Origin of the sequence: Pelomonas aquatica (genome assembly GCF_026712205.1) — a bacterium.
Classification (GTDB): domain Bacteria; phylum Pseudomonadota; class Gammaproteobacteria; order Burkholderiales; family Burkholderiaceae_C; genus Pelomonas; species Pelomonas aquatica.
Window position 1 is genome coordinate 112,519 of sequence record NZ_JAPPUW010000007.1, and the last position, 55,272, is coordinate 167,790.

The following is a 55,272-nucleotide window of genomic DNA, read 5'->3' on the forward strand; positions in this document are numbered from 1 at the left end:
CCGCAGCGGCGGCAAGGCTGGCGCTGGACGAGGTGGGCGCGACGATGGCGTCGCGGCTGCGGCCGAGCAGCGCATAGACGGCCAGGCCGACGAGGGCCGCCGCGAAGGCATGGGCCACCGGCAGCCCGGCCAGGCCGGCATAGGCCACGCCCTCGGGCAGCAGCAGGCCGGCCACGCACAGGCCAGCGGTCAGGTCGGCGCGCCAGCGCGGGGCCTCAACCGGCATGGTTCGCGATGTCGAAGCCGCCCTGGTCGAAGGCCTGGCAGTAGACGGCCCAGTCCTTGTCCACCTGGGCCGCGGTGGCCTGCGACAGCGCCACCAGGCGGTCGCGCCACTTGCCCGCGCCGCTGCCGCGGCGGCCGAAGTCGATCAGCTCGTCCGCCGCGGCCGAGCCCTGCCGGCCCGACGAGCGCAGCTGCGCCCAGGCCATCAGCCGCCCCATCGTGATGAGGCTGTCGGCCAGCGCGTGGCCGTGGGCCGACAGGGCGGCGAGGTCCAGCCTGTCCTCGCTGGGCTGCAGGCCGCGCAGCACATGGGGCCGGCCGTCGAGGCTGACCGCATGCAGGAAGGCCATGGACACGGCCTGCATGCGGCGCTGCACGGCGACGAGGCGCTGCGCTGCATCGCCGAAGCGCGGCTGCTTGCAGCCGCCGGCCGGCGCGAGCACCGACGGCAGGATCTGCTTCAGGTCGAGCAGGTATTGGCCGTCGGCCACGCCCTTGCCGCGCACGAGGATGGCATAGCGCTGCAGGCCCAGGCTGCCGGTGCCGGCCACGCGCCGCGCCACGTCCAGCACCTCGAAGAACTGCGGGTCGTGCTGGGTCTGCGCGAAGCCCTGCATGAAGCCGGCGACCTGCTGCTTCTGCGCGTCGCTGGCCGCCAGCAGGCGCTGGCCGTCGATCTTGAGGCGGCGGTAGCGGCCGGCCCGCGACGGCGGGCCGCAGCGCTTGGCGAGGAAGTCGGCGCGCCGGCGCAGGCTGACCTGGTCCAGCAGCGCGCGCACCGGGCCGGAGGCGGTCTCGCGCTCCAGCCAGTAGGCCTTGCCGGCGGCCAGCGCGTCGGCATAGCCGTCCAGCAGCGCGCGGCACAGGCGCTGGGTGTGGGCGGCGTCCAGGTGCAGCTCCGGCGCGGCCAGCCACAGGCTGGTCAGCAGCCGCAGCGGATCCCAGGCGGCCGGCGCCAGCGCGGCCTCGTCGAAGTCGTTGAGGTCGAAATAGGCCAGCCGGTTGTCGCCCTTGTAGCTGCCGAAGTTCTCCAGGTGCATGTCGCCGCAGCACCAGGCCGGCGGCGCGCTCCTGAGCACGCCGCGGCGCTGCACGCGCTCGTGGAAGAGATGGGCCGTGCCGCGCAGGAAGATGAAGGAGCTCTGGCGCATCTTCGCGAACTTCATGCGCAGCCGCTCCGGGTCGCGCCCGGCGTTGAAGTCGAGGATGGATCGAACGACGTCCATGTCATTGCTCCGGTAGTGAGTGGACCCGCATGCCGATGTTGTCGCCCGGCGGCTCGCGCCAGGCCGCGCGCTTCACGACGCGGCGGCCGTCGTGCAGGCCGGCGTCCCAGCGGGCCTGCAGGCGCGCGGCGGTGAAGTCGATGTCGCGCCAGGAATCCTCGCCCGGCTGGGCCTGCATGACGAGGTGCTCGACGTCGATGCGCGAGTCGCAGCCCAGGGCCAGCAGGGCCTTCACGGCCGGGTCGGCGGCGGCCTTGGGGCCGAGCTGGCGGCCGACGAGGCGCAGCGCGCGGCGCAGGTTCTGCAGCCGCTCGTGGTCGTCCAGGTGCTCGCAGATGCGGCTGGCGTACTGGATGTCCTTGTAGCGCGTCAGCGCCTGGGCCATCGTGCGCGGCGCGGCCTCGCTGGCGTCCCAGAGGTCGACCATGAAGCACAGCGTGTCGCGGCGTTCGCTGTCGTCGAGCACGACATCCAGCGGCGTGTTGGAGTAGATGCCGCCGTCCCAGTAGGCCTCGCGGCCGATGCGCACCGGCGCGAAGCCCGGCGGCAGCGCGCCGCTGGCCATCACGTGCGCGGCGACTATGCGGGTCTTGCCGTCGCGGTTGTCGAACTGCTCCAGCTCGCCCGAGCGCACGTTGACGGCGCACAGCGTCAGCCGCGTGTCGCCCGACGCGATGAGGCCGAAGTCGACCAGCTCGTCCAGCGTCGCGGCCAGCGGCGCGGTGTCGTAGAAGCCGAGTTCGGTCAGCGGCGCGGGGCGGTTCAGGTCCCAGGCCAGCGGGCCGCGCGGCTTGAAGAAGCCGGGCACGCCGGTCAGCAGCGTCTGCCAGGTCTGCAGACCGGCGGTGAACGGGTTGGCCGGGCTCGGCACGGGCAGGCCCGGCCGCGTCACGCGCGACCAGAACTCGCGCAGCGCGGCCAGGCGGTCGGCCGGCTTGTTGCCGGCGATCAGCGCCGCGTTGATCGCGCCGATGGAAGTGCCGACCAGCCAGTCCGGTGCAATGCCGCCGGCCTCCAGCGCCTCGGCCACGCCGGCCTGGTAGGCGCCCAGCGCGCCGCCGCCCTGGAAGACATAGACGGTCTGCGGAGGGCGCCGGGTGGCCATCAGGCCGCGTGCCCGGAGGGCAGGCCCAGCAGGCGCATCGCGATCGCGACGCGGCGCACAAAGGGTGAGTCGAGCATGCCGATGAGCTTCATGATGCGTTTCCGGCCTTGTCCTGCCTGAGGCTGCCGTTGTCGAACTCGCGCAGCAGGCGATCCAGGAAGTCCTGGCCGTGGCGGCGCTTGATCTCGGCCTTGACGGCCCAGTTGTAGCCGTCGGCATAGGCCTGGGATTGCGGCGTGGGCGCTTCGCCGTGGCTGACGCGGACGACGCCGTAGCGCTTCTTCAGACGCTCGGCCCTGACGTGGTCCTCGGCGCTGGGCTCGGCCGGGCCGAAGCTCAGCAGCTTCAGCACGCCCGACGCGATGTCCGCACGGGCCTGGATCTGGCCCAGCTCGCGGTGGGCGATGCCCATGTCGATCGTGCCGATCAGCTGGCGCTCGGGCCTGGCCTCGCTGCGGATGATGCCGAAGCGGTTGAAGAGGCCGAAGACGACGCCGGCGGCCAGCAGGCTGCACAGCAGGGCCACGACGCGCACGGCGGTGCGGGGCCGACGCCAGCCCGTGCCGAGTCGTTCATCGGCCAGTGCCACCGAAAGGGCGGGTTTCGCTGAATCCATGGAATGCATCAGTTGCTCAAGCCGCGATTCTCGGCCAGCGGCGCGAGCGCGGCTCCCACGCGGCTCCGCCACACGTCCCGCTCGGCCGCGCGCCAATCCGGCCAGCGCGGCGCCTCGGCCTCGAGTTCGGCCGCCAGCACGCGCAGGCCATCCAGGCCGGACACGCGGGCGGCCAGGCTGAGGCGGGCCAGCCACTCCTGGGCCTCGCGCACGCCGGGGTAGGCCGCGAACAGCCAGCGCGCGACCTCGGGCCGGCCGCGCCAGTCGGCATCGCCGAAACGCGCGACCGCCAGCGCCGTGAGCCGCTGGCCGGCGCCGAGGCAGTCGAAGGCGACGCAGCCGGCAAAGCCGCGCCCGACGAGGTCGTCGTGGATGCCACAGCGGTGGTCGGCGCAGAGGTGGCGGCAGGGCGTCTCGGCCGGCTTGTCGAAGCCGAAGCCCTGTACCGCGTCGAAGGGCGGGATCACGCAGCACAGCGCCACGCAGGCCGAGCAGTCGGCCTTCAGATGCGCAGGGAGCTGCACCGTCGCGATCACGCCGCCGCCGGCACCGAGACGCTGACCATCCAGCCCACGCCGAAGCGGTCGTTGACCATGCCGAACAGCGGCGACCAGAAGGTCTTGGCCAGCGGCATGCCGACCTGGCCGCCATCGGCCAGCGCGTCGAAAAGGCGGCGCGCGCCGGCCTCGTCGGGGCTGCCCAGCGACAGCGAAAAGCCCTTGAAGACCGTGTCGCCGCCGCAGCGGCCGTCGGACATCATGACCACGGTGGCACCGACGCGCAGCGAGGCATGCATGACCTTGTGCTCCGAGCCCGGCGGCAGCATGCCGGGCGGCGGCGGCTCGGGGCTGTCGGAGTTGCGCATCATGAACAGCAGCTCGGCGCCCAGCGCGGCCTTGTAGAACTCGATGGCCTCCTCACAGCGGCCGTCGAAGAACAGATAGGGCTCGATCTTCATCGCGGTCTCCCATGGCAAGACGCAGACTCTAGAGGTTCTTGAAGTCGCCCGCCGTCGAGACGACGAAGCGGTCGAGCCTGATGTGCTTGCGCCAGGCCGCATTGGCCTGCTCGACGGTGACGGCGGCCAGCTCGTCGTCGTCCTTCTGCACGGCGGCCCAGGTCTGGGCGCGCTCGGCCAGGCTGCCGAGCATGCCGGCCAGCGCGCCGATCTCGGCGCGCGCCTGCTTGCGGCTTTCCAGCATGTCCTTCTTCGCGCGGGCCAGCTCGGCCGCCGTGATGCCGTCGGCCGTCATGCGCGCCAGCTCCTCCTTCACGACGGCGATGACGCGGTCGCGCTTGTCCGGCGCATAGCTGGCCTGGATGGCGAAGCCACCGTCGTTGCCCCAGAAGCCCGCGCTCAGCGACGCACCGATGCCATAGCTCAGGCCTTCCTTCTGGCGCACGCGCTCCGACAGCCGGCTCTCCAGCCCGCCACCGCCGAAGACGTGCACGGCCAGCTCCAGCGCCGCGTTGTCGGCGTCCTCGCTGTTCAGCGCCAGGGTCTCGTGCAGGCGCACGATGGCGTTGGCCTTGTCGCGCGCAATGGCGTCGAAGCGCGCCGGCGGCACGTCCACATGCTGCGGGACGTGGCGCAGGAACTTCGGCGCCGCGGGCTTCTTCCAGTCGCCGAAGAGCTGGTCCAGCTCGGCGGCGAGGCCCTCCGGCAGCGCGCCGACCACGCTGACCTGGGCGTCGTTGGCGCTCCAGTAGTCGGCGTAGAAGCGCTTCACCTCGTCCAGCGTCGTGGCCTTCAGGTTGGCGATGCGCTCGTCCAAGCCCATCACATAGTCGGGCTGGCCGAGGTGCACGCCGCGGGCCTGGTTGTAGTGGCCGCGCGTGGCCTCCTGGCGCAGCACGCCGGGCTCCTGGCGCGAGGCCTCGATGCCGGCGAGGCCGGCCTTGATGTCGCGGTCGAAGGCGTCCTGCGGCAGCAGCGGGTGGCGCAGCACGTCGGCCACGACGCGCAGGGCCGGCAGCAGCGTGTCGCGCTCGGCGCTGAGGAAGACGGTGGCGCCCTGGTCGTAGCTGGTGATGCTGAGGCTGGCGCGCAGCTTGATGAGGGCGTCCTGTAGCTGCTGCTTGCCGTAGCCGCTGCTGCCCTCGTTCATCAGCGCGCCCACCATGCCGGTGCCGTTGCGCGCGAAGGTCGCGTCGCGCTCGCCCCAGCGCAGGCCCAGCATCAGCGCGACGCTGTTGCCGCGCGTCTGCTTGCGCAGCGTGTGCAGCGCGATGCCGCTGGGCAGCGTCGTGCGGCTCATGCGCGACTCCAGCACGGCGGGCACGGGGTCGAGCTGCTCGCCGGCCTCGACCTTGGGCGGGCCCTTGAGCCCGGCCAGGCGCTCGTCCAGCGCCGGTGCGGCCGGGATCTCGACGCGCGCCACCGCGCTCGCCGGCAGATAGCGGCCCAGCGTGCGGTTGGCCGGCTTGAAGTAGGCCTGGCGCACGCGCTCCACGTCGGCCAGCGTGACCTTGGGGATGTCTTCCATCAGCTGGAACAGCAGCCGCCAGTCGCCGGCCGCGATCAGCCCCGAGATCTGCTGGATCAGCGCCTCGGGGTTCTTCATCTGCTGGCGGTAGCCGTTGACGGCGATGTCGCGCACGCGGGCGAGCTCGCTCTCCTCGAACGGCCTGGCCGTGCGCCCCTCGACGAGGTCGAGCAGCTGGGTCTCGATCTTGCCCACGTCGGCGTCCGGCGGCAGGGCCGCATAGGCGCTGACGGTGCCGGGGGCCGCACCGCCGACGCCGGCAAGGCCCGCCGACACGGCCAGCTTGGGCTCGACGAGCTGCCTGTAGAGCTGGCCGCTGGGCTGCAGGCTCATCAAGAGGCCGTAGACGATGAGGGCCGGCGTGTCCGGGTGGGTGATGGCCGGCACGTGGTAGACCGCCAGCAGGATGGGCTGGCCGCCGACGCGGCGCACGACGACGGTGCGCTCGCCGTCCTGGGCCGGCTCCACGGTGTAGGGCTGCGGGATGGGCGCGGCGGGCTTGGCGACGGCGCCGAAGCCCTTGCCGATCAGCGCCAGCGTGGCGGCCTTGTCGAAGGCGCCGGCGATCAGCAGCGTCGCGTTGTCGGGCCGGTAGTAGCGCCTGTAGAAGGCCTGCAGCTTCTCGATGGGCACGTTCTCGATGTCGCTCCTGGGGCCGATGGTGGCGTGGCCATAGGGATGCCAGGCATAGGCCGCCGCGTTGACGCGCTGGGCCAGCACCGCGAAGGGCTGGTTCTCGCCGCGCTCGAACTCGTTGCGCACGACCGTCATCTCGGTGTCGAGGTCGGCCCTGGCGACGCGGCTGTTGACCATGCGGTCGGCCTCCAGGTCGAGCAGGAAGGCCAGCGTGTCGGCATTGGCGTTGAAGGACGCGAAGTAGTTCGTGCGGTCCACCGTCGTCGTGCCGTTGAAGCGCACGCCGCGCTGGGCCATCGCGCCGGGGATGTCGCGCTGGCGCTCGGTGCCCTTGAACAGCATGTGCTCCAGCAGATGGGCCATGCCGTACTCGCCAGGCGCCTCGTGGCGGCTGCCGACGCGGTAGGTGATGTTGACGGTGGTGGTGGTCTGCGTCGCGTCCGGGAAGAGCAGCAGCTGCAGGCCGTTGGGCAGGCGGTATTCCTCGATGCCGCCGAGCTCGCGCACCGCGCTGGGCTGCACGGCCACGGCCGCGAGCGGAGCCTGGGGCTTCTGCGCCTGCGCCGGCGCCAGGCCCATGGACAGTACGCAAGCCAGGGCCAGGCCGATTCGCAACGACTTCATTCAGGTCTCCAGGGTGCCGGCCGCGCCGGTCGCGTCAATGAGGCGCCGATTCTGACCGCAGTGCGCCTGCCCATCGGCCTCGCATAGGTCACGGCCAGGTAAATCGCGGGTGAATAAGACCTGCCGCCCTCCCTAGGCTTTTCCGGCCGTTAGGGGGGTGGCCGGGCGAGGTGCCGCCTAGGGTTGGTTCAAGAAGCGCAGCAGCGCCGCCCCTCCCCCTTTTGACGACTGCACCCCGCAAGGAGACAAGCCATGGCCACCCCGCCCAAACCACCCCGCGCCGCCGCCATCCCCGCCGCGGCCCTGCCCGCCGACGCCGCCGGCGACGATGCCGACGAGCCGCTGGACGACGACTTCCACTTCGTGCTCGGCGAGCTGCTGGCCGCCTACAAGCCGGTGCTCGCGGCCGACCTGCAGCGCGCCGATTCGCCCGACGCCCTCATCAAGGATGCGCTGGCCAACCCGCCCAGCTGCGAGGACGAGTTCGCGCAGGCCATGGCGCTGTTCGAGCGCTTCAGCAGCGAGGAGGTCGCGCAGCGCGTGCTGCCCGCGGCCGTGCGCGAGCAGCTCGGCCCGCTGGAGCGCTGGCGCTGGTGCCTGCTGCATCTGCGCTGCTGCATCGTCTTCGGCTGGCTGATGTGCCGCGGGCCGCGCTCCTTCCGCGGCTCCAGCTACTACCTCTGGCGCTACTGGCGCTGCGTGCGCGAGGTGCTGGGCGCGCCCGTCGCCAATCCGCCCACGGCCGTCGAGCGGGCCGACTTCAACCACCTCGTCAAGGCGCTGGCCGAGGCCTACAAGCCCTATCTGGACGACCAGCTCGCCAACGTCGAGTTCGCGCAGGGCCTGCCCGAGCAGGTGCTGTCCGGCCAGGTCGACTGCTTCGAGGACGGCGACGTCAACACGCAGATCCTCGAGCGCCTGCTCAGCACCGACACGGCCGCCGCGCTGATGGGCCGCGAGCTCATCGCCAAGCACCGCGCCGACCCCTTCTACTGGTTCTGCCGCTGCTGGGCGCTGTGCGCCATCCGCTTCGGCTGCTGCCTGGCACGGGCGCGCAATCTGCGCGACGTGTTCCGCTGCCTGCGCAGCTACCGCGCCTGCCTGCGCCGCTGCCAGCACCCGCTGCACTGCCGGCTGACCGCGCCCACCGGTTGCGTGCGCGGCGAGACCGACATCCTGGCCAGCCGCATCCTCGAACCCGTGCGCGGCGATGCCGAGGGCACGGGCTTCGGCCACTACGTCATCGAGGTGCGCAGCCCCGGCGGCAGCCTGCTGAGCGGCGTCGTCATCTATCCCAGCAACCTGGGCCTGCCCGACGTGGCCGCCACGCAGGGCAACTTCTCGGTCGCGGGCGGCAACCTCGGCTGGGTGGACACGCGCAAATGCGCAGTGGACGCCGGCATCGAGCTGCTGACGTCGACCACCTTCACGCTGACGCTGCGCGTGTTCTCTTCCACCGGCGCCGAGCTGCAGCCGCCCTGCACCGGCAGCTTCGCGCTGTCGGTCAACGAGGTCTACATCAAGCGCGTCAGCACGCCCTGGTCGGTGGACTACCCCAACCCGGCCGAGCCGCTGCGCGCGGCCGACAGCGTGGCGGCGGCCCTGTCCACCGTCGGCGGCGGGCTGCATGTGCGCGGCGCGGCCAACGTGTACGGCTGCACCGGCGAGAAGATCCGCGAATACACCATCTGGGCCATCCCCGACCCGGGCTTCAGCGAACCCCAGCCGGCGCCGTTCACGAGCATCGTGCCCGGCGGCAGCTGGCGCCTCGTGACGCACATCGAGTTCAACGCGATGAGCATTGCCCAGCCCAGCGGCCCGCCGATCAACTACACGGCCGACCAGGTGCGCAGCAGCAATGTGCTGGACGGCAACCCCCTGCCCAGCATCCTGACCAACGTCTGGGGTGCGCGCAGCGAGTGCATCTGCGTGCACATCGACTCGACCAACTTCTGCAACTGCTGGAACGTGCCCTCTCTGGAGCCCGCGGGCTTCGACAGCAATTCGCTGCCCAAGCAGGATCCGCCCAACCAGTTGGGCGGCACGGGCAAGTTCAGCTTCCTGCTGCAGGTCATCGACACGGCCGGCAACAGCTACTACGACATCCAGCGCGCCTGGATCGACAACGAGCCCATCCAGGCCGCCATCGTCGGCATCGGCAACCAGGCACCCTGCTCCGACATGTACACCCAGACCCACGAGGGCATCTTCAAGACCGTGGACATCCGCGGCTACGCCTGGGACCAGTACATCGACCGCGCCGACCTCACGGCGCCGACCAGCAACAACTTCGACAGCTACCAGGTGCACTTCAGCAAGCAGGGCGCGGTGTCGCCCCAGGTCATGCTGATCAACTCGACCAACACCGTGCCGGCGCGCGCGCTGGCCCTGCCGGCCGAGAGCCTGGCCACCGGCACGCTGACGCCCTGGAACCTGCAGGTGCTGGACGCCGCCAGCAACCCGCTGGGCCTGCCGGCCGACCAGCTGCTCGGCCCCGGCGAGGCCTGCGTCTACGTCGTCATCCTCGAAGCCTGGGACAAGACCGTCGTCAACGAGGGCAGCGTGCACGACTCCGGCTGGAAGCTGTTTCCCATCAAGATCATCAACGGACCGGAACCGCTGTGACCTTGGACGAAATGGGCTTCTGGCCACGCCTGGCACTGGCCGCGCTCGCGGCCTGGCGGCTCACGCATCTGCTTGCGGCCGAGGACGGGCCCTTCGGTCTCGTGCTGAAGCTGCGCACGCGCCTGGGCAACGGCGCCTGGGGGCAGCTGATGGATTGCCCCTACTGCGTGTCGCTATGGGTGGCCGCGCCGCTGGCGCTGCTGCTCGCGCGGGACCTGCTCGGCTGGGCCCTGAGCGTGCTGGCGCTGTCGGGCGCCGTCTGCATCGTCGAGGCCGCGCTGGACACGCTGGCCTCGCCACGCAAGGAGAGATGACATGGGATGTTGCGGACAAGGCCGGGCGGCGCTGCGCCAGGCCACGAGCCCCACGCCGGAGCGGCCGGCGGCCGGGCCGGCCGAGCGGCGCGTGCTGGTGCACTACCGCGCCGGCGCGCCCGTCGTCGTGCGCGGCGTGGCCAGCGGCCGGCTCTACGAGTTCGACGCCGCTCGGCCAACGCTCTACGTCGCCGAGGGCGACGCGGCGGCGCTGCTGCGGTCGCGCTGGTTCGAAAGATCGGACTGAATTCAGCTCGGCCTGAACAGCGCCGGCACCGCCTGCGGCTCGACGGGCCGGCAGAAGCCGAAGCCCTGCATCAGGTCGCAGCCCATCGCGATCAGCGCCGCCTCGTCGGCGGGCAGTTCCACGCCCTCGGCGACGACGAGCATGTGCATCGCATGCGCCACGTGCACCATCGATGCGACCAGGGTGTGCGAGTCGGCGTTCGTCGACAGGCCGTGCACGAACAGGCGGTCGATCTTGAGCTTGCGGCAGCGGATGCGGCGCAGATAGGCCAGCGAGCTGTAGCCGGTGCCGAAATCGTCGATGGCCAGGCCGTAGCCCAGGCCCTGCAGCGTGAAGACGAAGGAGTCGGGCTTGTCGATGTCCTCGAAGCCGGTGCTCTCGGTGAGTTCGAACTCGACCTCGTCCGGCCCGAGCTGCAGGGCCTTGAGCTGCTGCAGGAAGCGCTCGCGGTGCTGGGGCTTGCGGCACTGCTCCCAGGACAGGTTGATGGACACGGCCGGCGGCTTCAGGCCCAGGGCCTTCCACGCGTCCAGGTCGCGGCGCAGCACGGCCAGCAGGGCCAGGCCGAGCTCGACGATATGGCCCGAACTTTCGGCGACCGGGATGAACTCCGCCGGCGACACCCAGCCGCGCTCGGGATGGCGCCAGCGCGCCAGCGCCTCCAGGCCCTGCACGCGGCGCTGGGCGTCGTACTGCGGCTGGTAGGCCAGGCAGAACTGGCCCTGCGCGAGGGCCTCGACCATGTCGCGCTCCAGCGCCAGCCGCGAGCGCAGGGCCTCGCCGATCTGCGGCGTGAACGGCTGGAAGCTGTCGCGCCCGACCTGCTTGGCATGCCGCATCGCGGCGTCGGCACAGCGCATGGCCTCGCTGGCGTCATGCGCATGCTCGGGCAGGGAGACGGCGCCGACGCAGACATGCAGCGGCAGCCACTGGCCGCCGTGGAAGACCGGCTGCGTCAGCTCGTTCTGCATCTGCGCGACATGGGCGCGCAGCGCATCGCCCTCCAGCCCGGGCTGGAGCAGCACGGCGAACTCGTCGGCCGACAGCCGGGCGGCCCGGTCGCCATGGCGGCACAGCAGCCGAAGCCGCTGGCTGACGGCCTGCAGCACGGCATCGCCCGCGGCGTGGCGGTGCTGGTCGTTGATCTGCTTGAAGTCGTCCAGGTCCAGGATGAGCAGCGTGGCCGCCTCCTGCTGCTGGAGCGCGCGCTCCAGCAGGCGGCGCATGTGCTCGCGGTTGGGCAGGTCGGTCAGCGCGTCGAAGTGGGCGATGTAGCGCGTGCGGCGCTCGACCTCCTTGATCTGCACGCGCAGGCGCTTGGACAGCCACCAGGCCAGGCCCGCCGTCGCCAGCAGCGTGCCCAGCGTCGCCGCCAGGAAGCCGGCCAGGTCCGTCCACATCGGCAGCCGGCTGGCTTCGACGTACAGGCGGCCGACCCGGCGGCCGTCGGCCATCACCGGCACCTCGACATGGGCGATGCCGGCCAGCTCGTACAGCCAGAGCCGCTCGACGGGCAGGCGCGAGAACTGCGTGAAGGGCTCGCCGTCGGGCTTGGTCAGCCGGGCGTGGACGATGGCCGGGTTTTGCTGCAGCGCCAGCAGGCTCTCGCCGGCGTCGGCGCGGCTGTCGAAGACCATGGCGGCGGAGACCGTCTGCGCGACGATGCTGGCCTGGGTGCGCAGGTCCTCGGCCTGGCGGTCCAGCAGCCGCCAATACTGCAGCAGGCTCAGCACGAGGCCGAAGGCCAGCAGCGCCACCAGCGCGACCAGCAGTTCGCGCAGGCGGTCGAAGGCGTCGGTGAAGGCCGGCTTCATGGCGCAGCGCCCTGGTGCCGCACATAGCGCGCCAGCCGCAGCAGCTTGGCGCTGACGGCCAGGCCCGCGCGGCGCGCGGCGTCGAGATCCACGTCGAAGACGATGCGCCCGTCCTCGACCTGCAGGTTGATCATGGCGCCCTGGTCGAACATCGCGGCCACGTCGGAGACGACGAGGACGGGCAGTTCGGCGAGCTGGGCGCGCAGGCCGGCCGGCAGGGCCGGCAGATAGAGCAGATGGCAGCTCGCCAGCGGGTCGCCGCGGCCCAGGCGGCGCACCTCGACGGTGAGCTGCCGGATCGAGCGCCCGGCCAGGCCCTGCAACGCGCCGTCCATGCGCCCCTCGCCCAGCGTGCACAGCTGCAGGCCACGGCCCGGCTGCTCGCGCTCGGTGGGCCAGCTGACGAACATCAGCAGGCGGTAGACGACCTCTGCCTTCAGCACCTCTGCGCCAACGGGCTGGGCGCGGGCCGGCCCGGCGAGGGCCAGCCAGGCCAGCAGCGCGCAGCCGAGCCGGCGCGGCCAGCGCCTGCTGCGGCTCGGGGTGGGCGTCGGCCAGCGCATGCCGTGATTCTCAGAGACTGATGCGCCAGTCCAGGCGCCAGGCGCGCGCCGGTTGCGGGATGGCGCTCAACGGCGTGTCGGGCGTCGAGGGGTCGAGGTTGCGGTGGTCCAGTGCGTTGTTCACATGCAGCGCGATGCTCTGGCGCGCATCGACCTGGTAGCGCAGATGGGCGTTGACGAGGCTGGACGTCGGTACCTCCACGCGACCGAGGCGCGGCCCCACCAGGTTCCACTCCGCGCCCAGCTGCCAGCCCTGCCATTGCGGTGACACGAGATGGCCCTTCAGCATCCAGGTCGGCGCGTTGCTCAGACGCTCGCCGGCGTCATTGCGGGCATCCATCCACGATGCGCTGCCGCGCCACAGCCAGCCCGCGCCCGCGCGCTGCTCGATGTCCAGGTCCAGGCCGCGCAGGCTGACCCGCCCGACGTTGCGGTACTGCACGGGCGCGTCGGGCGAGTCGGTCAGCGGCACCGGCTCGATCAGCCGCCTCATCCGCGTCCAGTAGACGTTGGCACCGAGGGCCTGGCCGCTGCGCAGCAGATACTCCCACGAGGCCTCGGCCGAGTTCAGCCGCTCCGGCTTCAACGCCGCATTGCCGACCTGGGAAGCGCCGCCGTCGTCGTAGAAGCGCTCGTACAGATTGGGCGTGCGGAAGGACTGCGCCCACATCAGCTTGAAGGACTCGCGCTCGTCCGGGCGCAGCGCCAGCACCGCCCGTGGCGACAGGGCCGGCGAGAAGCCGCGCACACGATCCAGGCGCAGGCCGGTCGTCAGCTGCAGCGCCGAGGCCAGGCGCCACTGGTCCTGCGCATAGAGGGCCGCGGAGTCCTGGCTGGAGCGGGTGTCCAGGATGTTGTTGTAGGGCGAGACGTCGTAGTTGCGCTGCACGCCGACGGGCGAGCTGCGCAGCTCGGCGCCCAGCATCAGCTGGTGGTTGAGCAGGCCCCGCCACAGCAGCCGGCCTTCCAGCGTCGTCCACTGCGCATAGGCCTCGTCCCGGTTGATGCGCTCGGGCGGCGGGCCGAACACGTAGCGGCCCCGGAACTCGTAGCCCGCCACGCTGAGCCTGAGCGTGCGCCGCACATCGTCGCGCCAGCCGTCGTCATGGGCCAGCTCCGCGAGGACCTCGCGGTCGCTGTAGCGGGTGCCCGCGACGCCCGGCTCGGTGCCGTAGGGCGCGGTCGCGGCGTCCTTGTCGCGGCGCACCGCGTTCAGCGACAGCCGCCAGGGGCCGTCGCGGTACTTCACGAGCAGCGCGGCCTGCTGCTCGCCGTCCAGGCCGCGCACCCAGCCGCCGGGCGTGCCCAGTTCCGGCAGGTAGAGGTTCTCGCCGGCCGTGGACAGCAGGTTGACGCCGACGAAGAGGTCGCGGCCGCTGCCGTCGGCCGCGCCGTAGTGCATCTCGACGCGGCGCAGGCCATGCTGCCCTGCGCTGGCCTGGGTGGTCAGGCCGGGCGCGTCGGCACCGTCGAGCGTGACCACGTTGACGACGCCCAGCAGCGCGTTGCTGCCGTAGACCGAAGACCCCGGGCCGCGGACGAGTTCTACACGCTGCACCCATTCCGCGACGATCGGGAACTCCAGCTGCGGCAGGCCCTGGTCGAAGATGGCCTCGTTGACCCGCTGGCCGTCGACGGCCATCAGCACGCGCGAGTTGTAATCGCCGGGGCGGCTGAAGCCGCGCAGGCCGATGGCGCTGTAGGTGCGCGAGTTGCTGAGGTAGACGCCCGGCAGGCGGGCCAGCTGGTCACCGACGGTCTGGTGCCCGAGCGCATCGGACTCCTTGCGCTCCAGCACGCTGACCGATGCCGGCGCATCCATCAGGCTCTGGGCATAGCGGGAGGGGCCCTGCACTTCCCGGTTCAACAGCGCTTCGAGCGCCTTGTCGTCCGAGGCGTCGGGGGCGGGCGCGGCGTGGGCCGCGGGAGACAGGGCCAGCGTCCACAGACAGACCGGCACGAGGAGGCGGCTTTTCACGATTTCGGTCGCCGTCGCCAGCAGACGACGGCCGAGATTCAGGCAGTGCCGGCAGCTTAGCCCCGGTGCCCGCGGATGTCGTTGTCACATGTCACGGCAACGGCGTTTTGCTCACGCCATTCGATGCGCGCGGACGGCTACAGCCGGCGCGCCGGCGCCTGGGCGAGCAGCAGCAGCGCGGCCATCAGCCACATCGGCGCGGCCAGGGCCGTGGCGGCGGCCAGCAGGCCGAAGCCGGCCGGCATGGCCACCGTCGCGCCGTTGACGGCCAGCATGCGCAGGCCCAGGGCCTGGCCGTGGCGCTCGGGCGGCGTCACGCGGTGCAGCATCGCGAGGATCATGGGCTGCACCGAGCCCAGCGCCACGCCCAGCAGGGCCGAGCCGGCCATCAGCCCCGCCGTGCCGGGCAGCCAGGCATAGCCCAGGAAGGTCAGCATCGCGACGACCATGGCCGTGCGCAGCGCCTTGACCTCGTGCAGGTCGTCGGCGAAGCGCACGATGGCCAGGCGCACGCAGGTCGCAGCGACGGCGAAGCTGCCCAGCACGACGCCGATGCTGGACGCCGACAGCCCGCGCGCATGGCCCACCACCGGCACGACGAAGCTGTGCGCGTCCCAGCAGGCCGACAGCACGAGGTTGACCAGCATCAGCCGGCGGAAGGCCGGCAGCCGGAACAGGCCCCAGGCGGCCGGCTCGCGATAGCTCTGCGTGACAGGCTCGGGCGCGTGGCGCGGCACCTTCTGCGCCAGGCCCCAGGCCAGCAGCGGCAGCAGCGTCGCGAAGCCGAAGGCCGCCGTCATGCCGACGTGGTCGATCAGCAGGCCGGCCACGATGGGCGCCAGCGAGTTGGACAAGGCGGGGCCGAGGGCCATCCAGCTGAAGATGCGTTTCAGCTCCCCCGGCTGGTCGGCCATCATGCCGGCCTCGCGCTGCATCGCGACGGCGGCCACGGCGATCGCGCCGCCGCAGAACAGGCAGCCGATGGCGATGGCCCAGAGCTGCTGCACCGCCAGCGCCAGCAGCGCGCCGGCAAAGGCCAGCGTCACGCCGACGCCGACGGGGCGATGAAAGCCATGCCGGTCCGCCAGCCGGCCGGCCCACAGCGACAGCGCGATGGGCGCCACCGCGAACAGGCTCAGCAGCAGGCCCACCGAGGCCTCGCCGTAGCCATGGTTCAGCACCCAGAGGGCGGCCGTCACGCGCGTGACGGCCATGCTGGCATGCACGCAGATCAGCGTCGCGATCAGCCAGGCGAAGGCGTGGCGCAGATGGCGCTTCGGTGGTGCACCCTCGCTCACTCGGCGTCCTCGCCGAGATCGCCACCGAGCTGCAACAGCTGCTGGGCGGTGTCGTCCGGCAGCGCCTCCACGGTCTTGAGCTTGCGCGTCATCGCGCGCGTGCGCACCTCGGCGGCGTCCAGCGTGTTGCCGGCTTCCTCCAGCTTCTTCCTGGCCTTGGCCAGCACGTCGCCGAACTTGCCGAACTCGGTCTTCACGGCGCCCAGCACCTCCCAGACCTCGGCGCTGCGCTTCTCCAGCGCCAGCGTGCGGAAGCCCATCTGCAGGCTGGTCAGCGTGGCCAGCAGCGTGGTGGGGCCGCAGAGCATGACCTTGTGCTCGCGCTGCAGGCTCTCGACGAGGCCGGGACGGCGCAGCGCCTCGGCGTACAGACCCTCGGTGGGCACGAAGAGGATGCCGAAGTCCGTCGTGTGCGGCGGGGCTATGTATTTCTCGCGGATGGTCCTGGCCTCCAGCCGCAGCCGGTTCTCGATGGCCTTGCCGGCGGCCTCGGCCGCCGGCGCGTCGGCACGCTCCTGCGCATCGAGCAGGCGCTCGTAGTCCTCGCGCGGGAACTTGGCGTCGATGGGCAGCCACAGCGGCTTGCCGCCAATGTCGTCATCCTTGCGTTGGCCGGGCAGCGAGATCGCGAACTCGACGCGCTCCGACGAGCCCGGCAGCGTCGCCACATTGGACGCGTACTGCTCCGGCGTGAAGACCTGGTCCAGCAGCCCCGCGAGCTGCACCTCGCCGAAAACGCCGCGCGTCTTCACATTGGTCAGCACGCGGTTCAGCGAGCCGACGTCGCGCGCCAGGTTCTGCATCTCGCCCAGGCCCTTGTGCACCTGCTCCAGGCGCTCGGCCACCTGCTTGAAGCTCTCGCCCAGGCGCTGCTCCAGCGTCGCGTGCAGCTTCTCGTCCACCGTCGCGCGCATCTGCTCCAGCTTCTTCTCGTTGTCCTGCTGGATGGCGGTGAGGCGCTGCTCCACCGTCAGGCGCAGCTCGGCCAGGCGCTGGTCGTTGCTCTTGGACAGGGCCTGCAGCTGCTCGCGCATCGTGTCGGCCAGGCGCTGCATGGCCTCGGCCTGGGCCTGGGCACCCCGCAACGCGGCGGCATCCTGGGCCTCGCGCGCGGCCAACGCCTGCTGGGCCAGGGACTGGTTGCTGCCCTGCAGGCCCTGCGCCAGCGCCTGCTGGAATTGGGCCAGGCCCTGCACCAGCTCCTGGCGGGTGCCGCTGGCACTGCGGCTCAGTTCGTCGCGCAGTTCGCGCTCCAGCCTTTCGTTGCCGCGCTGCAGGTCCTCGGTGGAGAGCCCCTGCTGCGGCTTCTGGCGAGCCCGGATCAAGACCAGCAGGACAAGGATCAGGGCCAGCAGGCCCAGCGGCAACACATCGATCAGGCTCATGCGGGCCATTGTCCCCGCTGGGCGCCATCCGCAACTGGTATTACATAGGTAGCAAAGTAGGATATTCGGTATTTCATTGGTAGCAATCAGCGGAGGCGAGATGGACAGAAGGCGGTTCCTGGCCCTGGGCGGTGCGGCCGCACTGGCAAGCTGTGGGGGCGGCGGCGATCCGGCGCCTGCACCCTCGCCCGCTCCGGCGCCGCCGCCGCCCGCGCCCAGCGTCGACTGGGCGCTGCTGAGCCGCCAGCTGCAGGGCTCGCTGCTGTTGCCCGGCCAGGCCGATTTCGCCCGCATCAGCCCCGCCGCCAACGCCCGCTACGACGGCCTCACGCCCCTGGCCATCGCACATTGCGCCGGCGCGGCCGACGTGGCCGCGGCCCTGGGCTTTGCCCGCGACCGGAAGCTGGCCTTCGCGGCCCGCAGCGGCGGCCACAGCTATCTCGGCGCCAGCAGCAGCGGCGGCCTGCTGATCGACGTGGGGGCGCTGGACGGCGTGCAGCTCGCCGGCGAGATCGCCACGGTCGGCGCCGGCGCCAAGCTCGCGGACGTCTACGACGCCCTCATCACCGCCGGCCGCTGCATCCCCTCGGGCAGCTGCGTCAGCGTCGGCATCGCCGGCATCACGCTGGGCGGCGGCATCGGCGTGCTGGACCGCGCCTACGGCCTGGGCTGCGACGCCCTCGTCGGCGCCCAGGTCGTCACGGCCGATGGCCGACAGCTCGATTGCAGCGCGGCGCTCAACCCCGACCTGTTCTGGGCCCTGCGCGGCGGCGGCGGCGGCCAGCTGGCGCTGGCCACGTCGCTGAGCTTCCAGACCCATGCCATCGCGCCGCTGACGCAGTTCGGCGCCAGCTTCACGCTCGACGAATTACCCGCCGTGCTGGGCGCCTGGCAGGTCTGGCCGCAGACCTTGCCCGATCAGGTTTGGTCGCAGCTCGCGCTGTCGGCCCAGGGCGCCCATCTGTGGGGCATCGCCATCGGCAACGCGGCCTTCGTGCAGCCCTACTGGGGCACCCTGCTCGCCCGCATCGGCCGCGCGCCGCCGGACGCGGCGCTACAGGCGCGCAGCTACCGCGACGTGATGCTGGGCGGCTGCGCCACGCTGAGCCTCGCGCAATGCCATCTGCCCAGCCAGAACGGCGCCGGCGCCCTGGGCCGCGTGGCCATGGCCGCGAGTTCCGACTACTTCGACGCGCCGCTGGACGCGGCTGGCATCGCGGCCCTGAGCCAGGCCGTGAAGCAGCGCCGCGATGCCGGCCGCCCCGGCAGCGTGCTGCTGAACCTGATGGGTGGCGCCATCGGCCGCGTCGCCGCCGACGCCTCGGCCTTCGCCCATCGCGGCGCGCTGTTCAGCGCGCAATACCTCGCCGAATACGCGGCCGGCACGGCCGCCGCGACGCTGGACGAGGCCGCCGCCTGGGCCCACGGCATGCGCACGACGATGCAGGCCTGGAGCAGCGGCGGCGCCTATGTGAACTATCTGGACGGCCTGCTGGACAAGCCCGCCGAGGCCTATTACGGCAGCAACCTCGCGCGGCTGCGCCAAATCAAGCAGAGCTACGACCCGGCCGGGCTGTTCAAGGCCCTGCCGAGCCTGGCTTGATCAGGATCAGGGCGCGACGAGGGACTTCACCGCCTTGGGCAGCTCGGCCTCGATCAGCGCCTCCAGCGCCTTCACGCGCTGCTCCACCGTCGTCGCGGCCCAGGGGTTGGCCGCCGACTCGCGCGTGACCGGCAGCCGGCTCGCGACGGCGAGCGACTGCTCGCGCTTGAGCCTGAGGTCGGCCAGGTCGACCAGGGCGACGCGGATGGACACATAGGGCGCCAGCACCGGCAGGCCCGGCTGGCCGTCGAAGCCGATCTGCGCCGCGGGCCGCTGGTCCAGCACGAAGCCCGGGCCTTCCAGGCTGGTCAGGATGCGCGGCGGCAGCGCGGCGGCCAGCGCCGGCTCCTGGCGGCTGCGCGTGACGAGCAGCAGATGCGCCGCGCCGCTCTGGCGCACGGCCTCGCCGAGCTTGCCGGGCAGGCTGAGCCGGCCGTCGACGAAGAGGCCCGCCGGGTCGCCGAACAGGCTGCGCGTGGACGAGGTGTAGAGCTTGGCCTCGCGACCCTGGGCCGAGCCGGTGATCACGGCGTTCAGTGCCTGCAGCACCGCGTTGTCGAGGCCGCCGGCCGGCGTCGCGGCCCATTCGCCGGACTGCACGGTGTCGCCGCGCGCCGGCGTCAGGCTGACGAGCTGCACGTTGTCGCCCAGCAGCGAAAGCACGGCGAAGCGGTTGGCGTCGCGCGGCGCGCCATCCGCGGCGGGGGCCGGCACGGGCGGCTCGGCCTTGTGCTTCGGCCCCTGGGCGAAGGCGAGCGCGGGCAGCAGGGCAAGCAGGCAGAGCGGGCGGCGTTTCATGCGGAGAGAACTTCGGGGTTCAACGGGGTGGGCGGCGTCGCGCCGGTCAGCGCGGCGACGAGGTTGTCCGCCGCCAGGCCGGCCATGGCCAGGCGCGTCGGCAGCGTCGCGCTGGCGATATGCGGCGTGAGAACGACATTGGGCAGGCTCAGCAGCGCCGGGTTCACGCGCGGCTCGCCCTCGAAGACGTCCAGGCCCGCCGCCGCGATGCGCCGCTCGCGCAGCGCCGCGGCCAGCGCGTCCTCGTCGACGATGCCGCCGCGGGCGATGTTGACGAGGGTCGCCGTCGGCTTCATCAGCGCCAGCTCGGCTGCGGCGATGCAGTGATGGGACTCGGCCGAATAGGGCAGCACCAGCACGAGGTGGTCGGCCTGGCGCAGCAGCTCGTCCTTGGCCACATGGCGGGCGCCGAGTTCGGCCTCGATGTCCGCGGCCAGGCGCGAGCGGTTGTGATAGACGAGCTGCATGCCGAAGCCGAAGCGGCCGCGGCGCGCGATGGCCTGGCCGATGCGGCCCATGCCGAGGATGCCCAGCGTGGTGTTGTAGACGTCGGCGCCGGCCAGGAAGTCCCAGGCCCAGCTCTTCCAGCCGCCGTCGCGCAGCAGGCGCTCGCCCTCGCTCATGCGCCGCGCGGTGGCCATCAGCAGCGCGAAGCCGAAGTCGGCCGTCGTCTCGGTCAGCACGTCGGGCGTGTGGGTGACGAGCACGCCGCGCGCGGTGCAGGCGGCCAGGTCGATGTGGTTGTAGCCCACGGTCATCGTGCAGACGGCGCGCAGGCCGGGGCAGGCGTCCAGCAGCTCGGCCGTGATGCGCTCGGTGCCGGTGATGTAGGCGCCGGCCTTGCCGGCCAGGCGCGCGCGCAGTTCGTCGGGGGCCAGCGGCGCCTCGCCGGCGTGGCAGTCCACGTCGAAATGGGCCGAGAGCCGCTCGACCACGGCCGCCGGCGCGCGCCGGGCGATCAGGACCCTGGGTTTCATATCCATATCCATGCCATCACGAGGAGGACGGGCAGCAGCACCGCGCCGGACCAGAGCAGATAGCCGCCGAAGCTCGGCATCTTCACGCCGCGCTCCTCGGCAATCGCCTTGACCATGAAATTGGGCGCGTTGCCGATATAGGTCATCGCCCCCATGAAGACGGCGCCGCCGGAGATGGCGGCCAGCACGGCGGCGCCCTCGCCCATCAACTGCTGCGCATTGCCGCCGGCGAGGTTGAAGAAGGCGAGGTAGGTCGGCGCGTTGTCCAGCACCGAGGACAGGCCGCCGGTCAGCCAGAAATAGGCCGCGGGCAAGGGCTGGCCGTCCGCGCCGGTCAGCAGGGCCGCCAGCGGCGCGAACACGCCGGCCGGGCCGGCCTTGAGCATCGCGATGACGGGCACCATGGTCAGGAAGATCGCGATGAAGAGCTTGGCCACCTCCTCCATCGGCGCCCAGCTGAAGCGGTTCTTCTCGCGCACGCCGGCCGGCGTCAGCCACAGCGATGCGGCCGTCACGGCGATGAGGCCCAGGTCGCGCACCAGGGCCTGCAGCGGCAGCGGCGTGCCCCAGAGGTCCAGCACGACGCCGGGTTTCCAGGTGCCGCTCATCAGCACCAGGCCGACGGCGACGGCCAGCGGCAGCAGGTTGATGCTGCCCTCGATGCCCAGCGTGGGCATGTCGGGCGTCGGGTCGGCACGGATCACGCCCTCGCGGCGGTAGAGCCAGGCGTCGATGGCGCAGAACACGGCCAGCAGCGCGGCCAGCAGGAACAGCGTCGGCGCCCACAGGTGGCCGGCGGTCCACAGGAAGCTCACGCCCTGCAGGAAGCCGAGGAACAGCGGCGGGTCGCCCAGCGGCGTCAGCGAGCCGCCGACATTGCTGACGATGAAGATGAAGAAGACGACGACGTGGGCGTTGTGGCGGCGGTTGTCGTTGGCGCGGATCAGCGGGCGGATCAGCAGCATGGACGCGCCCGTCGTGCCCATGAAGCTGGCCAGCACGGCGCCGAGCGCCATCAGGCCGGCGTTCAGCGCCGGGCTGCCATGCAGATTGCCGCGGATGTAGATGCCGCCCGCCGTCGTGTAAAGGGCGCAGAGCAGGATCGTGAAGGGCAGGTATTCCTCCACCAGCGTGTGCACCAGCACGCCGCCGGTCGCGCCGGCGCCGAAGCTGAGGCCGAACGGCACGAGCAGCGCCAGCGTCCAGGCCGCGGCGATCTTGCCGAAGTGGTGGTGCCAGGCGGCCGGCGCGGCCAGCGGCATGACGGCGATGGACAGCAGCAGGCCGGCGAAGGGGGTCGCCCAGGCCAGGCCCAGTTCGGAGCCTTGCAGCACCATCAGTTGTCAATGAAGTGCGCGAACTCGGCGACCGGCACGCGCTCGGTGACGAGGCTGTTCTCGACCGCGTCGGGGTCGGCATAGCCCATGGACATGCCGCAGACCACCATCTGCTCCTCGCCCAGCTGCAGCTCCTCGGCGATGAGGCGGTGGAACTGCGTGAACGCCGCCTGCGGGCAGGTGTGCAGGCCGCGCGCGCGGGCGGCGACCATGATGTTCTGCAGGAACATGCCGTAGTCCAGCCAGGAGCCCTGCTCCATGACGCGGTCGATCGTGAACATCAGGCCGACGGGCGCGTCGAAGAAGACGAAGTTGCGGCCATGCTGGTGCTGCATGCGCGCCTTGTCGCTCTTGGCGATGCCGAGCAGGCCGTACAGGTCCCAGCCCACCTTGCGGCGGCGGTCGATATAGGGGCTGCGCCATTCGGTCGGGTAGTAGGCGTACTCCTCGCGGTGCGCGGCGTTCTGGTCGGGGTCGAGGTAGGCGGCCTGGATGCGGTCGGCCAAGCGCTTGAGCGCCGCGCCGGTCAGCACGTGGACCTGCCAGGGCTGGGTGTTGGTGCCCGAGGGCGCCCAGGACGCGACTTCGAGGATGTCCTCGATCGTCCGGCGCGGCACCGGCGTCGGCAGGAAGGCGCGCAGCGAGTGGCGGGTCTTGATCGCGGCGTCGACCGCGGCGGTCTGCTCGGGCGTGGGCGTCTGGAAGCGGCTCATGGTGTCAGGGTCTTCAAGGCTTGGAGATAGGCCGCCGGCAGCTCGGCCACCGGGCGGCGGCTGTCGCGGTCGACGTAGACATGGACGAAATGCCCGCGCGCGGCGCATTGCACGGCACCTTCGGCGAACAGGCCGATCTCGTAGCGCACGCTGGAGCACCCCTGCCGGGCGACGCGAACGCCGGCCTCGATGCGCTGCGGAAAGGCCAGCGGCTCGAAGAAGTTGCAGTGCGTCTCGACGACCAGGCCGATGACCTCGCCGCCCTGCAGGTCGAGCGCGCCGGCCCCGATCAGCAGGCTGTTCACCGCGGTGTCGAAGAGGCTGTAGTAGACGACGTTGTTCAGGTGGCCGTAGACGTCGTTGTCCATCCAGCGCGTCGTCAGCGGCACGAGGCGGGGATAGGCGTCGCGGGCGTCGGGCTGGGGGCGGGTCGTCATGCGGCGGATTCTTTCATGCGCCGCCAGGCCGCCCGGGATTCGGCCGCCAGGCTCGGCAACGCATGCCTGTCACGGTGGGAGGCCAGCCTGCCCGCAGGACGGCCTCGCCCCGCCCGCGCCGCGCGTGAATCCCTAGTTTTGCTGCGCCGCACAAAAAGTCCTTGCAATCCGGCGGCGAGGCTCTATCATTCGCTCCATGTTGCAGTGCAGCAAACAAGCACGGCAATCGATTCACCCACTGATCGGAGTCCATCATGCTGACCGCTGAACAAATCCTCGCCGCCCACAAGGCCAACGTCGAAACCCTCTTCGGCCTGACGAACAAGGCCTTCGAAGGCGTCGAGAAGCTCGTCGAGCTGAACCTGCAGGTCGCCAAGACCGCGCTGAGCGAAGCCGCCGACACGACCGCCGCCGCGCTGTCCGTGAAGGACGCCCAGGAGCTGCTGTCCCTGCAGGCCGCGCTGCTGCAACCCACCGCCGAGAAGGCCGCTTCCTACAGCCGCCACATCTACGACATCGCCTCCGCCACCGGTTCCGAAGTCGCCAAGGTCGCCGAGGCCCAGTTCGCCGACGCGCAGAAGAAGTTCACCGCCGTCGTCGACAGCGCCGCCAAGAACGCCCCGGCCGGCACCGAGAACGCCGTCGCGCTGGTGAAGTCGGCCGTCGCCGCCGCCAACAACGCCTTCGAGTCGGTCCAGAAGGCCACCAAGCAGGCCGTCGAAGTCGCCGAAGCCAACTTCCAGGCCGCCACGTCGCAAGCCGTGAAGGCCACCCAGACGGCCGCCCGCGCCTCCTCCAAGCGCGCCGCCGCCTGATCGCCGCCCGCCCCTGAAAAGCCCGGTGCACCCGCACCGGGCTTTTTTCGTTGGCGCCCGTCACGCGTCGATTCGTCGGCGCCGGGCGTCGATTCGCCGGAACGGCCGCCGCGCGGGCACCGGGTGCGTGTCTACTTGCGGCATTGCCAGCCCGCCCACCCACGATGAGACCCGACCGCTTCCGCCGCCACGTCCACCAACACCCCGGCCACCGCATCCTGTTCGGCCTGGGCGTCATCGGCATCGGCGCGCTGGCCCTGCTGGACAACCTGCAGGTCTTCGGCCTGCCGCTGCTGCGCACCTTCTGGCCGCTGGCCCTGGTGCTGCTCGGCCTGGCCCGCCTCGTCTGGCCGCGCCACGCCGGCAGCTGGCTGTTCGGCACCGCCCTGATCGCCATCGGCGGCCTGCTGACCGCGCAGAACCTCGGCTACACCCGGCTGGAGCTGCGCGACTGGTGGCCGGTGCTGGTCATCCTGGCCGGCCTGTCCATCCTGCTGCGCGGCGTCTTCCCGCGCCGCCACCGCATCGACCTGGCCAACGGCTTCAGCACGTCGATGCTGGAGCATGGCGACCAGGTCAACCTCGACGCCGCCTTCAGCGGCATCAAGCAGCAGAACGATTCGCGCAGCTTCAAGGGCGGCCGCATCGACGCGACCTTCGGCGGCGTCGAGCTGGACCTGCGCCAGGCCGCGATGGAGGCGCCCGAGGCCGTGCTGGACATCTCGGCGCGCTTCAGCGGCGTCGAGCTGCGCGTGCCGCGCGACTGGCTGGTCGTCGTCAACATCGTGCCGACGATGGGCGCCGTCAACGACCAGACCGTGCCGCCGATGAACCCGGCCCACCGCCTCGTGTTGCGCGGCGAGACGGTGTTCGGCGGCCTCGAGATCAAGAACTGAACCCGGCCGCGTGCATCCGCTGCTGACCCACTGGCGCGCCCTCGCGGCCTATCTGCTGGCCGCAGGCCTGGCCGGCGTCGCGCTGGCCGCGCTGCTGGCCGCCGAGGGGCTGGCCCCGCCGGGCTGGGCGCTGGCCTGGGCACTGCCGCTGGCCGGCGTGCTGGCCTTCGCCGCGCTGTCGCTCTACTACGTCTGCCGCAGCCAGCCCTTCGGCACGAGCCACTGGCAGCGCGCGCTGGCCACGCGCCTGGCGGCCGTCGGCCTGCTGGCAGGCGCGGCCCTCTCGATCGCCGCGGCCTGGAACATGGCGGGCCTGGCCCTGGGGCGCGGCGCCGGCCTCGTCGCGATGACGCCCACGGCCTGGGCCCTGGGCCTGCTGGCGGCGCTGGGCTTGTTCGCGCTCGCGGTGCTGGCCCACGACGTGCTCATCGCCGTCGAGGCCGCCCAGGCCGCCGCCGCCCGCGAAGTCCAGGCCCGGCTGCTGGCCCGCGACATGGAACTGCAGCTGCTGCGCCTGCAGATCGACCCGCACTTCCTGTTCAACAGCCTGAACGCCATCAGCGCGCTGACCCAGCTGGACCCGCCCGCCGCGCGCGCGATGACCATCGACCTGGCCCAGTTCTTCCGCCAGACCCTGGCCCTGGCCGGCCGCGAACGCATCCGGCTGGAGGATGAACTGAGCCTGGTGCGGCACTACCTCGCGATCGAGAAACAGCGCCTGGGCGACAAGCTCGGCCTCGCCGTCGACGCGCCAGCCGACAGCCTGCCCGCCCTGCTGCCGCCGCTGACGCTGCAGCCCCTGGCCGAAAACGCCCTCAAGCACGGCCTGCGCCCACGCGACGGCGGCGGCCTGCTGCAGATCCAGGCGCTGGTGCGCGACGGCTGGCTGCACCTCGCCGTGCGCAACCCCGTGCCCGAAGCGCCACCCCGGCAAACCGGCCTCGGCCATGGCCTGCGCAACCTGCGCGAACGCCTGGCGGCGCAGTACGGCAGCCGCGCCCGCGTGCACTGGGGCGCCACGCCCGAGGGCTTCGCCGTCGAGATCGCCCTGCCCTTCGAGACCACGCCATGACGCTGAATGCCCTCATCGCCGACGACGAACCGCTGGCCCGCCGCCTGCTGCGCGAATTCCTGGCCCCGCATGCCGACATCCGCGTCGCCGCCGAGGCCGACAACGGCCTGGACGCGGCGCACGCGATCACCGAGCTCAAGCCCGAGCTCGTCTTCCTCGACATCCAGATGCCCAGGCTGACCGGCCTGGAGGTGCTGGAGCTGACCGGCCGGCGCGACGGCGTCATCTTCACGACGGCCTACGACCAGCACGCGCTGCGCGCCTTCGAGCTGCATGCGGTGGACTATCTGCTCAAGCCCTTCGCTCAGGACCGCTTCGACGCGGCGCTGGCGCGGGCGCGCCGCCTGCTCGGCCAGGCCCGGCCGGGGCTGGACAAGCTGGTCGCGCCGCTGCCGCTGGCCCGCGTGCTGGTACCCGACCGCGACAGCGGCAGCCTGCTGGTGCTGGCCATCGAGGCCATCGACCACATCGAGGCCCAGGCCGACCACGTCGCCTTCCACAGCGCCGGCCGCGAACACCTGAAGGCCCAGCGCATCTCCGAGCTGGAGGCCCAGCTCGACCCGGCGCGCTTCGTGCGCGTGCACCGCAGCTTCATCATCAACCTGGCCGCGCTGCAGGGCCTGGAGCGCACCGACAGCGACGCCTACCTGGCCCGCATGAAGAACGGCAAGCGCATCCCGGTGAGCCGCAGCGGCTACGACAAGCTGCGCGCGGTGCTCTGAACATAATCGCGCCCTTCCCCCACCGGACCCCGCGACGATGACGACGATCCCCACCGACGACGGACTGCAGCTCCATCTGCGCCACTGGCCCGCCACCGCCGCTCCAGTGCGCGGCCAGTTGGTGATCGTGCATGGGCTGGGCGAGCACATCGAGCGTTATGCCCATGTCGCCGCGGCGCTGAACGCCCAGGGCTGGGACGTGCACGGCTGGGACCACCGCGGCCACGGCCGCAGCCAGGGCCGGCGCGGCGACATCCCCGACCACGACGCGCTGCTGCGCGACACCGCCCGCGTCATCGACGCCGTGCGCCGGCCCGGCCGCCGCTTCGTGCTGCTCGGCCACAGCATGGGCGGCCTCGTCGCGGCGCGCTTCGCGGCCGAGGCCCTGGCCGCGCAGCCGGCCGCCTGGAGCCGGCCGCTGGATGCGCTGGTGCTGTCGTCACCCGCGCTGGATGCGGGCCTGTCAGGCTTGCAGAAGCTGCTGCTCGCGGTGGCCGGCGCGCTGGCGCCGGGCCTGGCCGTCGGCAACGGCCTCAAGCCCGAGTGGATCTGCCGCGACCCGGCCGTCGTGCAGGCCTACACCAGCGACCCGCTGGTGCACGACCGCATCACCGCGCGGCTGACGCGCTTCATCGTCGACGGTGGTGCCGCCGCGATTGCCGCCGCGCCGCGCTGGACGCTGCCGACGCTGCTGATGTGGGCCGGCGCGGACCGCTGCGTCGCGCCGCGCGGCAGCGCGGCCTTCGCGGCGGCTGCACCCAAAGGCGTCGTGACGAGCCAGCCCTGGCCGGGCTTTGCGCACGAGATCTTCAACGAGCCCGAGAAGGCCGAGGTGATCGCCACGCTCGTCGGCTGGCTGAACCGCTAACGGTGCCTTAACGCGTCTTCTCGGCGATGCGCTGGCGCAGCAGCGGCAGCATCGCCTGCGCGGCCTCGCGGCCGGCCTGGATGGCGCGGCGGCGGGCCGTGAAGTCGGCGCTGCCGACGCCGTCTAGCCGCGGCCGCACGACGACGTCGGCGTCGCGCAGCTCGAAGGTATTGATGCTGCGGCCCATGATGGAAAAGGTCTGCATCAGCATGCGGAAGGCGTCGCCGGGCGGGTCTTTCTCGGGCGGCGAGCTGATGTCCACCGCAACGACGAGCTGGGCGCCCATCTCGCGCGCGAAGCGCACCGGCACCGGCGACACGAGGCCGCCGTCGACGTATTCGCGCTGGCCGATCTTGACCGGCTGGAACACGGCCGGCACCGCGCTGGAGGCGCGCACGGCCGTGCCGGTGTCGCCGGCGCGGAACAGGATGGACGAGCCATCGGACAGGTCGGTGGCGACGATGCCCAGCGGCAGCGCCATCTGCTCGATGCCCTTGCCGCCGGTCTTGTCGCGGATGAAGCGGGCCAGGGCCTCGCCGCGGATCAGGCCGCGCAGCGGGAAGGACCAGTCGGTGATCGCGCCCTCGTCCATGGTCTCGGCCAGGGCCTGCATCTCCTTGCCGCCCTTGCCCGACGCATAGAGCGACGCGACCAGGCTGCCGGCCGACGTGCCGGCGACGAGGTCGACCTTGATGCCGTTCTCTTCCAGCACCTGGATGACGCCGATATGGGCGAAGCCGCGCGCCGCGCCGCCGCCCAGCGCCAGGCCCAGGCGCGGCGGCTTGGGTGCGGGCTTGACGAGGGGCGGCGGCTCGACCGGTGGCGTGACGACGGGAGGCTGGGGCGTCTGCGTGGGCAGCACGGAACAGCCGGCGAGGACGGCGAGTGCGGCCGCGAGCAGCGGGCGGCGTGGGAAAGCAGGGATCATGATGTCGGGTCGGAGCCGGCGGCCGCCGGCACAGGGCGCGGACGATACCTGAGGCCGACTTCAGGCCAGCTTGTAGCTCTGCAGATGGATGCTGGTCTCGGTGCCCGCGATGCCCTTGATGAGGCGCACGCGCTCCAGCACCTCGGCCAGTTCCTGCAGGCTGGAGCTGCTGATCTCGGCCAGCAGGTCCCAGCGGCCGTTGGTGTCGAACAGGCCGGTGATGCCGGGCTCGCCGAGCAGCATGGCCACGACCTCGCGCGTGCGGTTGCCGTCGACGGTGATGCTCATCCAGGCCCGGATCTGGTCGGGCGCCGCATCCGGCCGCAGCCGCACCGTGTAGCCGGTGATGACGCCGCCGTCCTCCAGCCGCGCGATGCGGTTGGTGACGGTGCCGCGGGAGACCTTGAGCTTGGCCGCCAGCGTGGCGACGCTGGCGCGGGCGTCGGTGCGCAGCAGCGCGAGGAGTTGCTGGTCGAGAGTATCCATCTTGAACAGATTCGCAATTTTCATTGCCATTTTGCCAAATCACAGTGCATTACTGGTCAGGACTTGCACTTCTGTTTGTCAGGCCGCCTCGGAAGAATGGCTTCACCCCCACGGAGACAGCCATGACCACCGTCCTCACGCCCCAAGACGTCGCCCGCCTCGTGCAGCGCGTGGGACTTCCCGATTTACTGCGCCGCCTCGTCGCCTACCTCGAGGCGGACTATCTGCGCTGGGCCGAGTTCGACAAGACGCCCCGCACCGCCGCCCACTCGACCGACGGCGTCATCGAGCTGATGCCCATCGCCGACGCTAGCCTCTACAGCTTCAAATACGTCAACGGCCACCCCAAAAACCACCGCTTCGGCCTGCCGACCGTGATGGCCTTTGGCGTGCTCGCCGACGTCGCCACCGGCGCCCCGGCGCTGCTGTCCGAGCTGACGCTGACGACGGCGATGCGCACGGCCGCAACCTCGGTCATGGTCGCCAAGCGCCTGGCCCGCCCCGGCAGCCGCGTGATGGCGCTGATCGGCAACGGCGCCCAGAGCGAATTCCAGGCGCTGGCCTTCCACCACCTGCTCGGCATCCGCGAACTGCGCCTGTACGACATCGACCCGGCCGCCACGGCCAAGCTGGTCGCCCATCTGCAGGGCACGCCGGGCCTGGCGCTGACGATCTGCGCGTCCACCGCCGAGGCCGTGCGCGGCGCCGACATCGTCACCACCGTCACCGCCGACAAGACCAACGCGACCATCCTGACGCCCGAGCTGATCGAGCCCGGCATGCACATCAACGGCGTCGGCGGCGACTGCCCCGGCAAGACCGAGCTGCACCGCGGCGTGCTGGAGATGGCCCGCGTCGTCGTCGAGTACGAGCCGCAGTCGCGCATCGAAGGCGACCTGCAGCAGATGCCGGCCGACTTCCCCGTCACCGAGTTCTGGCGCGTGCTGGCCGGTGCCGCACCCGGCCGCGAGAGCGCGGCCCAGGTCACCGTGTTCGACTCGGTCGGCTTCGCGCTGGAGGACTTCTCCGCGCTGCGCCTGCTGCGCGACCTGAGCCGCCAGCTCGGCCTGGGCGCGCCGCTGGAGCTGATCCCGCAGATGGCCGACCCCAAGGACCTGTTCGGCGAACTGGGCCTGAACCACCGGCTTCAGGCGGCTTAGCTTCAGCAGTTTTCACGACGCCTGCCGTCACATGGCGCCACCACAATCGGCGGCAGTCATTGACGGAAGGTTCACATGGGTTCAGCCGCTCATCCCGCCCGAGGCCATGGCCTGCTGCCGACGCTGGCGCTGTGCCTGGCGCCCGCGCTGGCCGCCGCCGAACCCCTGCCCGCCGACCCGCTGGAACGCCAGTGCTGGCTGGCCCACACCGGCCAGCGCGCGGCGGTGGATCTGCGCGAGCCGATCTCGGTGCACTTCAGCAACCTGAAGAACGGCGACCGCGTGCGCACGCCGTTCTGGGTCGAGTTCGGCGTGCGCGGCATGGGCGTCATCCCCGCGGGCAACCCCAACGACAAGGCCGGCCACCACCACATCCTCATCGACACGCCGCTGCCGCGCGACCACACGGCGCCCATCCCCTTCTCCGCCACCTACCGCCACTTCGGCAAGGGCCAGACCGGCACCGAGCTGGACCTGCCGCCCGGCCGGCACACGCTGCGCCTGCTGTTCGCCGACCACGCCCACAAGCCCTATTTCGTCTTCAGCAACGAGATCGCGGTCGAGGTGACGGGCAAGCGCGCCGGCACCCCGGCGCCCCGGGTCCAGGCCGGCGACGCCGCGAGCTGCGAGGCCTGGTATCAGGACCAGCGCGCCACGCCGCGCGCCGCCGCCGGCCGCGAGGTCTATGTGAAGAACCTGCGCGACGGCGAGGTCGTCACCAGCCCCTTCACCGTGTCGCTGGGCGTGCTCGGCGCGGGCCTGGGCGTGGCGCCGGCCGGCAGCAGCATCAAGGACACCGGCCACTTCCTGCTGAGCTTCAGCCAGAAGGGCGGCGCCGTGCAGCGCCAGAACCTCGCCGACGGCCGCACCGAGGCCATCGTCGACCTGCCGCTGGGCGAGTTCGAGCTGCAGGTCGCGCTGCAGGACGGCGCCGGCAATCTGCTGCTCAAGGGCACGCCAATGCACGTCGGCGTGAACCGGCACGAGCGTTGAACCTGCCGGGCCGAGCCCCTGGCTCAGCTCAAGGCAGGTAGGCCTCCAGCTCGCTCACGTCCAGCCTCTCCGGCGGCATGAAGCGCTCGGCATAGGCGCGGCAGACGCCCGCCTGCAGGAAGAGCGCGAACAGCTCGGCGTCCAGGTGCTGCTCGCGGGTCATGCGCTGCATGATGGACAGCGCCTCGGACAGGCGCTTGCCGGGCTTGTAGGGCCGGTCGTCGGCCGTCAGCGCCTCGAAGACGTCGGCGATGGCCATCATGCGGGCCTGCGGGCTCATGTCGGCGCCCTTCAGGCCCTTGGGATAGCCGCGGCCGTCCATGCGCTCGTGGTGGCCGCCGGCCATCTCGGGCACGCCGCGCAGATGCCTGGGGAAGGGCAGTGCCTGCAGCATCTTGATGGTCTGCACGATGTGGTCGTTGATGCGGTAGCGCTCCTCGTCGGTCAGCGTGCCGCGCGAGACCGTGAGGTTGTGCAGTTCGCCGCGGTCGTGCAGGTTGTCGGGCTGGCTCAGCCTGAAGCCCCAGCGGTTGTCGGCCGCGAACTGCTCGCCGGCCGGGCGCGGCACGACATGCTCGGGCCGGTCCTGCAGCAGCCTCTCGGCAGCGGGCAGCGGCGGGCGCGGCCTGGGCAGGCGGCGCGACTCGTCGGCCGACAGGCCCAGCGTGTCGTCCAGCGTGCGCTGCCAGCGCCGCTCGCCGATGCGGCGCAGCCGCGCCTGTGCGTCGGGGTCGAAGTGCTCGCCGCCGACATTGCTCGCCGCGACGAAGGCGTAGTCCGCATCCAGCTCGGCCTGCGCCGCCGCCGCGGCGGCACGGGCGCGCGCCGTGCCCGCCTCGCCGAGCTCGGCCTCCAGCCTCCCGACCAGCACGTCGCGCTTGAGCACCTCGAAGCGGGTGCGGATCTCGTGGATGCGGTTGTGGATGGTCTCGAGCTTGGTGGCCTTGTCGACGACGTGCTCCGGCGTCGTGACCTTGCCGCAGTCGTGCAGCCAGGCCGCGATGTGCAGCGCCTCCCACTGGTCGGCGTCCATCGCGAAGCCGGCATAGGGTCCGTCGGTCGCGTCGCAGGCGGCCTGGGCCAGCAGGCGCGTCAGCTCGGGCACGCGCTGGCAGTGGCCGCCGGTGTAGGGGCTCTTGGCGTCGATGGCGCCCGCAACGAGCTTGATGAAGCTCTCCAGCAAGGCCTTGCGCGCATGCAGCAGCAGCTGGTTGTCGATGGCCAGCGCGGCCGTGCCCGACAGCGCATGCACGAAGGCGACGAGAGCGGCCCCCAGCGGCTCGGCCCGGCCCTGGGCGGACAGCGGGAAGCTCAGCGTCAGCGTGCCTATGGTTTCGTGCCGGCGGTTCTTCAGCGGCAGCGCCAGCAGGCGCAGCCGCGCCGTGCCCAGGCCGGTGAACAGCGGCCCGTAGGCGGCCAGGTGGGCCGGCTCGTCCCAGCCCAGCTCGACCTCCACCGCGGCGTCGGCACGCAGCGCCCGCACCGGCGCGCCGAGGCTGTCGGCCCCGCTCAGATCCCAGCGCTGGCCGACCTCGGGGGCCGGGGCGCCATGCAGTCGCGCGGCGGCCGGCTCCAGCACGAGGCCATCGTCCGACAGCAGGTGCACGGCGCCGCCGCTGGCGCCGGTCACGGCGATGGTCTCGCGCAGGATCAGGTCCAGCAGCGTGTCGAAATCGCGCTCGGCGCTGAGCGCGGCGCTGATGTCGAGGAAGCGCCGCAGCGAGTGCTTCATCGCCGCCATCGCGATGGCCAGGCGGTCGACTTCGCGGATCAGGCTGCGCGCCGGGTCAGGGTCGCCGAACTCGAAGCGCTCGATGGCCTCGGCCTGGCGCGCCAGGTGGCGCAGCGGCCGCGACACGCGGTCGGCCAGCAGATGCACCAGCGGCAGCAGCAGCAGCACCAGGCCGAGCGAGATGTAGAAGCTGCGGCGCCGGCTCTCGATCTGGAAGGCCTGCAGCTCGTCGCGCGGCGCGGCCATCAGCAGCACCAGCGGCGCGCCGGCCTGCACGGCCCCGTCCAGCGGCAGCGCATGGCTGACCCATTCGCGGCCTTCGAGTGCCTGCACCGGCGCGAGCCGGCCCGCGGCGTCGCGCCGCTGCCAGAGCGCCCGCATCAGCGGCGACGCGGCCTCGACGACGCGCGGCAGCGCCTGCCCGTCCTTCAGCTGCGCGCCGCCACCGTGCCGCGCCTCGGCCAGCATCTCGCCGCCTTCGGTCGCGATCAGCAGCTCGGCCGAGCGGCTGATCTGCGGCTTGCCCAGCATGACGCCCAGGGCCTGCAGGCTGACGTCCGCGCCCACCACGGTGGCGCCCTGGGCCCGGGCCAGCGTGACGCCGGGCTCGCCGGTCGTGAAGAAGCGGTAGGGCGCCGACTGCACGACGCCGCCGTCGGCCGCGCGCCGCGCCAGCTCGTACCAGGGCCGCGTGCGCGGGTCGAACCCGTAGTCGGGCCGCTCGCGCCGCTGCAGCTCGCGCAGCGCGGCGTCGTAGAAGCGGTAGGCGCCGTGCGCCGCGCCGCTGGCGTCGCGCTCCACGCTCTGCAGCCCGAAGGCGGCCCCGGCCGGCGCGTCCATGCGCCGGCGCGTGGCCTCGTCGCCCAGGCGGCGCAGCAGCACGAAGGCGCCGTCCGCCGTGCCGGCATAGACGGCCGACAACGCGGCATTGCCCCCCAGCGCCGCGGCCATCTGCGGCAGCGCCGCCAGGCGCTCGGCCTGCGTGCCCGCGCGGCCCAGCGCACCGGCCGCCAGCAGGGCCACGCTGACGCGCGCCGGCCTCAGCTCGGCCTCCACGGTCGCCGCGGCCTCGCGGCCGATGCGCCGCGCGGCCGCGCCGGCCTGCTGCAGCATCAGCGCATCGCTGCGCGAGCGCTCGTACAGCATCAGCACGCCGAAAACGAGGGCCACCAGGCCCACCATCAAAAAGCTCAGCGTGATGTAGAGCGTCCTGGGCTTGAGGTGCAGCATGGGCGCAGTATCGGCGCTGGTCAGGGCTTCATGCCTGCAGTCGTCACGTTCGGAGACAGCGCCGGCCCCGGCCGCCCAGCCCGTCGCGCCGACGACTTCCTACACTGCCGCGATGGACTACGCCCCGTTGATCAAGGAAGTGGGCCGCGGCGCCCGTGGTGCGCGCGACCTGACGCGCGAGCAGGCCGAGGCGCTGTTCGGCGCGATGCTGGACGGCGGCGTGCCCGAGCTGGAGCTCGGCGCGCTGCTGATCGCACTGCGCGTGAAGGGCGAGAGCGCCGACGAGGTGACCGGCTTCCTGGCCGCGATGCACGCGCGCACCGCGCCCATGCAGGCGCCGGCCGGCCCGCGCACCGTGCTGCTGCCCAGCTTCAACGGCGCGCGCAGGCAGGCCAATCTGATGCCCCTGGTCGCCGGCCTGCTGGCCCGCGAGGGCGTGCCGGCGCTGGTGTTCGGCCGGCACGACTTCGACAGCCGAGTGAGCCCCTTCGAGCTGCTGGACGCGCTGGGCCTGCCCGCCAGCCCGACGCTGGCCGATGCCGAACGGCGCCTGGCGACCCAGCGTCTGGCCGTGCTGCCTTTGCAAATGCTCAACCCGGGCTTGAACGCCTTGATGGCGCTGCGGCCCCGGCTGGGCGTGCGCAACAGCTCGCACAGCCTGGCCAAGCTGCTCGACCCCTTCCCCGCCGGCCGCGGCGTGCGGGTCGTCGCGGTGACGCACCCGGAGTACCTGGACAGCATGGCCGCCGCCCTGCCCGGCCTGACGGCGCCCGGCGGCCGCGCGCTGCTGATGCGCGCCAGCGAAGGCGAGGCCTATGCCCATCTGCGCCGCAAGGCCCATCTGATCGGCTTCCAGGACGGGCAGGCCGCTCCGCTGCACCCGGCCGACACGGCCGACCTGGACTGGCCGCTGCCCGGCGCCTGCGCGCCGGCCGAGAACGCGGCACTGATCCGCGCGATGCTGGCCGGCCAGGAACCCGTGCCGCCCCGCATCGCGGAACAGGTCTCGGCGCTGCGGCTGCTCGCCACAAACTGAGGTTGCTTATTCGCGCTGGGCATATGGCCCCAAGAATTCTGTAGTTCTTTTGCACTGCAACATTCCCTAGAGTCGCGCCCTCGGGTGGCATGGGGCCGCCCCGTGGAGCGCATGTGCTGGACGGAATTGCGATTGCGAGCGGCTTGGGCGTCGGCCTCATCGTCGGCATCACCGGCGTGGGCGGCGGCTCGCTGATGACGCCGCTGCTGCTGTCCGTCTTCAAGCTGAGCCCGGCAGTGGCCATCGGCACCGACCTGTTCTTCGCCTCGCTGACCAAGATGAGCGGCTCGGTGGCCCATGCCCGCCACGGCCATGTGAACTGGGCCATCGTGCGCCGCATGCTGATGGGCTCCATCCCGGCCTCGATCGCCACCATCGCGCTGATGCACCAGACCGGCATCACCAAGGGCTGGGCCTCGGCGCTGACCTTTTCGCTGGGCATCGCGCTGCTGCTGACGGCCGTCGTCGTCGCCTTCAAGCAGAGCTGGCAGCCGCTGGGCCTGAGGCTGGAGCGCTGGATTCCCGAATCGCGCAAGCCCGCGCTGATGCTGGCCCTGGGCCTGGTCCTGGGCGTGCTGGTGTCGCTGTCGTCCATCGGCGCCGGTGCCATCGGCGCGACGCTGATCCTGCTGATCCACCCACGCATGGAGGCCCGCGACATCGTCGGCACCGACATCGCCCACGCCGTGCCGCTGACGCTGGTGGCCGGCATTGGCCATGCCAGCCTCGGCAACGTGGACTGGTCCCTGCTCGTCTCCCTGCTCATCGGCTCCCTGCCCGGCATCTGGCTGGGTGCCCAGCTGACGCGCCGCCTGCCCGACGGCGTCGTGCGCAGCCTGCTCTGCGTCTCTCTTCTGATGGCCGGCTGGAAGGTCATCCACTAACCATGTATCAGTACACCGACTTCGACCGCCGCTTCGTCCACGCCCGCGCCGCGCAGTACCGCGACCAGCTGGAGCGCCACCTCGCCGGCCAGCTCGGCACCGACGACTTCCGCGCACTGCGCCTGCAGAACGGCTGGTACATCCAGCGCCACGCGCCCATGCTGCGCGTGGCCGTGCCCTATGGCGAGCTGTCGTCGCGCCAGCTGCGCCAGCTGGCGCGCATCGCCCGCGAGTACGACGTCGTCAGCGACGGCCCGTTCCAGGGCCAGGGCGGCTACGGCCACTTCACGACGCGCCAGAACCTGCAATACAACTGGATCCCGCTCGTGAAGAGCGCCGAGGTCATGGAGCTGCTGGCCGACGTGGACATGCACGGCATCCAGACCAGCGGCAACTGCATCCGCAACATCACCAGCGACGCCTTCGCCGGCATCGCCCCCGACGAGATCGTCGACCCGCGCCCCTACTGCGAGATCCTGCGCCAGTGGAGCACGCTGCACCCCGAGTTCGCCCACCTGCCGCGCAAGTTCAAGATCGCCGTCAGCGGCGCGGCGGAAGACCGAGCGGCCATCGGCTGGCATGACATCGGCCTGCAGCTGAAGAAGAACGCGGCCGGCGCGGTCGGCTTCCAGGTCTTCGTCGGCGGCGGCATGGGCCGCACGCCCATCCCGGGCGTGGAGATCAACGGCTTCGTGCCCTGGCAGCAGATCCTCGTCTACATCGAGGCCATCGTGCGCTGCTACAACCTGGCGGGCCGCCGCGACAACCTCTACAAGGCCCGCATCAAGATCCTCGTCAAGGCCGAGGGCCAGAAGTTCTTCGACGCGGTCAACGAGGAGTTCGCCCGCATCCTGGCCGACGACCCGGCCGGCCACGAGCAGATCATTCCGCAGTCCGAGCTGGACCGCGTGGCGGCCTGCTTCGTCGATCCCGCCGGTGTGAAGGCCGAAGCGGCCGTGAAGCTCGATGCCGGCGACGCCGCGTTCGCGCGCTGGCTGCAGCGCAATGTGCACGGACACCGCCTCAGCGGCTACCGCGCCGTCACGCTCAGCCTCAAGCGCGTCGGCATCCCGCCGGGCGACACCGCCGCCGACGTGATGGACACCGCCGCAGCCCTGGCCGACCGGTTCAGCCACGGCGAGCTGCGCGTGTCCCACCGCCAGAACCTCGTGCTGCCCTGGGTGCGCGAAGCCGACCTGGCCGAGCTCTTCCAGGCCGCCCGCGCCGCCGGCTTCGCCACCGCCAACGCCGGCCTGCTGACCGACCAGATCGCCTGCCCCGGCGGCGACTACTGCGCGCTGGCCAACGCCCGCTCGCTGCCGCTGGCCGCGCAGATCGCCGAGCGCTACCAGGACGCCGACGAGCTGGAAGACCTCGGCGAGATCGACCTGCACATCAGCGGCTGCATCAACTCCTGCGGCCACCACCACAGCGGCCACATCGGCATCCTCGGCGTCGACAAGGACGGCGCCGAGTGGTACCAGCTGACGCTCGGCGGCAGCGACGGCTCGACGCTGTCCGGCACGACGACGCCGGGCAAGGTCATCGGCCCGAGCTTTGCCGCCGACGAGATCGCCGACGCCATCGACGCCGTCATCGAAACCTTCAAGCGCGAGCGCCAAGGCCGCGAGCACTTCATCGACGCCGTGCGCCGCCTGGGCCTCGACCCGTTCAAGACCGCGGCCAACGCCGTGCGCGTGTCCACCGCCAAAGTATGAATACCCCCACGCTCGCTCCGCTCACTGCCCCCCAAGGGGGCGCCAGTGAGTTCGGGGCGGCCCAGCACTCACTGAGCATGAAGTTCATCAATGCCACCACCTGCCCCTGGCAGCACGCCGTCGGCGAGGACGGCCCCAAGCCCGATCCCGATCCGGCGCCCCACCGCCTGCTGTCGCTGGAGCAATGGCATGCGGTCAAGGACCACTGGGCCTACGACGTCCAGGTCGCCATCGAGTTCCCCAACGACGCCGACATCCGCGAGCTGGCGCCCGACCTGCACCGCATCGCCATGGTCGTGCTCGACTTCCCGAAGTGGACCGACGGCCGCGCCTACAGCCAAGCCCATCTGCTGCGCATCCGCCTGAAGTTCAAGGGCGCCATCCGCGCCCGCGGCGAGGTGCTGGTGGACATGATGCAGCTGCTGGCCCGCACCGGCTTCGACGAGGTCGTCATGCGCGGCGACCAGTCCCAGGCCGCCGCGCAGAAGGCGCTGGACCTGTTCAACCCGGTCGGCTTCTACCAGGGCGACGTGGGCGAGACGCGGCCGTGGTTCCTGAGGAGCGCAGCGTGAGCGAGGTCAGCAGCCTGCCCTGGGCCGCGACGCCTGCCGTTGGCCACGCCATCGGCCTCTACGCCAAATGGACGCCGGCGCTGGACGCCAAGATCGAGGCGGCCCTGCAGCGCCTGCGCGACGCCAGCATCGAGCACGGCGACGGCCTCGTGCAGAGCAGCAGCCTGGGCGTGGAAGACATGGTCGTCACCGACCTGATCTCGCGCACCGGCCTGCCCGTGCACATCTCCACGCTGGACACCGGCAAGCTGCACGCCGAGACGCTGGGCCTGCTGCCGCAGATCAAGGCCCGCTACGGCTTCGACGTCGAGGTGTTCACGCCGGTGGCCGACGCCGTCATCCAGTTCGTCCGCAAGGAGGGCGAGGATGCGATGTACAAGAGCATCGAGCTGCGCAAGGCCTGCTGCGGCCTGCGCAAGATGGAGCCTCTGGGCCGCATGCTGAAGGGCCGCAGCGCCTGGATCACCGGCCTGCGCCGCGAGCAATCGGGCGCGCGCGGCGACGTGGCGTTTGACGAAGACGACGGCAACGGCCGCCGCAAGATCAGCCCCATCGCCGACTGGACCTGGGCCGAGGTCTGGGCCTATGTCGAGAAGTACGCCGTCCCCTACAACCCGCTGCACGACCAGTTCATGCCCAGCATCGGCTGCGCGCCCTGCACCCGCGCGATCGCCGTGGGCGAGGACTTCCGCGCCGGCCGGTGGTGGTGGGAGGATTCAACGAAGGAATGCGGCCTGCACGCCAAATCATGAACGCTGCTGTGAAACCCGAACAACTCATCGCCGACGTCGACCACGCCCATCTGGATGCGCTGGAGGAGGAAGCCATCTTCATCCTGCGCGAGGTGGCCGCGAGCTTCGAGCGCCCCGCCCTGCTGTTCTCGGGCGGCAAGGACAGCTGCGTCGTGCTGCGCCTGGCCGAGAAGGCCTTCAAGATGAAGAACGCGGCCCACCCGAGCGGCTACTCTGGGGCCCTGCCCTTCCCGCTGGTGCACATCGACACCGGCCACAACTTCCCCGAGGTCATCACCTTCCGTGACCAGCGCGTCGCCGAGATGGGCGAGCGCCTCGTCGTCGGTCATCTGGAAGACAGCATGGCCCGCGGCACCATCCGCCTGGCCCACCCGCTGGAAAGCCGCAACGGCCACCAGACGGTGACGCTGCTGGAGACCATCGAGGAGCACAAGTTCGACTGCCTGATCGGCGGCGCCCGCCGCGACGAGGAGAAGGCGCGCGCCAAGGAGCGCATCTTCAGCCACCGCGACAGCTTCGGCCAGTGGCAGCCCAAGGAGCAGCGCCCCGAGCTGTGGACGCTGTTCAACACGCGCATCCGCCCGGGCGAGCATTTCCGCTGCTTCCCGATCAGCAACTGGACCGAGCTGGACGTCTGGCTCTACATCGCCCGCGAGAACATCCCGCTGCCGCAGATGTACTTCGCGCACCAGCGCCAGGTCATCCGCCGCAAGGGCCTGCTGGTGCCGCTGACCGACGTGACGCCGCCCGAGGCCGGCGAGACGGTCGAGACCGCGACCGTGCGCTTCCGCACGGTGGGTGACATGACCTGCACCTGCCCGGTCGAGAGCCCCGCCGCCAACGCGAGCGAGGTCGTGGCCGAGACGCTGACCGTCACCGTCAGCGAGCGCGGCGCCACCCGCATGGACGACCGCACGAGCGAAGCTTCCATGGAGAAGCGCAAGAAGGAAGGGTATTTCTGATGAAGGCGCTGCGATTCCTCACCGCCGGCTCCGTCGACGACGGCAAGAGCACGCTGATCGGCCGCCTGCTGTTCGACGGCCAGGCCATCCTGGCCGACCAGCTCGACACGCTGGAGCGCCGCGCCGCCGGCCGCCCCATCGACCTGAGCCTGCTGACCGACGGCCTGGAGGCCGAGCGCGAGCAGGGCATCACCATCGACGTGGCCTACCGCTACTTCGCGACCAAGCATCGCAAGTTCATCATTGCCGACGCCCCCGGCCATGAGCAGTACACGCGCAATATGGTCACGGCCGCGGCCGGCAGCGATGCGGCCGTCGTGCTGGTCGACATCACCAAGCTGGACCTGAGCGAGGCCGAAGTCACGCTGCTGCCGCAGACGCGCCGCCACTCGCTGCTGGCCCAGCTGCTGCGCGTGCCCAGCATCGTCTTCGCCATCAACAAGATCGACGCGCTGGACGACGCGGGCGCCGGCTTCGCCAAGGTCAAGGCGGCTCTCGACAAGTTCGCCGCCGCCGCCGGCCTGAACGTGGCCGCCACGGTGCCGGTCAGCGCGCTGCGTGGCGACAACGTGACCCAGCCGCTGGACGCGCCCTGGTGGAGCGGCGAGAGCCTGCTGCAGGTGCTGGAGCGCCTGCCCACCAGCAGCGAGCGCACCGACGCGCCGCTGTCCCTGCCGGTGCAGTACGTGCAGAAGAACGCCCACCAGAGCGAAGGCACGGGCTTCCAGCCGCGCGTGCTGTGGGGCCGCATCGCCCACGGCGCGGTGAAGGCCGGCGACACCATCGAGGTGCTGCCGTCGAAGCAGACGGCCGTCGTCGCCGAGGTGCGACTGGCCGGCGAGACCGTCGCCAGCGCCGAGGCCGGCGACTCGGCCGGCCTGGTGCTGGACCGCCAGTTGGACGTCAGCCGCGGCGATTGGATCGTCACGCCTGGCTCGGCCGCCGCTGCCAAGACCTTCCCCGCCACGCTGGCCTGGCTGGACACCGAGCCCGCCAAGCCGGGCCGCAAATACTGGGTGCGCCACGGCAACCGCTGGGTGCAGGCGCGCATCTCGGCCATAGCCTCGGTGCTGGACATCAACACGCTGCAGCCGCAGGACGCGCACGAGCTGCCCGTCAACGCCATCGGCCGCGTGCAGATGGAAGTGCAGCACGAGCTGCCCGTCGAGCCCTTCGCGGACAACCGCGTCGGCGGCGCGCTGATCGTCGTCGACCCCGCCAGCCACCGCACCAGCGGCGCGCTGCTGGTGGATGTGCAGCCCGCCACCACGGAAGAGGACTGGTGATGAGCGGCCGCAAGGATCAGGACACGCAGCCGACCGGCCGCGTGGTCTTCGTCAGCGCCGGCCCCGGCGCCGCCGACCTGATCACGCTGCGCGGCGCCCGTGCGCTATCGCAGGCCGACGTCGTGCTCGCCGACGCGCTGGCCGACCCGGCCCTGCGCGAACTCGCGCCCAACGCCAAGTGGATCTCGGTCGGCAAGCGCGGCTTCGAGCATTCGGCCAAGCAGACCGAGATCAACGCACTGCTCGTCAAGGCCGCGCAGGAGCACGCCCTCGTCGTGCGCCTGAAGGGCGGTGACGCCAGCGTCTTCGGCCGGCTGGAGGAAGAACTGATCGCGCTGGCCGAGGCCGGCATCCCCAGCGAAGTCGTCCCCGGCGTCACCGCGGCGCTGGCCGCCGCCGCCCAGGCCCAGCGCCCGCTGACCCGCCGCGGGCGCGGGCGCAGCGTGAGCCTGACGACGGCCATGACCGAGGCCGGCGAGCTGCGTGCCGCCCAGTCGGCCGATACCGAAGTCTTCTACATGGCCGGCCGCCAGCTCGCCACGCTGGGCCGCCAGCTGCTGGCGGCCGGCTGGGCGCCCGACACCCCCACGCTGGTCGTCAGCCGCGCCGGCTGCGCCGACGCCATCACCAGCGAGCATGCGCTGGCCGACCTGGCCCACGCCGCCCTGTTGCACCGCGGCCGGCCCACGGTCGTCACGGTCGGGATCGGCGCAAGCCTTGTCGGAGATCAGGGAAAGCCCCGGCCGGCGTCCAATAAAATCGCTATTTCGCCCGAAATCTCGTTGATGAAGGCGCCTCTCACTTCCAAGAGCACCCCATGACCCACGTCGTCACCGAATCCTGCATCCGCTGCAAGTACACCGACTGCGTCGATGTCTGTCCGGTCGACTGCTTCCGCGAAGGCCCGAATTTCCTGACCATCGACCCCGACGAGTGCATCGACTGCGCCGTCTGCATCCCCGAGTGCCCGGTCAACGCGATCATGCCGGAGGAGGACGTGCCGGGCGACCAGCAGCACATGATCAAGATCAACGCGGACCTGGCCAAGAAGTGGCCCAGCATCACCAAGCGCAAGCCCGCCCTGCCCGACGCCGAGGAGTGGAAGGACAGGACCGGCAAGCTCGACCAGCTGATCCGCTGAACCCCGGCGCGCCAGCGCCGCATCGCATGCAAGAACAAGCCTCCCTGCGCGCCGACGCCATCGCGACCGACGCCGTCATCGTCGGCGCCGGGCCGGTCGGCCTCTTCCAGGTCTTCGAGCTCGGCCTGCTCGAGATCAAGGCCCACATCATCGACAGCCTGGCCTACCCCGGTGGCCAGTGCATCGAGCTCTATCCCGACAAGCCCATCTACGACATCCCGGCCGTGCCCATGTGCACCGGCAAGGAGCTGACCGACAACCTGCTCAGGCAGATCGAACCCTTCGGCGCGACCTTCCACCTGGGCCAGGAGGTCACCGTCGTGCAGAAGCTCGCGGATGAGGCCGGGGGCGGCTTCCTCGTCGAGACCAGCAAGGGCACGCAGTTCGTCACCAAGACGGTCTTCATCGCCGGCGGCGTCGGCAGCTTCCAGCCACGCACGCTGAAGGTCGATGGCATCGAGAAGCACGAGGGCGCGCAGGTCCACTACCGCGTGAAGAGCCCGGCCCAGTTCGCCGGCAAGCACCTGCTCATCATCGGCGGCGGCGACTCGGCGCTGGACTGGGCGCTGAACTTCTGCGCCGCCAATGACGACGGCAACCCGCACAAGGCCGAGAGCGTCATCCTCGTGCACCGCAGGGACGGCTTCCGCGCCGCGCCGGCCAGCGTGGCCAAGATGAAGGAACTCTGCGACGCGATGGAGATGCAGTTCATCGTCGGCCAGGCCACCGGCATCGAGGAGGCCGACGGCCAGCTGAGCGGCGTCAAGATCACCGGCAACGACGGCATCACCCGCATCGTGCCCTGCGACCAGGTGCTGGCCTTCTTCGGCCTCAGCCCCAAGCTCGGCCCCATCGCCGAATGGGGCCTGGCGCTGGAGCGCAAGCAGATCGTCGTCGACACCGAGAAGTTCGAGACCAGCGTGCCCGGCATCTTCGCCGTCGGCGACGTGAACACCTACCCGGGCAAGAAGAAGCTCATCCTCTCGGGCTTCCACGAGTGCGCACTGGCGGCCTTCGGCGCGGCGCCCTACGTCTTCCCCGACAAGCGCGTGCACCTGCAGTACACGACGACCAGCCCGAAGCTGCACAAGGTGCTGGGCGTGGAGTCGCCGGTTTTCGACTGAGCCTTGCTGGCCCGGCATGGGCCGCGAATAGAATCCACTCCACGAGTCACCCTTGAGTGACGCGCCTTCGCTAGGGGTGTTGATGGCCTGGCGCCATCGACTGAGACAGTCCCTTTGAACCTGACTGAGGTAATCCTCGCGCAGGGAAGCAGCCGACCCGCCGGGCTCTCTTCCGCTTCTCCCGTCTCCGGGGCCCGTCGCGTTCTCGTTTGCCGACCTGCCATCGCTTCGTACTTCGATGGCACGACCCACTCTTTCCCTCATCGCCGCCGCCGCGGCACTGTTCGCCGCCGCTTCCGCCGGCGCCCAGACCCTGCCGCAGGTCAGCGTGACCGGCAAGGCCGCCGAGGCCGCGCCCGGCCTCGGCGGCTTCAGCGATCCGCCTGCCCGGCTGCCGATGCAGGCCATCAGCCTGTCGGCCGAGCGCCTGGCCGACAGCGGCATCGACCAGCTCGCCGGCCTGACCAAGCTCGACGCCTCCGTTTCGGACAGCTACAACGCCGTCGGCTACTGGTCGCAGCTCAAGGTGCGCGGCTTCGACCTCGACAACCGTTTCAACCTGCGCCGCGACGGCCTGCCCATCAATGGCGAGACCTCGCTGAGCCTGGCGAACAAGGCCGTCGTCGAAGTGCTCAAGGGCAGCTCCGGCATGCAGGCCGGCACGAGCGCTCCGGCCGGCCTCGTCAACCTCGTCGTCAAGCGCCCGCTGGCCGATGACGCGACGACGCTGATGCTGGGTGCCATCCAGGGCGGCACCGTCGAGGCCGGCATCGACCACTCGCAGCGCTTCGGCATGGGCCGCGAGTTCGGCCTGCGCGTCAACCTCGCCGCGGCCCGTCTCGACCCGACGCTGCGCAGCAGCAAGGGCAACTCGCACACCGCCGCGCTGGCGGCCGACTGGCGCGTCAGCCCCGACACCCTCGTCGAGGCCGAGGTCGAGTTCAACCGCCAGAGCCAGCCCAGCCAGGACGGCTTCAGCCTGCTCGGCAGCACGCTGCCCGACGCCCGGCGCGTCGACCCCAAGCTCAACCTCAACAACCAGCCCTGGACGCAGCCCGTCGTCTTCGACAACACGCACGCCTCGCTGCGCGTGCAGCAGAAGCTCTCCGGCGGCTGGAGCGCCCAGGCCCACGTCGGCATCCAGCGCCTGCGCACCGACGACCGCAATGCCTTCGGCTTCGGCTGCTCGGCCGAAAACAACTACACGCGCTATTGCAGCGACGGCACCTTCGACCTCTACGACTACCGCAGCCTGAACGAGCACCGCGACACGACCTCGCTCGACCTCTCCGCCAGCGGCCCCGTGCAGCTCGCCGGCCTGCGCCATGACCTGACCGTGGGCGGCCTGACGAGCCAGTTCAAGGGCCGCTTCCAGCGCCTGGCCTACAACCTCACCAGCACGCCCGGCAACATCGACGGCAGCGTCGTCGTGCCGCCCGCCCCCGACCTGACCGGCGAGAACACCAACCGCAGCGAGCGCAGCAACGAGCTCTATCTGCGCGACCGCGTGGCCCTCGGCGCGGACACGACCGCCTGGCTCGGCCTGCGCCACACCCGCCTGCACCGCGACAGCGTGCAGACCGACGGCAGCCAGCCCGTCGACTACTCGCAGAACCTCTCCACGCCCTGGGTCGCATTGAGCCACGCCATCGCCGCCGACTGGCTGGCCTATGCGAGCTGGGGCCAGGGCGTCGAAAGCGAGGTCGCACCCAACCTCCCCATATACGTCAACGCCGGCCGCGCCCTGCCCGCGCTGAAGAGCCGCCAGACGGAACTCGGCCTGAAGACCGGCACCCAGCGCGTCGAAGGCTCGCTGACCGTCTTCGACATCCGCCGCCCGCTGTGGCGCGACACCGGCAGCTGCGATGTCAAACTGAGCTGCGAACACCGCCTGGACGGCCATGCCCGTCACCGCGGCATCGAAGCCAGCGTCGACCTGAAGTGGAGCGGCGGCGGCCTGTTCGCCAGCGCCCAGCGCCTGCGCGCACGCCGCGAGGGCAGCGCCGAAGCCAGCCTCAACGGCCTCGTGCCGCCCAATGTGCCGCAGACCACGCTCAAGGCCCAGCTGCGCCAGGACCTGCTGCCGGGCCTGCAGGCCCTGCTCGGCCTGCAGTACGAAGGCCGCCGCTACGCGACGCCCGACAACGGCGTTCCCGTGCCCGCCTGGACCGTGGCCGACGCCGGCCTGCGCTACACCCAGGGCGTGGGCAAGCAGACCTGGATCTGGCGCGCCGCCGTGGACAACCTGGCCAACCGCCGCGCCTGGCGCGAGTCGCCCTGGCAGTTCCAGCACAGCTACCTCTACCCCCTGGCGCCGAGGGCCTTGCGCGCGAGTCTCGAGGTCCGCTTGTGAAGCACCTCAAAAAGTCCCTATAATGGCGGGCTCTGTTCCTCGATAGCTCAGTCGGTAGAGCGCCGGACTGTTAATCCGTAGGTCCCTGGTTCGAGCCCAGGTCGGGGAGCCAGAATTTCAAGCTGACGCGCCAAGCGGCGCCAAGCGTCGGCGAAACAAGACGCACATCGCAACCGTTCGATGTGCCGACATACCCAACAATTCCTCGATAGCTCAGTCGGTAGAGCGCCGGACTGTTAATCCGTAGGTCCCTGGTTCGAGCCCAGGTCGGGGAGCCAAATCAGAAGCCTCGCTGCCCGTGCAGCGAGGCTTTTTTCTTGTTCAGCCAAGAGCCCATCGATGAGCGCCCTGCCCGCCTGCCCCAAGTGCCAGTCCACCTACACCTACGAGGACGGCGCGCTGCTGATCTGCCCTGAGTGCGGCCATGAATGGTCGGCCCAGGGCTCCGAGCCTGCGCCTGCCAACGAGGCGCGCGTCGTCAAGGACGCCGTGGGCAATGTGCTGCAGGACGGCGACACCATCACCGTCGTCAAGGACCTGAAGATCAGGGGCTCGTCCCTGGTGGTCAAGGTCGGCACCAGGGTCAAGAACATCCGCCTCACCGACGGCGATCACGACATCGACTGCAAGATCGACGGCATCGGCGCGATGGGGCTGAAGTCGGAGTTCGTCAAGAAGGTCTGATCACGAAAAATCGCGCGCCTCGTCCACCGGCGTCCAGGCGATGACCTTGTCGTCGCGCAGCTTGTCGTCCGCATCGCTCAGGCCGATGGCCTCGGCCACGCTGTACGGGAAGACGCCGTGCGGCGCGGCGCCCTCGATGTCCAGCTCGTGCGCCCGTGCGCTCCAGCACGACAGGTAGAGCAGGCTGGAATAGGTCGGGTCGGCGCAGTCCCGCGGCTCGCACTGGCAGCGGATGGTCTCGACGAGATCGTCCGGGAACAGCCATCGCGACGCGAAGGCGGCGCCGACCTCCGGATAGGCATAGCCCAGTTCGGCGAGCTGGGCCTCGTAGCGGCCGTCGTCGGTCGCAAAGGCCGGCTGCAGGCATGCGCGCTCGGGCATCGCCATCTTCAGGATCAGGTCGCCCGTGCCGTGCAGCAGGCCCGAGGTGAACGCCAGCCCCTTGTCCAGCCTCAGGTCTTCGGCCAGCGACTGCGCGATCTTCGCGACGTCCAGGCTGTGGCGCCAGAACTCGGTCATGTCCACGCCGGGCACCCCCTTGAAGGCGGCGCCCACGGCCGCCGCCTGCACGAGCTGGCGTGTGGCATTCAGGCCCAGCAGGGCCGTGGCCGCCTCGACGGTGCCGATGCGCTGCCCGCCCACGCTGTAGCGCGCTGAGTTCACCAGCCGCAGCAGCCGCACCGTCAGCCCGACCTCGCCGGACAGCAGCTGGTTGACCCGCTGCAGATCGGGCTCCTCATGCTGCAGCTCCGTAAGAATCCGGTTGACTGCCTCGGGCAGCGACGGAACCAATGCATCGGTGGCGAGAAGGTCTTCGAGTTTCACGGGATACCTCGCGAGGAATGGCGCAATGCTAATAGCCTGCGCCGGGTCTTCAAGCGCGAATGACGCAGCTGGCTGCGGGGGCGCTATCGTTGCGGCCATGAGCGATGCCGGCGCCCTGTCCCTGCCCGAGCCGCCCGAGGCCCGGGCCGCCGGGGCGCCCGACGTCGAACCGCAGTTGCTGGCGGCCGGTCCGCAGGAGTGGCGCATCGTCGGCGACTGGACGCTGCTGGCGCTGCGCGGGCGCTACGAGGAGTTCCGCCAGCGCATCGCCGCCGCCGTGGCGGAGCCGGGCGGGGCGCTGTGGGATCTGCGGGGCCTGCGCCGGCTGGACACCGCCGGCGCACTGACGCTGTGGCAGGGCTGGGGCCGCAAGCCGCCGGCGCGGCTGCTGTGGCTGCCCGAGCACGTGACGCTGTTCACGCAGTTCATGCAGCCCGACGCCGTGCCGAAGCGCCGGCCCGGCCTGGGCCTGCAATCCGGCGCGCTCAAGCTGCTGGCCTTCGCCCGCCACGGCGTCGACATCGTCGCGCTGACCGGCCGCCTCGTGCTGGACCTGGGCCGCATGCTGCGCCGCCCGTCGCTGATCGGCTGGCGCGAGATCTCGGCCAACGTCTTCCGCACCGGCGCCCAGGCGCTGCCGATCACGGCCCTGGTGGGCTTTCTCGTCGGGCTGACGCTGTCCTATCTGATCTCGCGGCAGCTCAAGACCTATGGCGCCGACATCTTCGTCATCAACATCCTCGGGCTGGCCGTGCTGCGCGAGCTCGGCCCGCTGCTGGCGGCCATCATCGTGGCCGGGCGCTCGGGATCGGCGATGACGGCGCAGATCGGCGTCATGCGCGTCACGCAGGAGCTGGACGCGCTGTCGGTGATGGGCATCTCGCACACCGTGCGCCTGGTGGCGCCCAAGGTCGTCGCGCTCGCGCTGTCCCTGCCGCTGGTCGCGCTGTGGACCGGCGCGCTGATGATGCTGGGCGGCATGGCGGCGGCCCGCATGCAGCTCGGCATCGACCCGCTGCAGTTCCTGCAGGTGCTGCCGCGCGTCGTGCAGCCGGCCAATCTGTGGCTGGGCGTCGCGAAGTCAGTGCTGTTCGGCGGCCTGATCGCGCTGCTGGCCTGCCACTTCGGGCTGCGCGTGAAGCCCAACACCGAGAGCCTGGGCCTGGGCGTCACGCAGTCCGTCGTCACGGCGATCACGCTGGTCATCGTCGTGGATGCGATCTTCGCCGTGCTGTTCTCCAACGTAGGCATCTAGATGAACGGCATGGAAGCCATCATCGAAGTCGACGACGTGACCACCGTGCTGGGCGGCCACGTCATCCACCGCGGCCTGGACCTGACCGTCTACCGCGGCGAGGTCGTGGCGCTGATCGGCGGCTCGGGTTCCGGCAAGACGACGCTGCTGCGCCTGCTGCTGGGCCTGGAAGTGCCCACGGCCGGCAGCGTGAAGATCTTCGGCCACCCGCTGGGCCGCTGTGCCGCGCGCGATCTGGAGTGCGTGCGCTACCGTTGGGGCGTGCTGTTCCAGAACGGCGCGCTGTTCTCGGCGCTGAACGTGTTCGACAACATCGCGCTGCCGCTGCGCGAGCTCAGGAGCGTGCCCGACAGCCTCGTCAGGCCGCTGGTCATGCTCAAGCTGGCCCAGGTCGGCCTCAAGCCCGAGGACGCGCTGAAGCGCCCGGCCGAGCTGTCGGGCGGCATGGTCAAGCGCGTGTCGCTGGCCCGCGCCCTCATCCTCGACCCGCAGCTGCTCTTCCTGGATGAACCCACCGCCGGGCTGGACCCGGACAGCGCCAAGCAGTTCGTCAAGCTGCTGCGCCGGCTGCGCCAGGAGCTGGGGCTGACGGTCGTGATGGTCACGCACGACGTGGACACGCTGTTCGCCGTCGTCGACCGCGTGGCCGTGCTGGCCGACCAGCACATCATCGCCTGCGCACCGCTGGCCGAGATGGCCCGGCTGCCCCATTCCTTCGTGCGCAACTTCTTCCTCGGCCACGTCGAACGCTGCGCGGAGGACGACCTGCGGCGCTTCCGCCTCAGCCTGGACGACACCAGCGAGGACGGCGGCGTGCCGGCCGTGCTGCGCGAAGAACACGCCGTCTGAGACTCCGACCTGCGAACCCCATGGAAAACAAAGCCCACGCCATCGCCGCCGGCCTCTTTCTGCTGCTGCTCGGCTTCGCGCTCGCGGCCACCGTCGCGTGGTTCCAGGGCGACCGCACGGAGCGCGTGCGCTACACCGTCGTGGCGCGCAGCGGCGTGGCCGGCCTGAACCTGAAGGCGCCCGTCAAGCTGCGCGGCGTGGAAGTCGGCCACGTCGAGCGCATCGGCTTCGACCCGGGCGACGCGCGCCAGATCCTCGTCGACATCGCCGTGGACGCCGCCGCACCCGTGTCCGCCAGCGCCTATGCCCAGCTCGGCCTGCAGGGCGTCACCGGCCTGTCCTTCGTCGCGCTGGAGGAGGCCGACGCCCAGGCGCCGTTCAGGCGCGCCGCGCCGGGTGCGCGCATCGCGCTGCGGCCCACGCTGCTGGACCGGCTGGCCGAGAGCGGCCCGGGCCTCGTCGCCGGCTTTGCCGAGGCCGCCGCACGCCTGAACGCCTTGCTCAGCGACGACAACCGCGCCCAGCTCGGCCAGGCCCTGGTGCAGCTGCGCCAGGCCGCCACCGACACCAGCCGGCTGATGGCCGCACTGCAGCCCGGCGCGCGCGAGCTGCCCGGCCTGCTGAAGGATGCCGATGCCGCCACCCAGCGCGCCGACGCAGCGCTGCGCCGCATCGAAGCCCTGGCCGCCGACGGCCAGCAGCTCGCCCAGGAGCTGAAGGCCCGCGCCGCGATGCTGGACCGGCTGGAGGCCGCCGCCGCCCAGGTGCAGGCCACCAGCCGCAACCTCGAACTCGCGCTGGTGGGCGACACGCCGCTGCGCACGCGCCCGCTGCTCGCCGACATCTCGGCCGCCAGCCGCAGCGTCGAACGCGCCGCCAACGAGGTCGGCGAGCAGCCGCAGAGCCTGCTCTTCGGCCGCGGCCCCCGCCCGCCCGGCCCCGGCGAGGCCGGCTTCGACCCGCGCCCCAGGGCCGGCACGAAATGACCGCACGCCTTCTTGCCGCCCTGCTGGCCGCGCTCGCGCTCGGCGCCTGCTCGCTCGCCCCCGTCGCACCCGCCAAGGCCGTCTACGACCTCGGCCCGGCCCCGGACGCGTCCGCCGGCAGCGGCGGCCCGCTGGCCTGGCGCATCGCCGACGTGACCGCCCCGCCCTGGCTCGGCGGCGACGGCATCGCCTACCGCCTGGCCTACGAGCAGCCGCTGCGCCTGCAGCACTACCGCGACAGCATCTGGGCCGCGCCGCCCGCCGCGCTGCTGACCCAGCGCCTGCGCGAACGGCTGGACGCGCCGGCCGGCTGCGCGACGCGACCCGCCGCGCTGCTGGCCGTGAACCTGGACGAGTTCGAGCAGGTCTTCGCCAGTCCGTCGAGCAGCCGGGTCGTGCTGCGGCTGCACGCGACGCTCTGGCCCGCCGGCGCCACCGGCCCGACGCTGCAGCAGCACTGGCGGCTGGAGCGCCCCGCCGCGACGCCCGACGCCGCCGGCGCCGTGCGCGGCCTGGCCCAGGCCGTGGACGAGCTGCTGCCGCAGCTGGCCGGCTGGCTGGCCGCATCGGCCTGCCGCTGAACCTCGGCCATGGAGTTTCGGGCGGCGACGCGTCACACTGCCTGTCACCCGACCGCCGACCGCACCATGAACGAACTGCTCGCCGCCTACCGCTACACCAGCAACAACCACGCGCAGATCGAGGCCAGCAAGGTCTGCGGCTGCTGCAACTGCGTCGAGATCTTCAGGCCCGACGAGATCGTCGGCTGGACGGGGCTGACGGTGCAGGACATGGACGACCCCAAGGCCATCGGCCGGCAGACCGCGATGTGCCCGCGCTGCGGCAGCGAGGCCGTGCTGGGCGACGGCTGCGGCTTTCCGATCAACGCCGGCTTCCTCGCGCGGATGAACGAAGCCTGGTTCCAGCGGACGATGATCCATCGGCCGGCGCCGAAGAAATCCTGAATCCCGCTTGGCCTGGCCCGGCCCCGCGGCGCATACTGGCCGGCATGGCCATCTCCCATGCCGCTCCCGGTCAAGCCATCGACATCCTGCCCGCCGCCGACACGGCCGACGGCGCCCGCACGGTGGCGCTGTTCAAGTCGCGCGACCTGGAGGTCATGCGCCTCGTGCTGCCGGCCGGCAGGGCCCTGCCGCCGCACAAGGTCGCGCGCGAGATCACGATCCAGTGCGTCAGCGGCGCGCTGGCCGTCAACACCGCGGCCGGCCGGCATGAGCTGAAGGCCGGCCAGCTGCTGTTCCTGGACCGCGAGGCCGTGCACGACGTGCAGGCCCTGGAAGACGCCATCGCCCTGGTGACGGTCGTCCTGCCCTGAGAACCTGTTCAAGGCCTCCTCATAGCGCCCGTTGCCCCGCAAAAGCAGTGGCTGCAAGGCGCAAACCGGAGACGGGCTGGGTGCCCGGCGAGGATTTGCAACGCCGCAGACGCTGTTTTTGCGGGGCAACCCGAAGGGCAAGGCATCGCCAGGCCGCACTCTTCGTTGCGCCACTTGCCCGCACGCGAGTGCGGGCGGCGTGCCGCGCCTCGATTGCGGCCTGGCGATGCCTTGCGGGCACCATGAGGAGACCTTGAACAGGTTCTCCCTTGTCGCCCCTGGGACGCAGGGGCGACCGCCGCGGTGCTTCAATGGCGGCTCTTCGTGTGAACCGACGCCCTCCACCATGAGCACCATCAACCGCCAGATCGTCCTCGCCTCGCGCCCCAAGGGCGAGGTCACGCCCGACAACTTCCGCCTCGTCGAGGCCGCGCTGGCGCCGCTGGCCGACGGCCAGGTACGCGTGCGCAACCACTTCCTCAGCCTCGACCCGTATATGCGCGGCCGCATGAACGACAGCAAGAGCTATGCGGCCTCGCAGCCGCTGGACGAGGTCATGATCGGCGGCACCGTCGGCGAGGTCGTCGAATCGAGGAATGCCGGCTTCGCGGTCGGCGACAAGGTCGTCGGCATGGGCGGCTGGCAGGAATACCAGACCGTGGACGCCAGCCAGCGCGGCGTGCTGAACAAGGTCGACACCACCCACATCCCCCTCTCCGCCTACCTCGGCGCTGTCGGCATGCCCGGCGTCACCGCCTGGTACGGGCTGATGAAGATCATCAACCCCAAGGCCGGCGAAACCGTCGTGGTGAGCGCCGCCAGCGGCGCGGTCGGCTCCGTCGTCGGCCAGCTCGCCAAGGCACGCGGCTGCCGTGCGGTCGGCCTGGCCGGCGGCGCGGACAAGTGCCGCTACGTCGTCGAGGAGCTGGGCTTCGACGCCTGCATCGACTACAAGCAGCACGCCGACCTGAAGTCGCTGTCCGCCGCGCTGAAGGAGGCCTGCCCCAACGGCATCGACGGCTATTTCGAGAACGTCGGCGGCATGATCCTCGACGCGGTGCTGCTGCGCGCCAACGCCTTCAGCCGCATCGCCATGTGCGGCATGATCTCCGGCTACGACGGCCAGCCCATCCCCATGGCCGCGCCCCAGCTCATCCTCGTCAACCGCATGAAGGTCGAGGGCTTCATCGTGTCCGAGCACATGGAGGTCTGGCCCGAGGCGCTGAAGGAACTGGGCGGCCTGGTGGCCACCGGCAAGCTCAAGTTCCGCGAATCCGTCGCGTTGGGGCTGCCTGCCGCGCCCGAGGCCTTCATGGGCCTGCTCAAGGGCAGGAACTTCGGCAAGCAGCTCGTGAAGCTGATCTGATGCGCTGGACCTGCGCGCCCTTCGCCGAGTTGAGCGCGCAGCAGCTGCACGATGCGCTGGCCCTGCGTTCCGAGGTCTTCGTCGTCGAGCAGAACTGCGTGTTCCTCGACATCGACGGCCTGGACCCGCAGGCCTGGCATCTGCTCGGCCACGGCGACGACGGCCGGCTCAATGCCTATGCCCGGCTGCTGCGGCCCGGACTGAAGGCGCCGGATGACGCCGTCATCGGCCGCGTCGTCACGTCGCCCGCCGCACGCGGCGGCGGCGGCGGCCGCGCGCTGATGCTTGAGGCCGTCGCGCAATGCGGGCGCCTGTGGCCCAGCCAGGCGATCACGCTGCATGCCCAGGCCCACCTGGAGCGCTTCTACGGCAGCTTCGGCTTCCTGCCCGTTGGCGAGCCCTATATGGAAGACGGCATCGCCCACATCGAGATGCACAAGGACACAACCCCATGACCCAGAGGAAAACCGCCGTCATCACCGGCGCCGGCTCCGGCTTCGGCCTCGAGACCGCGCGCATCGCCGCCCGCCGCGGCATGAACCTCGTCCTCGTCGACGTGCAGGCCGATGCGCTGGACAAGGCCGCCGCGGAGTTCAAGGACGTCGAGGTGCTGGCCCGCGTCGTCGACGTCGCCAAGGCCGATCAGATGCAGGCGCTGGCCGATGCGGTGCAGCAGCGCTTCGGCGCGCCGCACTTCGTCTTCAACAACGCCGGCGTCGGCTCCGGCGGCCTGGTCTGGGAGAACGCCCTCAGCGACTGGGAATGGGTGCTGGGCGTCAACCTGATGGGCGTCGTGCACGGCGTGCGCCTGTTCACGCCGATGATGCTGGCCGCCGCCAAGGCCGACCCGAGCTACTCGGGCCACATCGTCAATACGGCGTCCATGGCCGGGCTGCTGGTGCCGCCTGTTTCCGGCGTCTACAACGTCAGCAAGGCCGCCGTGGTGGCTTTGACCGAGACGCTTCATCACGATCTCGCCCTGGTCACGAGCCAGGTCCACGCCTCGGTGCTCTGCCCCTTCTACGTGCCCACCGGCATCAGCCAGAGCCACCGCAACCGCCCCGGCGACATGCCGGGCAGCAAGCCGACCATCAGCCAGATCGTCTCCCAGGCCCAGACCGACAAGGCAGTGTCTTCCGGCAAGCTGACTGCGGCCGACGTCGCGGCCATGGTCTTCGACGCCATCGACCACAACAAGTTCTACATCTTCAGCCACCCCAAGGCCCTGGCCGGCCTGCAGACGCGCATGGAAGACGCGATGCTGCAGCGCAATCCGACCGACCCCTATGCCGCCCGGCCGGACATCGGCGAGGCGCTGCGCGACAAGCTGCGCGCCGGCTGAGTCGCTAGGACAATCGGGGGCATGTCGTCCCCCGATCCCATCGCCATCATCGGCGGCGGTCCCGCCGGCCTGATGGCGGCCGAGGTGCTGGCCGCGGCCGGCCATGCCGTCACCGTCTTCGATGCCAAGCCCACCGTCGGCCGAAAATTCCTGCTGGCCGGCAAGGGCGGCCTCAACCTGACCCACTCCGAGCCCTTCGAGCCCTTCCTCGGCCGCTTCGGCGCGCGCGCCGCGCAGATCGAGCCGCTGCTGCGCGGCTTCGAAGCCGACACATTGCGCGCCTGGGCCGCGGGCCTGGGCGTCGAGACCTTCGTCGGCACCTCGGGCCGCGTCTTCCCAAAGGACCTGAAGGCCGCGCCGCTGCTGCGCGCCTGGCTGCAGCGGCTGCGCGCGGCGGGCGTCAAGTTCGCGATGCGCCACCGCTGGACCGGCTGGGCCGCTGAGACGGGAGTAGGCGCGCTGCGCTTCGACACGCCCGCCGGCGAACGCCGGCTGCAGCCCCGCGCGACGCTGCTGGCGCTGGGCGGCGCCTCCTGGCCCCAGCTCGGCTCGGATGGCGCCTGGGCGCCCTGGCTGGCCGCGCGCGGCGTCGACATCGCGCCGCTGCGGCCGGCCAACTGCGGCTTCGACGTGGGCGCCACCGCGGCCCATGCCGACGGCCCGGGCTGGAGCGCACGCTTCGCCACCGAGTTCGCCGGCCAGCCCGTCAAGCCCGTGGCGCTGGAAGCCCAGGGCTTTGCCGGCCGCCCGGGCGAATTCGTCATCACGGCGACCGGCATCGAAGGCTCGCTGGTCTATGCCGCCAGCAGCGCGCTGCGCGAGCAGATCGCCCGCGACGGCCAAGCCATGCTGCATCTGGACCTGCTGCCCCAACTGAGTGCCGAGCGCGTGC

General features: G+C 71.3%; 54 protein-coding genes, 2 tRNA genes and 1 pseudogene (2 of these 57 cut by a window edge). 35 read left to right on the forward strand and 22 right to left on the reverse strand.

Translation table 11 applies throughout. The features are described 5' to 3' along the window. From NYP07_RS09205 to NYP07_RS09240, 8 genes and pseudogenes are all read right to left on the reverse strand, one after another. Positions 1-226 carry the 5' portion of a SulP family inorganic anion transporter gene (locus tag NYP07_RS09205; protein WP_268149614.1) on the reverse strand. Its footprint begins 1,397 nt before the window's first position, so the window shows 226 of its 1,623 coding nt (coding positions 1-226); its start codon is at positions 224-226; the stop codon falls past the left edge of the window. After that, a complete protein-coding gene (locus NYP07_RS09210; protein WP_268149616.1) occupies positions 216-1,451 on the reverse strand; it encodes a DUF2252 domain-containing protein in 1,236 nt (411 codons plus the stop codon). The genes NYP07_RS09205 and NYP07_RS09210 overlap by 11 nt, the downstream gene beginning before the upstream one ends. A 1-nt stretch (position 1,452) precedes the next feature. Continuing rightward, positions 1,453-2,556, reverse strand: a complete 1,104-nt coding sequence (locus NYP07_RS09215) for a patatin-like phospholipase family protein (RefSeq protein WP_268149618.1) — start codon at positions 2,554-2,556, stop codon at positions 1,453-1,455. An 8-nt stretch (positions 2,557-2,564) separates the two neighbouring features. Beyond that, positions 2,565-2,648, reverse strand: a pseudogene (locus NYP07_RS09220) (glutathione S-transferase N-terminal domain-containing protein); the annotation flags it as partial. Further along, complete coding sequence (locus NYP07_RS09225) at positions 2,645-3,172, reverse strand: hypothetical protein (RefSeq protein ID WP_268149620.1); 528 nt, start codon at positions 3,170-3,172, stop codon at positions 2,645-2,647. The gene NYP07_RS09225 and the pseudogene NYP07_RS09220, both read right to left, overlap by 4 nt. An 8-nt stretch (positions 3,173-3,180) precedes the next feature. After that, positions 3,181-3,696 carry a hypothetical protein gene (locus tag NYP07_RS09230; RefSeq protein WP_268149622.1) on the reverse strand — a complete coding sequence of 172 codons (516 nt, stop codon included), beginning with the start codon at positions 3,694-3,696 and terminating at the stop codon, positions 3,181-3,183. Between the two features lie 8 nt (positions 3,697-3,704). Continuing rightward, the gene (locus NYP07_RS09235; RefSeq protein WP_268149624.1) at positions 3,705-4,130 is read right to left on the reverse strand and encodes a VOC family protein; all 426 of its coding nucleotides are present in this window, start codon (positions 4,128-4,130) and stop codon (positions 3,705-3,707) included. Between the two features lie 28 nt (positions 4,131-4,158). Next, a complete protein-coding gene (locus NYP07_RS09240) occupies positions 4,159-6,918 on the reverse strand; it encodes a M16 family metallopeptidase (protein ID WP_268149626.1) in 2,760 nt (919 codons plus the stop codon). A gap of 252 nt (positions 6,919-7,170) precedes the next feature. On the opposite strand from NYP07_RS09240, the gene NYP07_RS09245 reads away from it, so the two are divergent. Genes NYP07_RS09245 through NYP07_RS09255 form a run of 3 tightly spaced genes read left to right on the forward strand, consistent with a single transcriptional unit; the run spans position 7,171 to position 10,104 of the window. After that, positions 7,171-9,543: a hypothetical protein gene (locus NYP07_RS09245; protein WP_268149628.1), complete on the forward strand. Its 2,373-nt coding sequence runs from the start codon at positions 7,171-7,173 to the stop codon at positions 9,541-9,543. Beyond that, a complete protein-coding gene (locus NYP07_RS09250) occupies positions 9,540-9,857 on the forward strand; it encodes a DUF1360 domain-containing protein (RefSeq protein WP_268149630.1) in 318 nt (105 codons plus the stop codon). The genes NYP07_RS09245 and NYP07_RS09250 overlap by 4 nt, the downstream gene beginning before the upstream one ends. Position 9,858: 1 nt before the next feature. Next, a complete protein-coding gene (locus NYP07_RS09255; RefSeq protein ID WP_268149632.1) occupies positions 9,859-10,104 on the forward strand; it encodes a hypothetical protein in 246 nt (81 codons plus the stop codon). 2 nt (positions 10,105-10,106) lie between these two features. Here the strand turns inward: NYP07_RS09255 and NYP07_RS09260 are convergent, their stop codons facing one another. The 5 genes from NYP07_RS09260 to NYP07_RS09280 form a co-directional block, all read right to left on the reverse strand. Then, positions 10,107-11,918, reverse strand: a complete 1,812-nt coding sequence (locus tag NYP07_RS09260; RefSeq protein ID WP_268149634.1) for a putative bifunctional diguanylate cyclase/phosphodiesterase — start codon at positions 11,916-11,918, stop codon at positions 10,107-10,109. Further along, on the reverse strand, positions 11,915-12,481 hold the full coding sequence (locus NYP07_RS09265; protein WP_268149636.1) for a YfiR family protein: 567 nt from the start codon (positions 12,479-12,481) through the stop codon (positions 11,915-11,917). Before NYP07_RS09265 ends, NYP07_RS09260 begins: the two co-directional genes overlap by 4 nt. A 10-nt stretch (positions 12,482-12,491) precedes the next feature. Then, entirely contained in the window at positions 12,492-14,459 is a 1,968-nt protein-coding gene (locus NYP07_RS09270; protein ID WP_268149638.1) for a TonB-dependent receptor plug domain-containing protein, read from the reverse strand. A gap of 137 nt (positions 14,460-14,596) precedes the next feature. After that, a complete protein-coding gene (locus tag NYP07_RS09275; protein ID WP_268149640.1) occupies positions 14,597-15,757 on the reverse strand; it encodes an MFS transporter in 1,161 nt (386 codons plus the stop codon). Continuing rightward, positions 15,754-17,142, reverse strand: coding sequence for a DNA recombination protein RmuC (locus NYP07_RS09280; RefSeq protein WP_268149642.1), 1,389 nt, complete (start codon positions 17,140-17,142; stop codon positions 15,754-15,756). Before NYP07_RS09280 ends, NYP07_RS09275 begins: the two co-directional genes overlap by 4 nt. Before the next feature lie 100 nt (positions 17,143-17,242). Between NYP07_RS09280 and NYP07_RS09285 the strand changes: the two genes are divergently transcribed. After that, positions 17,243-18,745, forward strand: a complete 1,503-nt coding sequence (locus NYP07_RS09285) for an FAD-binding oxidoreductase (RefSeq protein WP_268149644.1) — start codon at positions 17,243-17,245, stop codon at positions 18,743-18,745. 6 nt (positions 18,746-18,751) lie between these two features. On the opposite strand, the gene NYP07_RS09290 is transcribed toward NYP07_RS09285, so the two are convergent. From NYP07_RS09290 to NYP07_RS09310, 5 genes are read right to left on the reverse strand one after another with little or no spacing between them, the layout of a single operon-like run. Further along, a complete protein-coding gene (locus NYP07_RS09290; RefSeq protein ID WP_268149646.1) occupies positions 18,752-19,543 on the reverse strand; it encodes a hypothetical protein in 792 nt (263 codons plus the stop codon). Next, on the reverse strand, positions 19,540-20,520 hold the full coding sequence (locus NYP07_RS09295; RefSeq protein ID WP_268149648.1) for a 2-hydroxyacid dehydrogenase: 981 nt from the start codon (positions 20,518-20,520) through the stop codon (positions 19,540-19,542). Before NYP07_RS09295 ends, NYP07_RS09290 begins: the two co-directional genes overlap by 4 nt. Continuing rightward, positions 20,517-21,857, reverse strand: a complete 1,341-nt coding sequence (locus tag NYP07_RS09300; RefSeq protein ID WP_268149650.1) for a sodium:proton antiporter — start codon at positions 21,855-21,857, stop codon at positions 20,517-20,519. Before NYP07_RS09300 ends, NYP07_RS09295 begins: the two co-directional genes overlap by 4 nt. After that, entirely contained in the window at positions 21,857-22,570 is a 714-nt protein-coding gene (locus NYP07_RS09305) for a nitroreductase (protein ID WP_268149652.1), read from the reverse strand. Before NYP07_RS09305 ends, NYP07_RS09300 begins: the two co-directional genes overlap by 1 nt. After that, complete coding sequence (locus tag NYP07_RS09310) at positions 22,567-23,007, reverse strand: acyl-CoA thioesterase (protein ID WP_268149654.1); 441 nt, start codon at positions 23,005-23,007, stop codon at positions 22,567-22,569. The genes NYP07_RS09305 and NYP07_RS09310 overlap by 4 nt, the downstream gene beginning before the upstream one ends. A gap of 254 nt (positions 23,008-23,261) precedes the next feature. Here NYP07_RS09310 and NYP07_RS09315 point away from each other — a divergent pair, with 254 nt between their 5' ends. From NYP07_RS09315 to NYP07_RS09335, 5 genes are all read left to right on the forward strand, one after another. Further along, entirely contained in the window at positions 23,262-23,822 is a 561-nt protein-coding gene (locus NYP07_RS09315; RefSeq protein WP_276597157.1) for a phasin family protein, read from the forward strand. 164 nt (positions 23,823-23,986) lie between these two features. After that, entirely contained in the window at positions 23,987-24,718 is a 732-nt protein-coding gene (locus tag NYP07_RS09320) for a LiaI-LiaF-like domain-containing protein (RefSeq protein WP_268149656.1), read from the forward strand. A 10-nt stretch (positions 24,719-24,728) separates the two neighbouring features. Next, positions 24,729-25,790, forward strand: coding sequence for a sensor histidine kinase (locus NYP07_RS09325; protein WP_268149658.1), 1,062 nt, complete (start codon positions 24,729-24,731; stop codon positions 25,788-25,790). Continuing rightward, positions 25,787-26,512, forward strand: a complete 726-nt coding sequence (locus NYP07_RS09330) for a LytR/AlgR family response regulator transcription factor (RefSeq protein ID WP_338091309.1) — start codon at positions 25,787-25,789, stop codon at positions 26,510-26,512. Before NYP07_RS09325 ends, NYP07_RS09330 begins: the two co-directional genes overlap by 4 nt. 37 nt (positions 26,513-26,549) lie before the next feature. Next, on the forward strand, positions 26,550-27,380 hold the full coding sequence (locus NYP07_RS09335) for an alpha/beta hydrolase (RefSeq protein WP_268149660.1): 831 nt from the start codon (positions 26,550-26,552) through the stop codon (positions 27,378-27,380). Positions 27,381-27,387: 7 nt separating this feature from the next. On the opposite strand, the gene NYP07_RS09340 is transcribed toward NYP07_RS09335, so the two are convergent. Both NYP07_RS09340 and NYP07_RS09345 read right to left on the reverse strand, forming a co-directional pair. Next, a complete protein-coding gene (locus tag NYP07_RS09340; RefSeq protein WP_268149662.1) occupies positions 27,388-28,308 on the reverse strand; it encodes a patatin-like phospholipase family protein in 921 nt (306 codons plus the stop codon). A gap of 60 nt (positions 28,309-28,368) precedes the next feature. Continuing rightward, complete coding sequence (locus NYP07_RS09345; RefSeq protein WP_268149664.1) at positions 28,369-28,794, reverse strand: Lrp/AsnC family transcriptional regulator; 426 nt, start codon at positions 28,792-28,794, stop codon at positions 28,369-28,371. 122 nt (positions 28,795-28,916) lie between these two features. Here NYP07_RS09345 and NYP07_RS09350 point away from each other — a divergent pair, with 122 nt between their 5' ends. Next, entirely contained in the window at positions 28,917-29,954 is a 1,038-nt protein-coding gene (locus NYP07_RS09350) for an ornithine cyclodeaminase (RefSeq protein ID WP_268149666.1), read from the forward strand. 75 nt (positions 29,955-30,029) lie between these two features. Further along, positions 30,030-30,947, forward strand: a complete 918-nt coding sequence (locus NYP07_RS09355; protein ID WP_268149668.1) for a DUF4399 domain-containing protein — start codon at positions 30,030-30,032, stop codon at positions 30,945-30,947. A 28-nt stretch (positions 30,948-30,975) separates the two neighbouring features. Here the strand turns inward: NYP07_RS09355 and NYP07_RS09360 are convergent, their stop codons facing one another. Continuing rightward, complete coding sequence (locus NYP07_RS09360; protein ID WP_268149670.1) at positions 30,976-33,909, reverse strand: HD domain-containing phosphohydrolase; 2,934 nt, start codon at positions 33,907-33,909, stop codon at positions 30,976-30,978. Between the two features lie 112 nt (positions 33,910-34,021). Here NYP07_RS09360 and ybiB point away from each other — a divergent pair, with 112 nt between their 5' ends. The 14 genes from ybiB to NYP07_RS09430 all read left to right on the forward strand — a co-directional run bounded on the left by ybiB (position 34,022) and on the right by NYP07_RS09430 (position 46,421). Next, positions 34,022-34,945: a DNA-binding protein YbiB gene (gene ybiB, locus NYP07_RS09365; protein ID WP_268149672.1), complete on the forward strand. Its 924-nt coding sequence runs from the start codon at positions 34,022-34,024 to the stop codon at positions 34,943-34,945. Between the two features lie 116 nt (positions 34,946-35,061). Then, positions 35,062-35,829 carry a sulfite exporter TauE/SafE family protein gene (locus tag NYP07_RS09370; protein WP_276597181.1) on the forward strand — a complete coding sequence of 256 codons (768 nt, stop codon included), beginning with the start codon at positions 35,062-35,064 and terminating at the stop codon, positions 35,827-35,829. 2 nt (positions 35,830-35,831) lie between these two features. Beyond that, positions 35,832-37,547, forward strand: coding sequence for a nitrite/sulfite reductase (locus NYP07_RS09375; RefSeq protein ID WP_268149676.1), 1,716 nt, complete (start codon positions 35,832-35,834; stop codon positions 37,545-37,547). Between the two features lie 77 nt (positions 37,548-37,624). After that, positions 37,625-38,119: a DUF934 domain-containing protein gene (locus NYP07_RS09380; protein ID WP_268149677.1), complete on the forward strand. Its 495-nt coding sequence runs from the start codon at positions 37,625-37,627 to the stop codon at positions 38,117-38,119. Beyond that, positions 38,116-38,871: a phosphoadenylyl-sulfate reductase gene (locus NYP07_RS09385; protein WP_378989974.1), complete on the forward strand. Its 756-nt coding sequence runs from the start codon at positions 38,116-38,118 to the stop codon at positions 38,869-38,871. Before NYP07_RS09380 ends, NYP07_RS09385 begins: the two co-directional genes overlap by 4 nt. Continuing rightward, positions 38,868-39,833, forward strand: a complete 966-nt coding sequence (cysD, locus tag NYP07_RS09390; RefSeq protein ID WP_268149679.1) for a sulfate adenylyltransferase subunit CysD — start codon at positions 38,868-38,870, stop codon at positions 39,831-39,833. Before NYP07_RS09385 ends, cysD begins: the two co-directional genes overlap by 4 nt. Next, positions 39,833-41,119, forward strand: a complete 1,287-nt coding sequence (locus tag NYP07_RS09395) for a sulfate adenylyltransferase subunit 1 (RefSeq protein ID WP_268149681.1) — start codon at positions 39,833-39,835, stop codon at positions 41,117-41,119. The genes cysD and NYP07_RS09395 overlap by 1 nt, the downstream gene beginning before the upstream one ends. Beyond that, complete coding sequence (gene cobA / locus NYP07_RS09400; protein ID WP_268149683.1) at positions 41,119-41,940, forward strand: uroporphyrinogen-III C-methyltransferase; 822 nt, start codon at positions 41,119-41,121, stop codon at positions 41,938-41,940. Before NYP07_RS09395 ends, cobA begins: the two co-directional genes overlap by 1 nt. Continuing rightward, entirely contained in the window at positions 41,937-42,260 is a 324-nt protein-coding gene (gene fdxA / locus NYP07_RS09405; protein ID WP_268149685.1) for a ferredoxin FdxA, read from the forward strand. The genes cobA and fdxA overlap by 4 nt, the downstream gene beginning before the upstream one ends. 26 nt (positions 42,261-42,286) lie before the next feature. Further along, positions 42,287-43,384 carry an NAD(P)/FAD-dependent oxidoreductase gene (locus NYP07_RS09410; protein ID WP_268149687.1) on the forward strand — a complete coding sequence of 366 codons (1,098 nt, stop codon included), beginning with the start codon at positions 42,287-42,289 and terminating at the stop codon, positions 43,382-43,384. Between the two features lie 238 nt (positions 43,385-43,622). Beyond that, a complete protein-coding gene (locus tag NYP07_RS09415; RefSeq protein ID WP_268149688.1) occupies positions 43,623-45,737 on the forward strand; it encodes a TonB-dependent siderophore receptor in 2,115 nt (704 codons plus the stop codon). A 36-nt stretch (positions 45,738-45,773) separates the two neighbouring features. Beyond that, positions 45,774-45,849: transfer RNA gene (locus NYP07_RS09420), tRNA-Asn, on the forward strand. Positions 45,850-45,939: 90 nt separating this feature from the next. Then, positions 45,940-46,015, forward strand: a tRNA-Asn gene (locus tag NYP07_RS09425). Between the two features lie 61 nt (positions 46,016-46,076). After that, on the forward strand, positions 46,077-46,421 hold the full coding sequence (locus NYP07_RS09430) for a zinc ribbon domain-containing protein YjdM (protein WP_268149690.1): 345 nt from the start codon (positions 46,077-46,079) through the stop codon (positions 46,419-46,421). Here the strand turns inward: NYP07_RS09430 and NYP07_RS09435 are convergent, their stop codons facing one another. Further along, positions 46,422-47,246 (reverse strand): HDOD domain-containing protein, encoded by an 825-nt coding sequence (locus tag NYP07_RS09435; protein ID WP_268149691.1) that lies wholly within the window; start codon positions 47,244-47,246, stop codon positions 46,422-46,424. 97 nt (positions 47,247-47,343) lie between these two features. On the opposite strand from NYP07_RS09435, the gene NYP07_RS09440 reads away from it, so the two are divergent. The 10 genes from NYP07_RS09440 to NYP07_RS09485 form a co-directional block, all read left to right on the forward strand. Next, on the forward strand, positions 47,344-48,501 hold the full coding sequence (locus NYP07_RS09440; RefSeq protein WP_268149693.1) for an MlaE family ABC transporter permease: 1,158 nt from the start codon (positions 47,344-47,346) through the stop codon (positions 48,499-48,501). Beyond that, positions 48,502-49,350, forward strand: coding sequence for an ABC transporter ATP-binding protein (locus tag NYP07_RS09445; protein ID WP_378989979.1), 849 nt, complete (start codon positions 48,502-48,504; stop codon positions 49,348-49,350). Positions 49,351-49,370: 20 nt separating this feature from the next. After that, entirely contained in the window at positions 49,371-50,336 is a 966-nt protein-coding gene (locus NYP07_RS09450; RefSeq protein WP_268149697.1) for an MlaD family protein, read from the forward strand. Then, complete coding sequence (locus NYP07_RS09455; protein ID WP_268149699.1) at positions 50,333-50,917, forward strand: ABC-type transport auxiliary lipoprotein family protein; 585 nt, start codon at positions 50,333-50,335, stop codon at positions 50,915-50,917. The genes NYP07_RS09450 and NYP07_RS09455 overlap by 4 nt, the downstream gene beginning before the upstream one ends. 66 nt (positions 50,918-50,983) lie before the next feature. Beyond that, positions 50,984-51,301: a hypothetical protein gene (locus NYP07_RS09460; RefSeq protein ID WP_268149701.1), complete on the forward strand. Its 318-nt coding sequence runs from the start codon at positions 50,984-50,986 to the stop codon at positions 51,299-51,301. Positions 51,302-51,345: 44 nt separating this feature from the next. Further along, entirely contained in the window at positions 51,346-51,672 is a 327-nt protein-coding gene (locus tag NYP07_RS09465) for a cupin domain-containing protein (RefSeq protein ID WP_268149703.1), read from the forward strand. 346 nt (positions 51,673-52,018) lie between these two features. Next, positions 52,019-53,038: an NADP-dependent oxidoreductase gene (locus NYP07_RS09470; protein WP_268149705.1), complete on the forward strand. Its 1,020-nt coding sequence runs from the start codon at positions 52,019-52,021 to the stop codon at positions 53,036-53,038. Further along, positions 53,038-53,493, forward strand: coding sequence for a GNAT family N-acetyltransferase (locus NYP07_RS09475; RefSeq protein WP_268149707.1), 456 nt, complete (start codon positions 53,038-53,040; stop codon positions 53,491-53,493). Before NYP07_RS09470 ends, NYP07_RS09475 begins: the two co-directional genes overlap by 1 nt. Next, positions 53,490-54,380 (forward strand): SDR family oxidoreductase, encoded by an 891-nt coding sequence (locus tag NYP07_RS09480; RefSeq protein WP_268149709.1) that lies wholly within the window; start codon positions 53,490-53,492, stop codon positions 54,378-54,380. Before NYP07_RS09475 ends, NYP07_RS09480 begins: the two co-directional genes overlap by 4 nt. Before the next feature lie 21 nt (positions 54,381-54,401). Next, positions 54,402-55,272 carry the 5' portion of a TIGR03862 family flavoprotein gene (locus NYP07_RS09485; RefSeq protein WP_268149711.1) on the forward strand. 389 nt of this gene lie beyond the right edge of the window, so 871 of the gene's 1,260 nt are visible here — the first part of the coding sequence; it begins with the start codon at positions 54,402-54,404; the stop codon falls past the right edge of the window.

What these genes read in the sequence shown, in the direction of transcription:
- NYP07_RS09210 (WP_268149616.1), bottom strand. Translation starts at nt 1,451, where the DNA reads ATGGACGTCGTTCGATCCATCCTCGACTTCAACGCCGGGCGCGACCCG.
- NYP07_RS09215 (WP_268149618.1), bottom strand. Translation starts at nt 2,556, where the DNA reads ATGGCCACCCGGCGCCCTCCGCAGACCGTCTATGTCTTCCAGGGCGGC.
- NYP07_RS09225 (WP_268149620.1), bottom strand. Translation starts at nt 3,172, where the DNA reads ATGGATTCAGCGAAACCCGCCCTTTCGGTGGCACTGGCCGATGAACGA.
- NYP07_RS09235 (WP_268149624.1), bottom strand. Translation starts at nt 4,130, where the DNA reads ATGAAGATCGAGCCCTATCTGTTCTTCGACGGCCGCTGTGAGGAGGCC.
- NYP07_RS09240 (WP_268149626.1), bottom strand. Translation starts at nt 6,918, where the DNA reads ATGAAGTCGTTGCGAATCGGCCTGGCCCTGGCTTGCGTACTGTCCATG.
- NYP07_RS09245 (WP_268149628.1), top strand. Translation starts at nt 7,171, where the DNA reads ATGGCCACCCCGCCCAAACCACCCCGCGCCGCCGCCATCCCCGCCGCG.
- NYP07_RS09255 (WP_268149632.1), top strand. Translation starts at nt 9,859, where the DNA reads ATGGGATGTTGCGGACAAGGCCGGGCGGCGCTGCGCCAGGCCACGAGC.
- NYP07_RS09260 (WP_268149634.1), bottom strand. Translation starts at nt 11,918, where the DNA reads ATGAAGCCGGCCTTCACCGACGCCTTCGACCGCCTGCGCGAACTGCTG.
- NYP07_RS09265 (WP_268149636.1), bottom strand. Translation starts at nt 12,481, where the DNA reads ATGCGCTGGCCGACGCCCACCCCGAGCCGCAGCAGGCGCTGGCCGCGC.
- NYP07_RS09280 (WP_268149642.1), bottom strand. Translation starts at nt 17,142, where the DNA reads ATGAGCCTGATCGATGTGTTGCCGCTGGGCCTGCTGGCCCTGATCCTT.
- NYP07_RS09285 (WP_268149644.1), top strand. Translation starts at nt 17,243, where the DNA reads ATGGACAGAAGGCGGTTCCTGGCCCTGGGCGGTGCGGCCGCACTGGCA.
- NYP07_RS09290 (WP_268149646.1), bottom strand. Translation starts at nt 19,543, where the DNA reads ATGAAACGCCGCCCGCTCTGCCTGCTTGCCCTGCTGCCCGCGCTCGCC.
- NYP07_RS09295 (WP_268149648.1), bottom strand. Translation starts at nt 20,520, where the DNA reads ATGAAACCCAGGGTCCTGATCGCCCGGCGCGCGCCGGCGGCCGTGGTC.
- NYP07_RS09300 (WP_268149650.1), bottom strand. Translation starts at nt 21,857, where the DNA reads ATGGTGCTGCAAGGCTCCGAACTGGGCCTGGCCTGGGCGACCCCCTTC.
- NYP07_RS09305 (WP_268149652.1), bottom strand. Translation starts at nt 22,570, where the DNA reads ATGAGCCGCTTCCAGACGCCCACGCCCGAGCAGACCGCCGCGGTCGAC.
- NYP07_RS09310 (WP_268149654.1), bottom strand. Translation starts at nt 23,007, where the DNA reads ATGACGACCCGCCCCCAGCCCGACGCCCGCGACGCCTATCCCCGCCTC.
- NYP07_RS09315 (WP_276597157.1), top strand. Translation starts at nt 23,262, where the DNA reads ATGCTGACCGCTGAACAAATCCTCGCCGCCCACAAGGCCAACGTCGAA.
- NYP07_RS09320 (WP_268149656.1), top strand. Translation starts at nt 23,987, where the DNA reads ATGAGACCCGACCGCTTCCGCCGCCACGTCCACCAACACCCCGGCCAC.
- NYP07_RS09330 (WP_338091309.1), top strand. Translation starts at nt 25,787, where the DNA reads ATGACGCTGAATGCCCTCATCGCCGACGACGAACCGCTGGCCCGCCGC.
- NYP07_RS09335 (WP_268149660.1), top strand. Translation starts at nt 26,550, where the DNA reads ATGACGACGATCCCCACCGACGACGGACTGCAGCTCCATCTGCGCCAC.
- NYP07_RS09340 (WP_268149662.1), bottom strand. Translation starts at nt 28,308, where the DNA reads ATGATCCCTGCTTTCCCACGCCGCCCGCTGCTCGCGGCCGCACTCGCC.
- NYP07_RS09345 (WP_268149664.1), bottom strand. Translation starts at nt 28,794, where the DNA reads ATGGATACTCTCGACCAGCAACTCCTCGCGCTGCTGCGCACCGACGCC.
- NYP07_RS09350 (WP_268149666.1), top strand. Translation starts at nt 28,917, where the DNA reads ATGACCACCGTCCTCACGCCCCAAGACGTCGCCCGCCTCGTGCAGCGC.
- NYP07_RS09355 (WP_268149668.1), top strand. Translation starts at nt 30,030, where the DNA reads ATGGGTTCAGCCGCTCATCCCGCCCGAGGCCATGGCCTGCTGCCGACG.
- NYP07_RS09360 (WP_268149670.1), bottom strand. Translation starts at nt 33,909, where the DNA reads ATGCTGCACCTCAAGCCCAGGACGCTCTACATCACGCTGAGCTTTTTG.
- ybiB (WP_268149672.1), top strand. Translation starts at nt 34,022, where the DNA reads ATGGACTACGCCCCGTTGATCAAGGAAGTGGGCCGCGGCGCCCGTGGT.
- NYP07_RS09375 (WP_268149676.1), top strand. Translation starts at nt 35,832, where the DNA reads ATGTATCAGTACACCGACTTCGACCGCCGCTTCGTCCACGCCCGCGCC.
- NYP07_RS09380 (WP_268149677.1), top strand. Translation starts at nt 37,625, where the DNA reads ATGAAGTTCATCAATGCCACCACCTGCCCCTGGCAGCACGCCGTCGGC.
- cysD (WP_268149679.1), top strand. Translation starts at nt 38,868, where the DNA reads ATGAACGCTGCTGTGAAACCCGAACAACTCATCGCCGACGTCGACCAC.
- NYP07_RS09395 (WP_268149681.1), top strand. Translation starts at nt 39,833, where the DNA reads ATGAAGGCGCTGCGATTCCTCACCGCCGGCTCCGTCGACGACGGCAAG.
- cobA (WP_268149683.1), top strand. Translation starts at nt 41,119, where the DNA reads ATGAGCGGCCGCAAGGATCAGGACACGCAGCCGACCGGCCGCGTGGTC.
- fdxA (WP_268149685.1), top strand. Translation starts at nt 41,937, where the DNA reads ATGACCCACGTCGTCACCGAATCCTGCATCCGCTGCAAGTACACCGAC.
- NYP07_RS09410 (WP_268149687.1), top strand. Translation starts at nt 42,287, where the DNA reads ATGCAAGAACAAGCCTCCCTGCGCGCCGACGCCATCGCGACCGACGCC.
- NYP07_RS09415 (WP_268149688.1), top strand. Translation starts at nt 43,623, where the DNA reads ATGGCACGACCCACTCTTTCCCTCATCGCCGCCGCCGCGGCACTGTTC.
- NYP07_RS09430 (WP_268149690.1), top strand. Translation starts at nt 46,077, where the DNA reads ATGAGCGCCCTGCCCGCCTGCCCCAAGTGCCAGTCCACCTACACCTAC.
- NYP07_RS09440 (WP_268149693.1), top strand. Translation starts at nt 47,344, where the DNA reads ATGAGCGATGCCGGCGCCCTGTCCCTGCCCGAGCCGCCCGAGGCCCGG.
- NYP07_RS09445 (WP_378989979.1), top strand. Translation starts at nt 48,502, where the DNA reads ATGAACGGCATGGAAGCCATCATCGAAGTCGACGACGTGACCACCGTG.
- NYP07_RS09450 (WP_268149697.1), top strand. Translation starts at nt 49,371, where the DNA reads ATGGAAAACAAAGCCCACGCCATCGCCGCCGGCCTCTTTCTGCTGCTG.
- NYP07_RS09455 (WP_268149699.1), top strand. Translation starts at nt 50,333, where the DNA reads ATGACCGCACGCCTTCTTGCCGCCCTGCTGGCCGCGCTCGCGCTCGGC.
- NYP07_RS09460 (WP_268149701.1), top strand. Translation starts at nt 50,984, where the DNA reads ATGAACGAACTGCTCGCCGCCTACCGCTACACCAGCAACAACCACGCG.
- NYP07_RS09465 (WP_268149703.1), top strand. Translation starts at nt 51,346, where the DNA reads ATGGCCATCTCCCATGCCGCTCCCGGTCAAGCCATCGACATCCTGCCC.
- NYP07_RS09470 (WP_268149705.1), top strand. Translation starts at nt 52,019, where the DNA reads ATGAGCACCATCAACCGCCAGATCGTCCTCGCCTCGCGCCCCAAGGGC.
- NYP07_RS09475 (WP_268149707.1), top strand. Translation starts at nt 53,038, where the DNA reads ATGCGCTGGACCTGCGCGCCCTTCGCCGAGTTGAGCGCGCAGCAGCTG.
- NYP07_RS09480 (WP_268149709.1), top strand. Translation starts at nt 53,490, where the DNA reads ATGACCCAGAGGAAAACCGCCGTCATCACCGGCGCCGGCTCCGGCTTC.